The following is a 46,366-nucleotide window of genomic DNA, read 5'->3' as shown; positions in this document are numbered from 1 at the left end:
AGAAACCGACCCCGTTCACCTGGACCAAAACAGCCGAAGAAATCCTCGACTCACTCGCCCGCTTCTGCCAACGGATCTCCGGCGCGGGACACTAGCTCGCTTGAGGTGTCATCATGCTCGGCGCACGGTCGCCCAGCACATCGCCGCCCGGCCCGACCGCCGGCCGGAGTGGTCCGGCACGGGTCGAACGCATGTCGCCCCTCGTCGCCGGACACGGAGAAGGGCGCCGCATACGCGACGCCCCTCATGTCCGTGTGACCCAGCAGCCAGCCGTTAGCGCCGGCCGCTAGGACGCGACGGCCCCGGCCGTGAGCCCACGCTGCGACCTCGGCGTCTTCAGGCCCACTCGGCCGGGCTCGATGGTGCGCGGATCGACCGCCTCGCCCGGCGCCCCGACCTCGTAGGGGCCCGTCGGCGTATTGGGACGGTCGTGCGGGAGGAGGAAGAACGTGCGGCGCTCGAAGAGTCCGCTGTCGGGGTCCTTGTCGGCGCCCGGCAGCAGGTTCACGTAACCGATCATGCGGCCGTCGCGCTCGTAGCGCGGCTTGCCACGGCGCCGGGAAGACTTGTCGAGGGCCTGGCGAACGTAGTCGAGGTTCTCCGTGCTCTCCAGCCACACCACGGTTTCCTCGTCGGCGAGCTGGTTGTCCTGCAGCATCGAACTCATGACCGCAGACCCTCCTGATTTTCCTGGGCCGCGCACCGGCCCATGCGTGTGGCGCTCACACCAGTTGTTATCTGCCCCCACAGATGGCTGACATGACAATCGCCGTTGCCATGGTACGGGCAGCGGCCCCGACCGCCCAGGGCGCTGTAAGGGCTCACCGGCCCATGCTCCCGGCATAGGCGCCCTGAGGTGCGGCGTTCATGACGTCGGGTGTCAGGGCCAGGCCCGGGTAGAGCTTGCGGTCGTTGTTCTTGATCATCTCGGCCGGTGATGCCAGGCCCAGCTCCTGCCGGATCCGGCTGGCGAACGCGCGGCTCGAGGAGGGACGGATGCTCTCTTCGGCGCACCAGCGGGCGTAGGTCTCGTAGAGCAGCTTCTGTTCTACGCGCAGGTCGGGGTTGGGGCGGCCCTCCTCCCCCTTGGTGCAGCACTCGCCGATGAACCGCCCGATGTGGTCCTCGGTCGTCTCGTACGCGGCCGTGGCCAGGCGGACCGAGACCGGGCCGTGCAGCGGATCGCGGGTGGCGAGGTAGCGCCGGGCTCCCTCGATCAGCCAGTGCAGGATGCCGGGGCCTTCGTCGCGGACCAGCTCGACCGCCAGGTTGTCGATCTTGCGCTCGTTCGGGACGACCCGCTCGAAGGGGATCAGCCGCATACGCCGCCAGAAGGCGTGCCCACCGGTGCCGACCTCGGGGCGGTGGTTGCCCAGGAGCCAGAGCTTGTGGGTGGGGGTGAAGCTGAAGAAGTCCTGCCGCATGCGCCGGGCGGTGATCTTGTCGCCGCCGGTGAGGAGTTTGACGCGGGCCTCGTTGAACTTGTCGTTCGGCTTGAGCTCGCTGCACACGACGATGCGGCGGCCGTGCAGCTCGGTCAGTTCGGTGCTGTGCTCGGCGAACTTGCCCTTCTCCATGAGGAATCCGGGCGGAGCGGCGTTCGCGTAGTCACCGAGGACCTGCGTCATGACGTCCAGCAGTACGGACTTGCCGTTGGCGCCGGAGCCGTAGAGGAAGGGCAGCACCTGGCCGCCGACGTCGCCGGTGATGGAGTAGCCGAGCAGGACGTGCAGGAAGTCGGTGGTCTCCAGGCCCTTGTCGTCGTGGCCGAAGGTGTCGCGCAGGAACCGGTCCCAGCGCGGGATCGGCATCTCCTGAGGGGCCACCGTCGTGGCCCGCGAGTGCATGTCGGTGAGCGGGTCCGGCTTGCGCAGGCCCCCGGTCCTGAGGTCGACGACGCCGGCCGGGGTGCACAGGACGTAGATGTCGCCGTCGAGCACGTCGGGGTCCAGGCTGAGGCTGGGCGCCGCCTGTGCCTGGTGCAGCAGCGCCTTCATGCCGGCCGTGGACTGGGAGCGCCTGCGGTGCATCAGCAGGTCGCGGTTGCTGAAGTAACCGCGCGGGTCGCTGTCCGGGATCTGTTCGGCCATGTCGCCGGCCGCCCACAGGGCCGCCTTCTCGCCGCCGGTGCGTTTCCAGCGGTACTGCTCCCAGCCGTACCAGCCCAGGCCTTCGACGTGACGGAACCGGTCCCTGTAGAGGGTGGCGAAGAGTTTGGCGTTGCCACGGTCGGTCAGCTCGTCGGGGAACACGCCCTGTGGGGCGCACTCCCTGACCTGGACCCTGGGCTCCTCAGTCTGTTGAGCGGGAAGGTCCGGCTGTCCGCCCGACAGGTCCAGGTCGAAGCTCTGCTGCTGGATCTGCTCGGCTGCGGCGACGGCATCGAAGCGGCGGGGCTGCTCGGCGCTGCTGCTCATGAGCGTCCTCGGGGGTGGAACGGGCGCTGGGCGCCTGCGGACAGAGCGGATTCGATGATGGCGAGGTTGCGGCGTTCCTGGTGCGGGCGGGCGTGCCGCGCCGCTTCCTCCAGCAGGGCACGCACCTCCCCCGCGGCCAGATGCCCGCCGTGGACCAGACCACCTGCAGCGTAGGCCGCCCGGTTCAGTTTCTCCGTGAAACTCGCCCCTTCCGGGATCGCCGAACACGCCGTGACCTCCGCCAGGAGCGGCTCCAGAATCCTGGTCGCGGTTCTGGGCGCACCTCGCCGGGGCGTTCGCACGGCGGAAGGCGCAGGGAACGTCTCCTTGGGCCGCGGAACATGACCGGTACGAGCCAACTCCCCGGCGAGCCACAGCGGCAGCGGGGCGGGCGTGCGGACGTCGCCCACGGGCGTGTAGCGGCCCGCTGTCGTACGGGTCGCGGGCGCGACGATGTAGCCGTTGTCGGAGCGGACGTCGACCTGCCAGGCCAGGGCTGTTCTCGGGCTCGATCCGGTGGACGACTTGTATCTCGTCTCCGGATACGCATTTCGGTACCAGATGTGCAGCCCCCCGGATGGTGTTCGGATGCGCAGCGTGGCCTCGTCCTCGGCAGGACTGGGCTTCCCCCGCAGCGCGGCAAGCAATGCCAGTGTGTCGAAACCCGTGGCGAGGCCGGCGAGGTCCACCTGCGGGCCGATCGGAATACCCGGCAACAGGCGGGACCGGTCCGGGACTTCGACGGCGTGCGCGTCCACGTCGATGACCACGAGATCGGCCGGACCGCAGGAGACTCCCACCCCGAAACGCGGCTGTGCGCCCCACCAGGCGTCGATACGCTCGGCGGACGTGGTGGCGGCGTGGAAGCCGTGGCACCAGCGGCCGGCCTCGATGCACGGACAGGTCGCCGGTGCGTGCCGGTCCTCCTTGCAGGCCTCGCAGTTGGCCGCGGGCGTTTTCTGCCGGGGAGCCAGCGGATGCACGGGCCACCCTGCCCGGGCACACCACCCGGCGACAGCACGAGGCTGCTCAATGGTCCCCTCCAGGACCGTCGAGCTTTGCTCAAGCTGACGCGGCACTACTTGTCCTTGTCACGGGTCGGGGCGGGCGTCGTCCCATGGCCTTTGCAAAAGCCATAGTCAGCGGCGCTCTGACGGGCCAACGGGACTAAAGGGACTGAGTTTTCGACATGGCGTTGCCGAGACTAGCGCACCCCCTCGTTCCCGTGATCAGTACGTCCCATGTGTCGTGGAAAGTTCGGTCCCGTCAGTCCCGCCGGGGGGCATCCGCGGACGCCTTCGGCGATAAGCCCGGCTTGGATGGACTTCTCCCGTAAAGCGGTGCTCGGGTGGACGGGACTGAAGCGGGGCCCAAGAAAGCTTCGGTCCCGCGCGGGCTTCAGTCCCGCTTCAGTCCCGCTGGTAAAAGCCCAGGTCACAGCAGGTGAGCCAGAAAATCACGGGACTGACGGGACCGAACCTCCCCCTTATGAGCTGCCTAGAACCCTTGACTCTCTCTTTACGTACGCGCACATACCCGCACACACACACGATCTAGGAACAAGGGGGTTCGGTCCCGTTAGTCCCGTGACGGTCCCATTTTGGCGTACGACAAGGCGCTGACCTGGGCTTTTGTGGACGGGACTGAAGCGGGACCGAAGCGCGGCCACAGTCCGCGTCCCAGTCCCGCCCCCGCAGAGCAAGCGGGTGGCTTTTCCGCGGGCTGTCTCTCCCTGGGATGTGCCGGACGGTGCGGCTGCCCCCTGGAAGCGCCACAGGGGCCTTCTGGGACTCCCTGGGCGGCCTTCCCTCGCTGGTGCCTGCCCGAGGGCTTCTGGGGCCCCTGGAGGGGCTGTTGGGCCCCGTTGCGGTTGCGCGCCGCTCTTCACGGCGGCATGCGCGAGCAGGCAGGTGGCCGATGCCAATGTACTTGAAGGCTCAATGAATTCGCTGAGAGCCTCTGAGAGTGCGTCACCGAAAGCGCGAAACCGGGGTCGCGAAGCCCCCTCGGGACGGGCGGGGTGCCTCGGTCTCCGATGTCCCCACCACTCCCCCACGTCTGATGACCGGTCACCGCTCGCCAAGCCGGTGGGGGGCCATGCCCGCCCCGGCGGAAGTGGCTTGCGGGCCGGCCGCTCTCCACCTGAACCGCATGGTTCCCGGAACACACCGAGGTCGGCCCCACTGGTTGACGGCTACGGACGTACTGGAGCGTGCGCTCCGCTCTCCCGGACATGAGGTCGTTCCGACGTCGGGTGCCTGTGGGCCAGGACCGAACCCCGGCGCACCCAGGACGCGCCAACTGTGCGGCAAAGCTCGGGCGGAGAACCCTCCCCGGCACTCGCGTGTCCGGGTACGGGGCCGAGGAAGATCACTTTGCGATGTGCGGATGGAAGCGGTCGGCAACTGATGACAGCGACCGGACAGGGAAACGCCAGACGCTCCGAAACAGGTCGGTGCGAACCACAGTGCCGCGCACCGGAAGCATTCGGGAGGCTTGTCCCCCGCCCGGCCCGAGCCTGCCGCATCTCCCCTTGACGGCTCGTGAGGAGGCGGCGGTCGGGAGAGATGGTCTGCGAGAGGGGCTACCGGTCGAGTCGCCGCCGAGCGATGTCACTGTCGTTCGCTCTCTGCGCTGCCCGGTGTGGTCGGCGCAGAGTCCCGGCCGGCCAGTGCGAAGCGTTGGTGTGGAGCTGTACCGCACTTCTCGACGGCGCGCCCGTGCGTGACAGGCATCGCTTAGCTCGGTACGCCGCGCGCGGTTGGAGTGCCGTCAGCCGCCGCACCACGTAGACGCCCTGTGGCGGAGCAAGCAGAACAGCACGCGGAAATGAGGACGCCCGGCGGCAGCGCATCTGTCGCGGCACGGCACACCTGCCCGACACCCAGGGCGACAGGCCCGCTGCCGCGGACGCCGTGCGACAGTGTGTGCGCACAGCCATGCGGAGGGCCCACGTGTTCCACCTGCGGACAGTGGACAGCTGACAGCTGACAGCGGATCAGGGCATCGCTGACGACACCGTATGACGATCAGGGCTGCGTCCACGGCCGGGGCCTGCATGGCCGCACAACGCCCTCGCATGGAGAGCGGCCTGCGAGTGCATCAGTTCTCGGGCCGGGAACATGACGCAAGGAGACAGGTCCTGGGTACATCCGGACTCGACTCCCCGCCCTTCCGTCGAATCGTCGCATCGCCGACGGTACGAAAGCGACTGCGGACTTGGTTCTGCTTGCCGGACTCATCCCCCGGACCACGCTCGCCGCAGCGGTCCGCCAGGCAGCACTTCCTCACTGGCTAGGACGCGGCCCGCGTCTCGGGTGGTGCGCGGCGGGCACCCCATATGCGATCGCTGCCGAGGCACTGTTGAGGCGCATGACAACCATCCGCAATCTCACCAACGGCAGTCTCCCAGCGTGGCCTACGCGATGGTGTATCGCGTTCTCAGAGCCGCATCGGCAAGCGCTCCCCCTGCGCAGGCAGGTGTTGAGTCAGCTGGTGATCCCAAGCTGAAGCACCTCCCACTGATGGCCCGTCAAGCCGAGAGTCCCCTGCAATGGTAGTCGAGCGGTGCCCTATGATGGCGATACATCTGAACGTTGAAAACAGCCTCTGACCAGGTAAAACAAATGACACTGCAAACATCGGTGCAAGCTTGCGCGCAAACCTCTTGAGGGGTGGTCGTTATCATCTTGCGCCCTGCCTTGCGATCTGCCTTGAGCTAGGACGTCATCAGGGTTTGCCTACACGCCGCGCCTGCGGCGTACACTCGGGTCCACCTGCGTATGTCTGCAACCATGCATCACCATCCCTTGAATTGGGCAAGGGGCTTGGCATGTTTGCGCGTTCGTTCGTCGGTGAGGTTCGCACCCTGAGTAGCGGCCGAAGTGCCCGCCAGTCAGCGTGCTCACATGCTCACCGGTCGACAGGCCAGTTCGCAGGCGGAACCCTTAGTAAGCCCACCGACACGTGGCCCTGTGCGGTCGCCGGTCGGTGTGGAAGCCAGCCTGACTGCTGGCGGGCTGGCGCCCCTCACGGTACGTCTGCCAGTGCGTGCCCAGGCCCACCTGCATGCCAGCATGTGCATCGGTCGACGTATTCGACGCAGGGCCTGCCTCCAGACCCGCAGGGCGACTTGCCCGTGAGCCAGCACGGCAACCGGTCAGGCGGCTTCCCCGCATGCCGCACCGTACGCAGGCACGTGGGCACGACGGGCGGTCGGCATCACGACGCGACGGCAGACTGGGGTGCGGGTGGGCCGGTCCAGGGACCTGGGTGCTTGTCAGCGAGCCGGTGCCGTTACCCGTACGGCCGTCGGACGGTGTGTGGACGCGCTGACCCACATGCGGGTACGCCGATCCGTCTGCGGCTCTACCGGACGGTCTGTGCACAGGCTCGCCGGTCTCCCGGTGCGCTCGCAAGCTCGTATGCCGGTGTACGTGGTGAGGGGCGAGCCGAGTTGGGTGGAAGTAGGCGTGTGGGTCGCGTCGCCGGTCGGCCCAAGTATGCGGTGCCGGGCCAGGGCGCCGATGTCCCTGCTGGTACGCCTCGCACCTGAGGTGGGCATGGGCGGAGCAGATGGAGTGGTTGCCGGACGGTCTGCTTGAGGGACTGCCTGAGCAGACGTAAGTACTCCGGTCCGTCGGGATGCTGATGTGCCGCCAGGTACCGCACTGGGGGAGTGTGTCGGCACGGACCTGTGCGAGAAAGCCTGTGCGCCTGCGTGTCACTCCGTGGGGTGCCGGGTGGCCCTGGTAGCCTGTTGATCGCCAAGCGACGCAACTTCGCCGGAGGTGACTGGTTCTGTGGGGGTGTCAAGTGTGTTCCCAGCAGGGGTATTCGCCGAGGAAGAGGTGGACGGCCACGCCGGGAGAAACGCGAGCCTGCCGACAGTGAGCACTGTCGGGCCGCATGCTGTCGCGGCATCACGGAAAGGCCTCTTGGTCTGGCGGTATGCCGTCTCGAAGGGGCTCGGTGGGGCCCCCGAGGAGGATTCCGGGGGTACTCGGCACCGGGTCAGGGCGTTTCTGAGCGCAGGATCGTTCTGAGAGAAGTTTTGGCCGTGCGAACAACCCCAAAAGGGGCATTTCTTTACCGTCTCCGAGCCTGACCAGACTGAGAGGACCCATGTCCAGTCCCTTCGCAGCGCCTGACGCCCATGCGCAGCTTCCCGGCATCCCCTGGGAGTCGCTGTCGCACATCTTCATGTTCGGCAACGGCAAGGGGGGCGTCGGCAAGTCGTCCGTCTCCGCGAACGCCGCAGGCAAGGCCGCGCGCAGCGGGCTCCGGACGCTCATCATCGACTGCAACGCGCAGGGCAACATCGCGCGTGAACTCGGGTACAAGCGGGCCGAGTGGAACGACGGAGGAGCGGGGCTCCTCGAATCGTTGCGGACGGGTACGCCGTTGAAGCCGGTCGAGAACGTCCGGGAGAACCTCGACGTCGTCCTGGGCGGACCGGCGCTCGGCGACGAGTTCGGGATCTTCTTCCACACGCTGCTCGCCAAGGAAGGCCCGCACGCCTATCTGCGGCTGCTGATGTGTCTGCTGCCGATCGCGCACCAGTACCAGATCATCATTCTCGACACCCCGCCGGAGAACCCGTCGCTGCAGCGCCTTGCGCTGTCCGCCTCGCGCTGGCTGGTCATCCCGGTCAAGAGCGACGGCGGGGCGGAGGACGGGCTCGCGCAGATCGGGCTGGAGTTCTCGTACGTCAAGTTCGTCAGCCAGATCAACCCGCATATCGCACTGCTCGGGGTGCTGCTCTTCGACACCGGCCGTACGTACACCGGCATCCACGCCGACGTGCGGCGCCAGGTGCAGAAGGTGCTGGGCGAAGAGGCCCACATGTTCAAACACCTCATCGGGCACACCGAATCGGTGGCCCGGCTGGTGCGCAAGCGCGGGCTGCTGGTGCAGGAGTTGGCCGAGCGGCGCGCGGGCGGGGACCGGAGCATTCCCGAGACCGCCGAGGGACTTGCCGCAGACTACGAAGGATTCACCGAAGAGATGTTCGCCAGGGCACTCGAACTGAGGAAGGAAGCCGCGGCATGACACCGCCGAAGAACAAGAAGACCCGCGCCGACGAGGACGACGAGCAGGGTATGTCGGACCAGGGCGTCGGCAATCTGTTCAGTGGGGGAGGGGCGCCGGGCGGTGCGCTCGCCGGGTGGGCCTCGACGCAGACTCCGGCGCCCGCCGCCGCTCCCGCCGCGCCCGCTCCCGCCGCGCCCGTGGCCCCGCGCCCGGTGGCCGTCGTGCCGGGCCCCACGCGCGAGATCGTGGAGGAGCCCGCGCCGGCCGTCGACGACGCGGACACCGCCAGGCCTGTCGGCTTCTACGTGTCGACGAACGTCGCCAATCGCTTCCGCAAGCTGCGCAAGCAGAGCGACCTGACGCACACGCAGATCGTCTTCCTCGCCGTCGATGCGGCCGCGGAGAAGGGGCTCGCGCAGGTCGTCGAGGACGCGCGGCGGGCACCCAAGTTCCAGTCCAAGCTGTTCGCCGTGGCGCCGGACAACACGGACCTGCGTGGCCTGGGGCCCGTACAGCTGCAGTACAAGCCGACGAGGGCGCAGCGGGCCGTCATCGACGGGCTCGTGGCCGAGGCAGGGTTGCCCGACCACACCAAGTTCCTGGCGGTCGTGCTCGACCAGTACCTGCCGGGGCGCAGAGACGCCTGACCTGTCGGGTGAAGTGAGCGGAAGGGACCGAGGGGCCGCGCGAGCACAGCTCGCCGCGGTCCCTCGGTCCCTTTTGCGTATCCCTCGGTCTCCGTCTCGCGTCGGTTATAGCGTTCACGTGCATCTCGTTGCAACGACCGCAGGGGAAAGCGTTGCGTTAAGCGTGAGGCCATTGCATCAACTTTGCTGCTCTGAACTGCAGTTATAGGATTCGGGTGCAACAAGTATGTTGCCGAGTATGTAAATGCAACGTAGCGTTTCTCTCATCGGAAACAGCGCGGACCGAAGCGGTGCGCGACACGGATGAAGGAGCGCACCATGCAGAAGTTCGACACCCCCACCGCTGTCCAGGCCGTCCTCGACATCCCCGCGGGACGCATCCAGTTCATCGCCGCCGACCGCGCCGACACCACCGTCGAGGTCCGGCCCGCCAACCCCGCCAAGACCCGCGACGTCAAGGCCGCCGAACAGACCGGCATCAGCTACGCCGACGGCGTCCTGCGGATCCAGGCCCCGGAAGCCACGAACCGGATCCTCGGCAACTCCGGATCGGTCGAGGTCACCGTCCAGTTGCCGGCCGGCTCCCGCATCGAGGCCAAGGCCGCCGCCGCCGAGTTCCGGGGTGTGGGCCGCCTCGGCGATGTCACCTTCGACGGAGGCCACGGCTCCGTGAAGCTCGACGAGGCGGCAAGCGCCCACCTCACCGGACTCGACGCCGCCATCACCGTCGGACGGCTGAACGGCCCCGGCGAGATCAGCACCCAGCGCGGCGACGTGACCGTCACCGAGGCCACCCGCGGCACGCTCACGCTCACCACCCAGCAGGGCGACATCACCGTCGGCGCCGCCCGCGGCAGCTCCGCCTCGCTGGACGCCGGCACCACCTACGGCCGGATCACCAACTCGCTCGACAACACCGACGGCCCCACCGCCGCCCTGAACATCCACGCCACCACCGCCCACGGCGACATCACCGCCCGCAGCCTCTGATCACGCAGCCACCAGAAGGAGTCTCCCCTCATGACCGACCTGGCCATCGCGGCGTACGGGCTGCGCAAGACCTACGGCGACAAGACCGTCCTGGACGGCATCGACCTGACCGTCCCGCACGGCACGGTCTTCTCCCTGCTCGGTCCGAACGGCGCGGGCAAGACCACCGCCGTCAAGATCCTCTCCACCCTCGTCTCACCCGACTCCGCCTCCGGGCAGATCCGGGTCGGCGGCCACGACCTCGCCACCCACGCACAGGCCGCCCGCGCGGCGATCGGTGTGACGGGGCAGTTCTCCGCCGTCGACGGGCTGATCACGGGTGAGGAGAACATGCTTCTCATGGCGGACCTGCACCACCTCTCGAAGAGCGAGGGGCGGCGGGTCGCCGCCGAGTTGCTTGCACGGTTCGACCTCGTGGAGGCGGCGAAGAAGCCCGCTTCCACCTACTCCGGCGGTATGAAGCGGCGCCTGGACATCGCCATGACGCTGGTCGGCAACCCGCGGATCATCTTCCTCGACGAGCCCACCACCGGCCTGGACCCGCGCTCCCGCCACAACATGTGGGGCATCATCCGCGAACTCGTCACCGATGGTGTGACCGTCTTCCTCACTACCCAGTACCTGGAAGAGGCCGACGAACTCGCCGACCGGATCGCGGTGTTGAACGACGGGAAGATCGCCGCCGAAGGCACCGCGGAAGAGCTGAAGCGGATCGTCCCGGGCGGTCACGTACGGCTGCGCTTCTCCGACCCGCTCGCCTACCAGTCCGCCGCCGCCGCGCTGCACCAATCCGTCCGCGACGACGAGGCCCTGTCACTACAGCTCCCCAGCGACGGCAGCCAGCGCGAACTGCGCGCGGTCCTCGACCAGTTGGACGCGGCCGGCATCGAAGCCGACGAACTCACCGTGCACACCCCCGACCTCGACGACGTCTTCTTCGCCCTCACCGCCACCACCACTACCGGCATCGCCACCGCCGTGCCCAGCCAGTCCAAGGAGACCGTCCGATGAGCTCTCTCTCCCTCGCCGTGCGCGACTCGAACACGATGCTGCGCCGCAACCTGCTGCACGCCCGCCGCTATCCGTCCCTCACGCTGAACCTGCTGCTCACCCCGGTCATGCTGCTCCTGCTGTTCGTCTACATCTTCGGCGACACCATGAGCGGCGGCGCGGGCCGCACCGCCTACATCGCCTACATCGTCCCCGGCATCCTGCTCATGACCATCGGCTCCACCACGATCGGCACCGCGGTATCGGTCTCCACCGACATGAGCGAAGGCATCATCGCCCGCTTCCGCACCATGGCCATCCACCGCAGCTCCATCCTCTTCGGCCACGTCGTCGGCAGCGTCCTGCAGATCATCATCAGCGTGGTCCTGGTCGGCGCCATCGGAGCGGCCATGGGTTTCCGCTCCACCGACGCGACCGTCCTGGAATGGCTGGCAGCCTTCGGCCTGCTCGCCTTCTTCGCCCTCGCCTTCACCTGGATCGCCGTCGGCATGGGCCTGGGCAGCCCCAACGCCGAAGCGGCCAGCAACAACGCGATGCCGCTGATCCTGCTCCCCCTCATCTCCAGCGCCTTCGTGCCCCTGCACTCCATGCCCGGCTGGTTCCAGCCGATCGCCGAGTACCAGCCCTTCACCCCCGCCATCGAGACCCTGCGCGGACTGCTCCTCGGCACCGAGATCGGCAACAACTGGTGGATCGCGCTGGTCTGGTGCGCCGCCCTGACCGTCCTGGGCTACCGCTGGTCCCAGGCACAGTTCAACGCCGACCCCAAGTAACCGGTATTCCGACGCGGGCCGCCGCTCGGCCGCGTGGCCGCCGGATGCACCGCATATGACAGGCAGGACATAACCTGGGGGCGGGTCTTCCCGACACAGTTGTCCACTACCGCAAGGAGGACCGAATGGCTGAAACTCCGAAGAGCAACCGCCCCGAGGACGAGACGCTCGCGAAGTTCAAAGAGGCCTTGGCACGCAAGTCCAAGACCTCACAGGCGAAGCAGGCGCATGAAGAGGGGCGTGGCAAGGTCACGAACATGAGTGGCCCCGCAGGGCAGAAGCGTAACTTCCGGCGCAAGTCGGGCTGAGTACGAACCCTTTCCACGACCGCGGCACCTCGAAAGCGAGGTGCCGCGGTTTCTGGTTTTCCCAAGGGCCTAGTCCTCCGCCTCCGCCAGCACCCCCGGCGCACTGACGAGCACCAACTGGCTGACGGTGTAACGGTCGTACGTGTGCAGCCCGACCCGGTACAGGCCCGGCGCGTCGGCGGTGATCGTGGCCGTGGGGCGGCCGTCCCGCATGTGCACCGGGACCGGGCGTTCCGCGCCCGTCCCGGTGTCGGTGAGGGTGCAGGTGAGACCCTGCGCGGAGTCGATGTTCTCGGCCGTGGCCCGCCAGGGGACGCCCGCCTCGGCCAGGTCCGGGACGGAGAGGCCACAGCCGGGCTCGCCCAGGGGAATGCCGTGCGGCAGGTCCTCCAGGAGGATGTCGGTGACCGCGTCGAGGGCGCTGTCGGCGCGGGCCAGGTCGCCGTGCTGGGCGGGGACCGTGGAGACGTGGCCGGACAGGGTGGCGGCGTCGCGGTAGACGGTGCCGTCGCCGTGCGCCGCGAAGTACCGGACGCGGCCGTCGCGGTCGCGGATGAGGGTGCCGTCGCTGTGGGGCCGTGGGCCGTCGCCGTACGCCGTGACGTGACCGGAGGCCAGCGACAGGCTCTGCTCGGTGGGCTGGCGGGTGCCGACGACCGTGCGGTGGTCCGGCAGCGGGACGTGCCGCTGACGCGCGTGGAAGGCGAGGGAGTCGCGGGCCAAACCGGGGTGGCCGCCGAGCGCCGTGATGTGGCCGGCGTCGAGGCGGTGTACGTCGTCACCGACGCGCAGGCAGCGGTACAGCGGCAGCAGATCGTGCAGTCCTGGCATGGTCGCGCACAGGGCCCGGAGTTTGGCGTGGGGGAGTGGGACCGGGGCGCCGCGGCCGCTGTTGAGGATGACGGTGGCCTTCACGGAACCGTGGAACGGCGTGCCGAGGGTGACGACGGTACGGGTGTCGGCGGCCAGGTCGTCGAAGTGGGTGCCGTCCAGGGCGCTGCGCGTGACCAGGCCGCCCATGGAGTGCGCGATGAAGACCAGCCGGGCCGGCCGCCGGTCGGCACGGTGGCCGAGGGCGGCCAGGTGCGCGGGGTGCTCGCGCCAGGCGGTGAGGTGTTCGCGGGCCCGCGCGGCGAGCAGCTTCCCGTTCGTGGCGACCGGGAGCCGCCAGTCGTAGGGGAAGGGCAGGATCGCGGCCGGGTCGGCGACGTGCTCCCGCACGGTGTCGATCAGGTCGGTGTAGGGCTCCTGGCCGCGCAGGTACGGCGTCCAGGTGCCGTGGCGCAGGAGCTGGGTGGCCTGAACGCGGCCGGTCCTGCCGGTGAGTTCGTCGTCGGTCAGGTGCAGCCCGGCCAGTCCGTCGCGCCGGGTCCACGCCCTGAGCAGCCAGCCGGTCCCTGACAGGCCCCACAGGACGGAGCCGGTGGCGCTGTCGCGCAGTTCGCTGCCCATGATGCCGGGAACGATGACGACCGCATCCTGCGTCACATGGTGTGACAGCTCTGCCTCTCCGGAGGCGGGTCGGGGCGTGCTGACCTGTCGCTGGGGGCTCATGGACGGGAACAATAGGGAAGATGAGCAAGCAACGGGGGCCGGTTGCGGCTGTTGCTGCTGAGCCGGACGAGCTCGACCGGCCGCACGGGCCAGTGGCGACGGAGCCGCGCGGACTGCTGGTCGCCCTGGTCGTCCCGGACGGCGACCCGGGCTTCGACGAGGCGCTCGAACAGCAGCTGGCCGCACTGGAGTTGTGGTGGCCGCGCGGCGGCGGCGAGTTCGGCCGGCGGCTCTCGGCGAACCCGGACGGCACACCGCTGTCGACGCGGCACGAGGTCGAGACGTACCTGGAGCGGAGCGGCCTGCGCGAGACCGACGCCACGACTCCCCTCATCCTGTTCGTCAGCGCACACGGCCTGGCCGCCAAGTCCACCCGCCACTACCTGCGCCTGCCGGACACCTCCGACGAACGTCTCCTGGCCACCGCCGTACCGACCTCCGCCCTCGCCTACGCGGCACTGGACTCGCATGCGCGAGACGTCCTGGTCATCCTCAACATGTGCGAGTCCGCGGCCGTGCAGAGCGAACTCGTCGCACTGCAGGACGACTTGGCGCCCGCCCGCAAGGAGGAGGCCCGCCTCAACGTACTGGCCACCACCGAGCGGGGCCGTCAGGTGCTCGGCCTTGAGCTGGCCCGGGTGCTCTCCCGCGCCCATCTGCTGGCCACCACCAGTGAGCAGATCGCCCACCCGCACCTGACGATGAGCGAGTTCACGCAGCTGCTCAACCGGGCCGCCCGGCTCATCGAGGACGAGCGGCCCGTACGCCGCCACGCCCGCCGGGCCCACGCCCGCGTCAACATCCCCCAGCCGCTGCTGACCCAGTGGCAGCACGAGCGCTCCCGTGCCCTGCCCAACCCCGGCTACGAGCCTGCCCCGCGCGTCGCCAAGGCCGAGGTCAGCGATGTCGCGGCGACCTTCGACGAGCTGGAGTACTGGCTGGAGAAGGCGAGCGGCCGCCTCGACAAGGCCGACGGCGGCTGGTACTTCTCCGGGCGCACCGCCCTCAACCGGCTCCTCGTCGACTTCATCCAGCGGCCCCGCGGCGCCATGATCGTCACCGGCAGCGCGGGCACCGGGAAGTCGGCCCTGCTGGGCCGCATGGTGACGCTCAGCGACCCCGTGTTCCGCGCCGAGGAGCGCTACAGGACCGCCCTCGACGGCCCGCCCGAGACGATCCCGCCGCCCTGCGCGGTCAGCGCCGCGGTCTCGGCCCGCAACCACACCGCCCTGACCGCGCTCCGGCAGCTGGGCCGCGCGCTCGGCTGCCGCCCCGCCGACGACGCCGATGAACTCGGCGACTGGCAGAGCGCGTTGGAGGAATTCCTGGCCCGCCCCGGGCCGCCCGTCACGGTCGTCGTGGACGGCCTCGACGAGGCGTACGACCCGACGCACTTCATCACCACCGCGCTGGCCCCGTTCGTCACCGCGACCTGTGCGGCGGGCGGCGTGCCGGCGCCCGCCCTGCGGGGACCCGCCGCACGGCGCCGCCGGGTCCGGCTGCTCCTCGGCGTACGCAGCGCCCGCCCCACCGCCGCCGGTGACGCGCCCCGGCCGGCCGCGGACGACCTGCTCGCCGAACTCGCCGACCGCTTCCCGCACGCCTCCACCGTGCGCTGCGACACCGACCCCGACCAGGACATCCGCGCCTACGTCCACGTGTTGCTGCGCGAGCAGGAGCGGTGGGACGGCGCGGCCGTCTCGCGGGCCGCGCTCGTCGTCGGCGCCCACGCCACGGGTTCCTTCCTCCACGCCCGCCTGGCCGTGGAACAACTCAGGACCGCGGGCCCCGCCCTGCTCGCCGACCCGGCCTGGCTGCACCGCGTGGGCGACGGCATCACCGGGCTGCTGCTGACCGACATCGAACTCGCCGTCGCCGCGGGCGGCGGCCTGACCGCCACCGAGGCCGTCGGCCTGCTGCGGGCGAGCGCGTTCGCGCTGGGGCGCGGGGTCGCCTGGGGGGACGTATGGCCCGCACTGACCCATGCCGTGCTCCAAGCGCCCCTGCGTGACCCCGACGAGAAGATCCGTCAGCTACTGAAAAGCCGCCTGGCCGGGTATCTCACCACAGACCACGAGGACGACCGCGTGGTCTACCGACCCGCCCACGAACAGCTGGCACAGATCCTGCGCAGCTGGCCGGCCAGGTGAAAGGGCACCCTGTGACGCACCAGCACGCCGCCGACGTGCCCGCCGGGCTCGCCCCCGACCGGCGCGCGGCGCCAGAGCACGGCACGGAGGCCACCCCGTGACGGGCCACCACGACACCCCGCGCGGCCACGAGCTGGAGGACGACGGCAACGGCGAGGCGGCCGTGCACGCGCGGATCGCCGCGCAGCTCGCCGCCCTGAGCACCGACCCCGAGCGGCCGCCACCCCCGTACGCCCGTCGGCACCTGGCCCGGCACGCCGCGCTCGGGGGCGTGCTCGACGACGCGCGGGTCCCGCCGCAGGCCCTCGCCGGGGACACCGGCGGTGGCATCCGCGCGCTGCTCCACCACACCCGGGCCCGCGGCCCCCGGGACTGGCTGACGGCGTGGTCGGCGATAGAGCCCTACCTGCGTGACGCGCCGCTGCCCTCCCGGATGGCCAGTCTCCACCTCGCCCACACCGCCCTCACCCACCCGGACACCCCGCGCACCCGGATGCCGCCCGAGGCCGCGCCGCCCGCCGACAGCCCGCTCACCGTCGACTTCGCCAACTGGCGCCTGACCGCGAACATCTGGGTCACACTCCCCGCCCCGCCCACCCGACTGCTCACCCTGGACGACCCCCGCCGCGGCCTCCTTGTCGCCGTCGCCACCGCGACCGGCACCCTCGCCTTCCTCGACGCCGCCACCGCCCAGCCCGCCGACGCACCCCTCGCCGCGCACACCGGTGAGATCCGCGCCCTGCACGTCAGCCCGCCGGGGCCCGACCGACGCCAGTACCTGGTGACCGCCGGCACCGACGGCACCGTACGGCTGTGGGACGCGCACCGGCACGCGGCCCTGGGCTGCCACACCGATTCCACCTGGTTCGACGACGCGGTGTGCGGCTTCGACGACCGGGGCGACCTCGCCGTCTGGGCGATCAACGGGCGCAGCGAGCTGGCCGGTTGGGCCCCACCGCAACCGGCCCGCACCGTCGCCACCGCGCCCCGCGTGCTGCGCGGCGCGCTGACCACGCTGGTCGACACCGACGGCGAGCGGGTCCTCGTACACGCGGCGCACGACCTGACCGTGCACCACCTCGACGGCATGGTCCGTGCCGTGCACCCCCTGCCGACGCCCGTCCGCACCCTGACCGTCGGCGCCGAGCCCGGCCTCTTCTACTGCGGGCACGCGGACGGCAGCCTCACCTCCTGGTCCGCGACCGAGGGACGGCTGCCCGCCACCGCGCCCGGACACGGGGAGCCCGTCAAGGACCTGTGCCGGCTCGCCCTGGACGACGAGAGCGTCGTCCTCGCCGCCGCCCGCGGCCGCACCGTCACCCTGTGGGAGCCCGCCACCGCGACCGTCGCCGAACTGCGCGGCCACACCGACACCGTCACCGCCCTCGCCGCGCTGCCCGAGAGCCCGGACCGCCCCGGCGCGCTCCTGTCGGGGGCCGCCGACGCCACCCTGCGCCTGTGGACCGCGGCCGACATCGAGCACCGCCTCACCGCGGGCCCCACCCCGGCCCCCCGGCACACGACCGGCACCGCGCTGTGGCACAGCGACAGCGGCCCCCGCATCGCGACCGCCCACGGCACCCGCGTCCGCCTGACCGAGACCCGCACCGGCAGGACAACCACCGCGTTCACCGCCCCCGAGTCCGTCACCGCACTGACCTGGGCCCGCCGCGCCACCCGGCACCTGCTCCTGTACGCCGACGTCACCGGCACCGTCCGCGCCTGGGACCCGGCGGCGCCCGCGACCTCACCCCTGCCACCCCTCGCCTGCGGCGCCCCGACCCGCCATGTCGCCGCCTGTACGAGTCCGGACGGCGCCCTGGCCCTGCTCCTCACCGCCTCCGACGACTACCGCGTCCGCCTGTGGGACCTGCAGACCTCCAGCCTGCTGCGCACCTGGGACAGCCACACGATGAGCGTCAAGGCGCTCGCCGCCGCCTGCCCGGCCGAGGGACGGCCCTGGCTCGCCAGCGCGGGCACCGAGGGCGTCGTCCGCCTGTGGGACCCCGCGACGGCCGACGACAGCGCCGCCCGCATCCACTGCGACCAGGGCATCCTGCACGCGCTCGCTCTCAACACGGCGCCCGCCGACGGCCTCCCGCCGTTCCTGGTCACCGCCGGCGACCAGGCCGACATCCGGCTGTGGGACCTGGCCACCGCCCAGCCCGTCGGCCCGCGCCTGACGGGCCACCGGGCCCCCGTGCACGCCCTCGCCACCTTCACGGCCCAACACCGCACGTACGTCGTCAGCGCCTCCCGCGACGGCATCATGCATCTGTGGGATGCGGTCACCTGCAAGCAACTCCTCACCGTCGCGACGGCGACCCCGCTGACCTGGCTGGACGCCACCCCCCGCGCCGGCACGGCGACCGTCGACCTGGTCCTGGCAGGCCACGCCGGAACTACCCTGACCAGCCTGGACCTGGCCCACCCGGCCCTGGCGCGCTGAACGGGACCTGAGCAGAATCTGGACGGACAGAGGCCCAGCAGCTCCGAACGGACCGAAGCTGAGCAGCTCCAACGGACAGATGGTGAGCAGATCCGAACGGGCAGGACCTGCACCGAACCGCCCGCACCCATACGACGCCACCGACAGCCCCGCACATCCTCACGGCCGACGCGCCCCCCGGAATGCCTCGCGCGCCCCCGGGATGTCTCGCAAGTGACTCGCGCCCCGGCCGTCCGACCACCACAATTGATCACTTGCCCCTTGTCCCGCCCCTGTTCAGGACATGCGGCACAGCGGACCACCCCAAGCCCGTCGGCCGGAGCCGGCGGGCCGCCCCGTTCGGAGGGCCTGAACGGACGACCACCGGAGCGGAACCGATGACCTCCAGCCCAGCAGCCGACGTCAGACTGACAGCGGCCCCCGCCGACGGCGTATGGCGACTGGGAAAGACACCCGCCCCGCTCAGCTACGACACCCTCGCGCCCGCGGACGAGAACAGCACGGCGGGCAACGCCTGGAGCGCCAGCACCTACGGCACCCTCTACTGCGCCTCCCAGCAGGACGGCTGCTTCGCCGAAGCCCTGGCCCCCTTCCGGGTCCATCCCGACATGCGCGAACTCGTCGACGGCGACTGGGACAGCCCGTACTTCGTCGGACCGGGAAAGATGGTCCGCGACTGGAGTGCCAAGCACATTCTCCTGCGATTAGAACCCGCCAAGGAGAGCCGCTTCCTGGACGTCGACGACGAGACCACCCTCAAGGCGCTCACCGCGCTGCTCGCGCCACGGCTCCCGGAACTCGGCGTCACCCTCCCCGAACTGACCCGAGAGCACACCCTGGGCTTCCACCGCCGGCTGACCCGGGCCATCGCCCGCTGGGCCCACGCCCAGCGCACGCCCCAGGGAACCCCGAGCATCCACGGCATCGCCTACAAGTCACGCTTCGGCATGCGCCAGTGCTGGGCGGTCTTCGACAACACCACGGTCGACCGGCTGGAATCGACCTACGTCTTCCCCGAGTCGGAACCGCTGCGCACGGTCGCACGGGAGTACGGCCTGCAGATGTTCTGACCCCGGAATCCCACCCCGAACACACCTTGATCCCACCCGTAAAGGTGCTGGATGATCGATGGAAAACAGCCAAATCCCGTGATCGCCCGAGTGGCTGGAAACCCACGACGACCATCGAAACCCGCAGGTGAGAGCCGCTGCGACGGCGGTTTGGGCCGCCCGTTGTGGCATATGACGCTTCCTCAAAGTCGACTCCGGCAGGTGGAGTTGACCTACCGTCGTGGGTACGCTTTTGGTCACAGACCTAGGAGGGAGGGCGTCATGGAGCGGTCGTCGCACCCATCACGAAGGTCGGCCGGCATGCCCGCGCGCTCCTCCACCCCTGCCGACGGCCGTACGAGCGGCACCGCGGCCAAGGCGCCGCCCCGTCGAGCCCTACCGCCCGTCGCCCGGCCCGCGCTCACCCCCTGGTTCCCACGGTGACGCCCGCCTGGTCAACGAGGGAGACCGTCATGCCCGCGCCCCAGACCAAGCCCCGAAGCGCCTCCGCCGCCCTGAAGGCCCACAGTGCCGCCGTCAGCACGCCCATCGCCGACATCGCGCGCTTCTTGCAGGACAACCTCGGGCAGCGCCTCACCGCGCGCATGGCCGGGATCAACGACGCCAAGCAGGTGGGCCGCTGGGCCGCCGGCACCAGCCGGCCCCGGCCCGAGGCCGAGGCCCGCCTGATCGACGCGATCCAGATCTTCCACCTCATCCAGGCCGCGGAGTCCGTGTATACGGCCCGCGCGTGGATGATCGGAATGAACCCGCAGCTGGAGGACATGGCCCCGGCCCTGTGTATCGCCGACGACCGCGCCCGGGACGTCATGGTCGCGGCCCGCGCTTACGTAGAGGCCACCGACGGCACCCATGTGGCGGGGCTCACCGACTCCTGAACCCCCACCACGACCACGACAGCCGGTCTTCAGCCCCAAGGCCCTCGAAGTGGGCGACTTCTCCGGGCTCGTCGCGGCCGTGGCCCGGCGCGCCTCCACACTTCACGGACCGTCCGGAAATTGACTTCGGTCGACGGACTTTCGACAATGCGGGCGTGACGGTGGAGAAGGACGACGAGCGGGAACTCGCCGACGCGGTGGCGGCATTGCGGGCGGCCGAGGCACGCGTCGCCGAGGCCCTGCGCGGCTACTTGTCCCGGGATCCGGTGACGGGCCGCCCTGCGCACGGCCGGATCGGTCGTGCGGCGCGCCTCACCGGGTGGGGCGAGCAGCGGGTGAAGGAGACTGTCACCCCGGCCCTGGCGGAGCGTCGCAGGACCAAGCGGAAGGCGACCGGCTCGTGAGCGACACCAGTGACCCCGACGGCCCCGACGACACAAGCGGCGCTTACAACAACACTGACAACAACACTGACGGCACTGACGATTTCTACGCGATCGACTCGCTGCTCGCCTCGGTGGCCCCCGAGGTGGCGCTCCCCGCTCCCGATGTCCGTCGTGACCTGCGCGAGCAGGCCCGCCTCTCGAAGGCCCAGGTGGCGCGTGCGCTCGGCGTGAGCCCGTCCACCCTCTCCGCCTGGGAGACGGGCCGGGACCCGGGCGGCGACGTCCGCAAGAAGTACGCGTACTTCCTGGACGGGCTGACCGCCCGACTCGTCGCGGCCACCGAGCCGGAGCCGGCGGCGGAACCTGATGCCGGGCAGCCCGAGTCCGCCGCACCCGCTGAGCACCCCGAAACCCCCGTCGCGCAGGCCGATGACGACGACGTCGAGAACCTGCCCGTGCCCGAGCCGTGCGTCCTGTGCGGACAGCCGGCGGCGCAGCGGGTGGCCGGGTTCGCCCAGCACCTCGACCCGGCCGACTGCGGACAGGCACCCGCCGTTCCTGCCCCGGCCCCGCAGATCTCGAAGCGGGCCCGCCCGGCGCCCCGTACACCTCGCGACTCCGACTCCGAGCCGTCCAAGCCGCCGACCCGCCGCGCCTTCCAGCCGTCGTCCGCGCCGACGGACCTCATCGGCAAGGCGGTCCAGGCCGCGCTCGCCGCCCACGAGGGAGACGTCGACGCCGCGACGGCGGCGCTCATCAAGAAGGCGATCCCGGACGCGATGGCGCTGCTGGACGAGACCCGCAAGGGCGCCCGCTACGACGTGATCGCCCACCCGTGGATGCCGGACGTCCTCAAGAAGCAGACCTCGCGCGGCGCCGACCAGATCTGGGAAGCGCGGCCCAAGTGGACCAGGCGGGAACTGCCGCCCGGCGAGCACGAGGTGACCGCGCTCGACATCAACGGCGCCTACCTCTCCGCCTTGAAGACCCACCTCCCCATCGGCCAGCTGGAACACTCCACGGGCTTCGACCACGACCGCCGCCGCGCCGGTGTCCACCTGATCACCCCGGCGCACTGGGACCACGACGCCGAGCTGCCCAACCCGCTCGGCCAGCGCGACGAGCCGGGCCCGCTCTGGGTCACCGAACCCACCCTGCGCCTCCTGCAGCGCCTGTCGGGACCGAAGCACGGCCTGTGCGACCCGCCCGAGATCCACGAGTCGTACACCTCGGGTGCCACCGAGAACCTGCTGGAGAAGTTCCGGATCGCGCTCAAGGACGCCCGCGACACCGCCCTCGCCGAACAGGACGACGTCACCCTGGAGTACGTGAAGGCGATGTACTCCAAGTTCGTCTCGACGATGGGGGAGTCGAACTACAACCGGGAGCTGTACCGCCCGGACTGGATGCACCTCGTGCGCAGCCAGGCCTTCGCCAACCTCTGGATGAAGGCGCTCAAGGCGTACGAGGAGGGCCTCACCGTCGTCCGCGCGATGGGCACCGACGAGCTCCACGTCATAGGGGACTGGCGTCGTGTCTTCCCCGAAGGGCGTGGCGTCACCGAGGTGAAGGTCAAGGACGTCTACACCGCGGGGAGTGCCCCGGACGACGACGTGGTGACGGATACGGAGGACGAGTAAGTGCCGGAGAGGAACAGGGAGTTCGGCAAGTTCGGCGCCCAGGGCATCAAGGGGCACGAGGCCGTCGCCCGCCGGCTCGACCAGCTCGCCGGCTTCATCGCCACGCCCGTCACCCAGCGCCGCGGCCTGATGGCCCGCCTGCACTACCTGACCCGCACGGACCACGCGAAGGCGGCCGCGCGCCAGGCGGGGCTCACGGTCACCGACCGCACCCTGAGGGCCTGGCTGGACGGCAGGCAGTCGCCGTCGAGGAAGAACCTGGACCGCATCGAGGCCGCCTACCGGGCGGTGCGTCGCACCAACGTGTCCCGGCACCTGCTGAGCCGCCTCAACCGCCAGGGCCGCGGCACCCGCGTCGAGTTCCACCCGTTCAACCAGTCCCAGGTGCCGCGCCCCCTCCAGCGCGTCGTCGACTACCGCACCCTCAACGTCCGCCACTGGGACCGCATCGTCGACGCCTGGGCGGCCGACGACGGCGCCGCGCTCGACGACGCCTGGGTCAACGACGCGGTCGTCGACCTCGGTTCGCAGTGGGGCGAGTACGAGTACGTCACGAACATCGGCTTCGCGGCGTAGGCAGAGAGGCTTATGCGGCCATCGCGACAGGCCCCGGCACCGTCCGCCGCTGCCTCGGCGAGCATGTGGTCCGGTCGCGGCGGGAAGCGAAGACGTAGAGACGCAGGATGAGGAAGCGGCCTGCGCCGGCGAGGCCGGAGGCGCCGAGGTAGACGATCTGTTCGGTCAGCATGCCGGGGGAGGACTGCACCAGATGCAGGACGTACGCGGCGACGCAGGTCGTCAGGTATGCGGCGGCTGCCGCGCCCGCGGACTGCCAGTGTTCCCGCCGGTCGGCCCCGCGGCCTTTGGCAAAGGTGAAGCGGGCGTGGAGTTCGGTGCACAGCAGGGTGGAGACGACGGTGATGATCGCGTTCGAGACCGCCCAGGGCGTGGTCGTGGCCAACAGGGGGACCGCGAGGCTGGAGAGGACTCCGACGCCGCCGCCGAGGACCACGAACCGGAGGAAGGAGGCCGCCGGGCCGGGAGTGTCCGAAGTCGCCGTCTCGGGCTTTTCGGTAAGCGGCGACTTCATGGCGGCGTCCTTCCGGAGGGCTGGGTGTTTTCAGAGGCTGCGGGCGGTGATGTCGCCGTGGGCGGTGGTGGCGTGGATGTTCAGGGCGGCGGTGGGGCCGTCGGTGTTGTCGAGTGAGTTGGTGATCCGGCCGTAGCCGGTGCCGGCGTCCAGGGCGGCGGAGGCGCCGTGCGCGGCGGCGAGTGTGATGTCGCCGGACTCGGTGCGCAGCGTGAGGGTGCCGCGTACGGCTTCGGCGACGGTGAGGTCGCCCTTCTGGGTGCTGATCTCCGCGTCGCCGCCCAGGCGGCCGATCGAGACGTCGCCGGCCATGAGGGTCAGGCGGGCGTTCACCGTCTCGTCGAGCTTGACGGTGGCCTGGGCGCCCTCGAAGGTGACGTCGCCGAGGCGTCCGACGCCGCGGAGTTCGGCGGCGGCGGCCTTCGCCCGGACAGAGGAGCCGGTGGGGAGCTGGACGGTGACCTCGACGGAGCCGGAGGCGCCGAGGATCCGGTTCTTCGCCTCCGCGGCCTCGATCCGCAGGACGCCGTCGCGGTAGTCGACCGTGACCTGCTCGGCCGCCTTCATGTCGCGGCTCTTGGAGGCGTTCGCGGGCAGCACCTCGACGGTGGTGTCGGCGCGGTCGGCGGCGATGAACCGGATGAGCCCCGCGGGGATGTCCAGGACCGTGGAGACGGGGGCGGGGGTGTCGAACTTCTGCATCGTGCTCTCCTTCATCTGCGGTGCGGGCTCTTCCGTCCCGCCGTTTCCGATGATGGAAAAGCTACGTTGCGTTTGCTGTGCTGGCAACGGGTTCGTTGCGTAAGAACCTTGTAATTGCAGGTAGATGGAGTCATTTCATTGCAATGACCTTGAGCCTAATGCAACATGCTGATGCCCGACCGTTGCAATAGAGTGAAGGTGAACGCTATGCTGCCCGGGTCAGGGCGGTACGCACCACGAGGGAGGGACCGCGATGCCGGGAGGCAGACTCACTCAGCAGGAACGCCAGCAGATCGCGCTGGGGCTGGCCGACGGTCAGGCCTACGCGGAGATCGCCAGGCGGCTCGACCGCCCGACCTCGACGGTCACCCGCGAGGTCATGCGCAACGGCGGCCCCACCGCCTATCGCGCCGAGATCGCCCACCGCGCCACCGAACACCGCGCGCACCGGCGCAAGCAGGCCGCCGCGCCCCGGGGGACGGCGGCGGCCCCGCAGCCGCACGGTCGCGACGCCGAAGCCGTACGGGATTTCGAGGAGGTGTTCACCGCCGTCCTGGAGGCTTCGGCCATGCCCAGGATGATGGCCCGGGTGATGGCCTGCCTCACCCTCACCGACACGGGCAGCCTCACCGCGTCCGAACTCGTCCAGCGCCTCCAGGTCAGCCCGGCGTCCGTCTCCAAGGCGATCACGTTCCTCGACACCCAGGGCTTCATCCGGCGGGAGCGCGACGAGCGCCGCCGTGAGCGCTATGTGGTCGACGACGACATCTGGTACCAGTCGATGATGGTCAGTGCCAGGACCACCGCGCAGGTCGTCGAGACCGCACGCCAGGGCGCCTCCGTCCTCGGCTCCGGCACCCCGGCCGGCGCCCGCCTGGAGAACGTCGCCCGCTTCCTCGACTTCGTCTCCGAGAACCTCGCCCGCGCCGCGGACCAGGCCCGCGACATCCTCCACACGAAGCCCGGAACGCCCTCGGACACCGCCTGACCGGCTGCCGTCACGCGCTGAGCGGCCGGCCCGCGGTGATCCCCTCGGTGATCCCCGCGAGGATGAGCGTGATACCGGCGAGGAACTGCTCGCGGTCGTCGTGGTCGCGCAGTTGGTCCGCGACGGCCCGGGTGAACGGGAACTCGTCCGGGTCGAGCCCTTCCCACGCCCTCGACACGCCGTCGAGGAACTCGCCGCGGTCCGCGTCGGGCCCGAGGTCCCGGCCGCTCGCGGTGTTCGCGGCGTTCTGACCCGCGGCGCCGAGGATGTAGTGCACCAGCGCGGAGGTCGCGGTGAACCAGCTGCCCTGGGCCACGCCCAGCGCCTGGACCTGCCGGCCGACGCTCTCGAAGATCCGCGGTGTCACCGTCTGCCAGGGGCTGCGGGCGAGCTGCGTGGCGAGCTGGGTGGCAAGCCACGGATGCTCTTCGATCGCGTCGAACAGGCCGAGCGCGACAGCGCGGACCCCGTCCTGCGGACCGTCGGTGTCCTCAGCGGGCTCGATGGCCAGCGCGGCGGCGACGACAGCGTCGGTCGCGGCGTCGAGCAGCTCGCCCTTGTTCGCCACATGCCAGTAGATCGCCCCGGGCCCGGTGGCAAGGCGCTCGGTGAGCACCCGGAACGTCAGCCCGCCCTCGCCGGACGCGTCGAGCACCTCGACGGCGGTCTCGACGATGCGCTCACGGGAAAGCGCCTCTGTACGCCGCTGTGACCTGCGTGTCCGCGTTGCCATACCGCCATTCTGACATGCCTGGAGCGGCGTTCCAACTTGACATTTCTGGAGCGCTGTTCCAACACTGGAACGACGTACCAGAGCGACGTACCGGAGCACCACCCTCGACCCCGAAGGAGCCACCATGAACGTCACGATCATCGGCGCAGGCCTCGGCGGCCTCACACTCGCCCGCGTCCTGCACATCCACGGAATCCCGTCCACGGTCTACGAAGCGGAGGCGTCCCCGACGGCTCGGGCGCAGGGCGGCATGCTCGACATCCACGAGGAGAACGGCCAGCCGGCGCTCCAGGCGGCCGAGCTGACGGACGAGTTCCGCGACCTCGTCCTGGAGGGCCGCGAGGCAACGCGGATCCTCGCCCCGGACGGCACCGTCCTCTTCGACGACGACAGCGAGCGGGGCCGCCCCGAGGTACTCCGCGGCGAGCTGCGCCGCATCCTGCTCGAATCGCTCCCGGCCGGCACCGTCCGATGGGGCCACAAGGTCAGCGGCGTCCGCGCCCTCGGCGACGGCCGCCACGAGGTCACCTTCGCCGACGCCACCACCGTCACCACGACGCTGCTGGTCGGCGCCGACGGCGCGTGGTCACGCGTCCGGCCGCTGCTCTCCGACGCGACACCCGCGTACATCGGCCGCTCGTTCGTCGAGACCTACCTGTTCGACGCCGACACCCGGCACCCGGCCACCGCGAAGGCGGTCGGCGGCGGGGCGCTCTTCGCCCTCGAACCGGGCAAGGGCATCCAGGCCCACCGGGAGAGCGGCGGGACGCTCCACACCTACGTGGCGCTCACCGAGTCGCAGGAGTGGTTCGCCGGCATCGACTTCACCGACTCCGCCGCGGCTGCCGCGCGGATCGCCGGGGAGTTCGACGGCTGGGCGCCGGAGCTGACCGCGCTGATCACCGACGGCGAGACCCCGCCGGTCCTGCGCACCCTCAACGCCCTGCCCGTGGAGCACCGCTGGGACCGGGTGCCGGGCGTGACCCTGCTCGGCGACGCCGCCCACCTCGCGGCCCCGAACGGCGAGGGCGCCAACCTGGCCATGTACGACGGCGCCGAACTCGGCAAGGCCGTCGCCGCCCACCCCGACGACCTCGAAGCAGCGCTCACCACTTACGAGCAGGCCCTGTTCCCCCGCAGCGCGGAGGCCGCCGCGGACGGCGACGAACTCCACGACCTCATGTTCGGCCCCGACGCCCCTCAGGGCCTGCTCGGCCTGTTCACCGGAGGACAGGAGTAGCCGTTCACACCGGGCCCTGGTTGACCACACCAATGCCTCGGCCGACACTACGGGTCCTACGGAGTGCCCAGCTCGGGTCCGTCGCCCGCTCCCACTCCGCGCGCAGACCGGCCGGAATCAACCGCAGGCGGCCATCGGGAAGCGGCCGCCCGTTCGCCACGGCCCACGCGGTGATCTCCTCGAAGTCGCGGGCCGGCGATCCCGCGATCGCGTACACGGGGAGCCGCTCCTCGGCGAGGGCGGCGCGGGGCAGGGAGAGACCGAAGCGCTCCTCGAAGACGGCCAGGCCGCGGCGCTTGCGATCGGCGTAGCCGTCGATGCCGGAGTCGGTGCCGGAGTCGCGGCAAGGGGCTCCGTCAGGGCGCAGGATGCCGGCGGATCTGAGGGCGGGCAGGAGCAGATCGGGCTCCTGGCCATAGCGGCGGTACTCCTCGCACAGTCCGTATCCGCACAGGGTGCGGCCGTCGCGCGCGTACATGACCGTGGTCGGCGGATGCTCAGAGTTGTAGTGGTAGTGGACGGCTTCCACGCCCTCGCGCGAGACCTCTTCCAGCCGGTCCACGTGATGGCCGTACGAGATCGCGAACGCCCACCCGGTGTCCTCGCCGACACGGACCACGGCACTGCCCGGCCGCCCCTGCCCGGGGTAGCCGTCGACGTCGAGGCCGACGATCTCGGCATCGGTCATCGGCTCCGCCACCGCACCCCGCGACGCTCCCATCCGCACCGCCAGTTCGTCGGCGCCGATGCCGCGGGCGAAGTACACGTCCAGCATCCAGCCGGAACTGCTCGTCGCGCCGACCACCCACTGAAGTCCGTCTCCCACGATTCCCCCCAGCCGCACACCTGCGACGGGCAGAGATCGGCCCGTCGGAGACGAACCCTAGGACACCCCACTGACATCTCCCGCGCCCCTGAAGATCGCCGGCGACACGCGACACCCGCCACGCCGAGGAGTAATCCGACTTCTCTGGGTGAGACCGCGAGGTCACCCCCGCCAGGTCCGGGGAGGGCGGTTTCGAGGTCGCCCCGGGGGCGGATCCGATCATCGTTCGGGGGGTTAGGGTGCTGCCCATCCCCAACCCTTCGGAGGTGCCCTCCCGGTGACGAACTCCTTTGTTCACCTGCACAATCACACCGAATACTCGATGCTCGACGGCGCGCAGAAGCTCAAGCCGATGTTCGCCGAGGTCGACCGTCAGGGCATGCCCGCGGTCGCCATGAGCGATCACGGCAACATGTTCGGGGCGTACGAGTTCCACTCGGTGAGCAAGGGCTTCGACGGCGTCAAGCCGATCATCGGGATCGAGGCGTACGTCGCCCCGTCCTCCCGCCGCAACCGCAAGCAGGAGTTCTGGGGACCCGGCGGGCAGCGCGCCATGTCGGACGACGGCGAGGGGTCCAAGGACGTCTCCGGCGGCGGCCGGTTCACGCACATGACGATGTGGGCGGAGAACGTCCAGGGGCTGAAGAACCTCTTCTCCCTCTCCACCGAGGCCAGTTACACCGGCCAGTTCCCGGCGGGCAAACCCCGTATGGACATGGAACTGATCAGCGAGCACGCTTCAGGCATCATCGCCACGACCGGCTGCCCCTCGGGCGCGGTCCAGACCCGGCTGCGGCTCAACCAGTACGACGAGGCCCGCGAGGTCGCCGCCGCCTACCAGGACATCTTCGGCAAGGAGTCCTACTTCCTGGAGCTGATGGACCACGGCCTGTCCATCGAACGGGACGTCCGCGAGGGCCTGTTGCGCCTCGCCAAGGACCTGAACATCCCGCTCCTGGCGACGAACGACGCGCACTACGTCCACCAGGACCAGTCCGACGCGCACGACAACCTGCTGTGCATCGGCGTCGGCAAGAACAAGGCGGACGAGAAGCGGTTCCGCTTCAACGGCAACGGCTACTACCTCAAGACCGCCGCCGAGATGCGCGAGCTCTTCTCCGAACTGCCCGAGGCCTGCGACAACACCCTCCTGATCGCCGAGCGCGTCGGCTCGTACGACAGCGTCTTCGAGAACGAGGACGAGATGCCGCAGTACCCCGACGTCCCGGAGGGGGAGACGCAGGAGTCCTGGCTGCGCAAGGAGTGCCGCCAGGGACTCGAGATGCGCTACGGGACTCCGCTCCCGGACGAGGTCACCGAGCGCTTCGAGACCGAGATGACGGTCATCGGGCCGATGGGCTTCTCCTCGTACTTCCTCGTGGTCGCCGACATCTGCCGGCACGCCCGGGACAGCGGCATCCCGGTCGGGCCCGGCCGTGGCTCGGCCACCGGCTCGATCGTGGCGTACGCGACCCGCATCACCGAGCTGTGCCCGCTGGAACACGGCCTGCTCTTCGAGCGGTTCCTCAACCCCGAGCGCATCAACCCGCCCGACGTCGACCTCGACTTCGACGACCGCCAGCGCGATGCCATGGTCCGCTACGTCACCGAGAAGTACGGCGACGAGTACACCGCGATGGTCAACACGTTCGGCAAGATCAAGGCCAAGAACGCGATCAAGGACTCGTCCCGGATCCTCGGCTACCCCTTCCAGCACGGGGAGCGCATCACCAAGGCGCTGCCGCCGGACATCATGGGCAAGTCGATCCCGCTGGACGGCATCTTCGACCCGGCCCACCCCCGCTACGGCGAGGCAGGCGAGATCCGGCAGATGTACGAGAACGAGCCGGACGTCAAGAAGGTCATGGACACCGCCAAGGGCGTCGAGGGCCTGACCCGCGGCACCGGTGTGCACGCCGCCGCGGTGATCCTGTCCAAGACGAAGCTGACCGAGCGCATCCCGCTGCACATGCGCGCCAAGGACGGCGTCAAGATCACCGGCTTCGACTACCCCAGTTGCGAGAACATGGGGCTGGTCAAGATGGACTTCCTCGGCCTGCGCAACCTGGGCGTCATCGACCACGCGCTCAAGAACATCCGGGAGAACCGTGGTGTGCGCCTCGCCACCGTCGACCCGGGCAACGGCGACGAGGGCATCACGGTCATCCCGCTGGACGACAAGAAGACCTTCGAACTCCTGGGCCGCGGCGACACGTTCGGCGTGTTCCAGCTCGACGGCGGCGGCATGCGCGCCCTGCTGAAACTGATGGAACCCTCCCGCTTCGAGGACATCGCGGCCGCCCTCGCCCTGTACCGCCCTGGACCGATGGCCGCCAACGCGCACACCAACTACGCGCTGCGGCAGAACGGCAAGCAGAACCCGGACCCGATCCACCCGGAGCTCAAAGAGGTCCTCGACCCGATCCTCGGCTCCACCCACCACCTGCTCATCTTCCAGGAGCAGATCATGGCCATCGCCCGGACACTGGCCGGGTACACCCTCGGCGGCGCCGACATGCTGCGCCGCGCGATGGGCAAGAAGAAGCCCGAAGTGCTGGCCGCCGAGTGGCAGAAGTTCCACGACGGCATGGAGACCAACAAGTACTCGGAAGAGGCCATCAAGGCCATCTGGGACGTCATGCTCCCGTTCTCCGGCTACGCCTTCAACAAGTCGCACACCGCCGGTTACGGTCTGGTGAGTTACTGGACCGCGTACCTCAAGGCCAACTATCCGGCCGAGTACATGGCGGCCCTGCTCACCTCCGTCGGCGACGACAAGGACAAGGCGGGCATCTATCTCGCCGACGCCCGCAAGCTCGGGGTGACCGTCCTCGCGCCGGACGTGAACGAGTCCCTCGCCGAGTTCGCCGCCGTCGGCGACGACGTCCGCTTCGGCCTGCTGTCGGTGCGCAACGTCGGCGACAACGTCATCGAATCGATCATCGCCGCCCGCAAGTCGGCAGGTAAATACAGCTCGTTCGGCGACTTCCTCGACAAGGTGGACCTGCCCGCGCTGAACAAGCGGGCCGTGGAATCCCTCATCAAGTCCGGCGCCTTCGACTCGCTCGGGCACACCCGCAAGGGCCTCTCCGCCGCCCACGAGAGCGCCATCGACGCGGTCGTCCCGCTGAAGAAGGCCGCCGCGTACGGGCAGGACGACCTCTTCGCGGGGATCGGCGGCGACGCGGGCGAGGACGCCGGTTTCACTCTGGACGTGCCGATCAGCGACGACGAATGGCCGCGCAAGCAACTGCTCTCCACCGAGCGGGAGATGCTCGGCATGTACGTCTCCGCCCACCCGCTGGACGGCACCGAGCACATCCTCTCCGCCAACCGTGACACCACGATCGTGGACCTGCTGGCCTCCGGCCGCACCGAGGGCGTGGTCCGCCTCTCCGGCCTGATCACCAGCGTCCAGCCCAAGATGACCAAGCAGGGCAACGCCTGGGCCATCGTCAACCTCGCCGACCGCGACGGCACGACCGAGGTCCTCTTCTTCCCCGCCACCTACCAGCTGGTCGCCGCCGCCCTGGTGGAGGACAGCGTCATCTCGGTCCAGGGCCGCATCAACGACCGCGACGGCGCCATCAGCATCTTCGGCCAGGAACTCCAGGTCCTCGACGTGACCTCCGCCGAACGCGACGGAGCGGCCCCGGTGCGGCTGCAACTCCCGTACCACCGCATCAACGAACAGTTCATCAGCGAACTCAGGCGCATCATGGGCGCCCACCCCGGCCAGAACCCCGTCTACGTAGCGGTACGTGGCCCGCGCAAGACCACGGTCTACGAGCTGCCCTCGATGGTGAACGCGGCCACCATCGCCTCGGACATCAAGGGGTCCTTCGGGCCGGACGCATGGCAGGGGGTGGCGTGAGGGGGTGACATAAGCGCAGGTCAGGCCGGTGTGCGGCTGCTGTAGGGTGCCCGCCATGGCAGAACTGCGTCGTCTCCGATACTTCCTTGCCGTCGCCCAGGAACGGAACTTCACCCGGGCCGCCGAGCGTCTGCACATCGCGCAGCCCGCCCTCAGCCGCCAAATACGCCAGCTGGAACAGGAGTTGGGCGTACGTCTCCTGGAACGCACCACGCAGGTCGTGGAGCCCACCGAGGCCGGCCGACTCCTCATGGACCGCGGGGCGGCGCTGTGCGAGGAGGCGGACCGGCTGTGGCGGGACGTACGGGGTTTCGCCGCGGGGGAGAGCGGCACCCTCTCCTTCGGCTACAGCGCGAGCACCGGCTACGAGACCGCGCCCACCCTGCTCGCCGCGCTGACCGAGGCCCATCCGGACATCGGCACCGGCACCCGGCTGCTGCCCACCGCCGAGATCCTGGCGGGCGTCGCCGACGGCACCCTCGACGCCGGGCTGGTCCGCTGCCCGCCGCCGACCCCCCAACTGGTCCGCACCCTGGTGCGGCTGGAACCCCAGGGCGTACTCATGGCGGCGGGCCATCCCCTCGCCGCCGGCGCGCGGGTCGAGGCCGACGCGCTCGCCGACGAGACCGTGCTCGTGCACAGCCGCGGCGACAACCCCGGGCATTACGACGCCATCACCGGCATCTTCGACCGCGCCGGGATCTCCCCACGGCTGCGCGAGCGGCAACTGTCCTTCGACGCCGCCCACATGCCCGTCGCGCAGGGCGCGGCCGTCTCCGTCGTCGGCGAGTCCGCCCTGCCCGGTCTGCCCGCCGGGCTGGTGTGGCGGCCGCTCACGCCTGCGGCGGCCATCGAGATCCACCTGCTCACCCGCGGCGGCACCGGCCGGCCCGCCACCGCCCGGCTGCTGCAGGTCGCCTCGCGCACCGCCCGCACCCACGGCTGGCTCCGCTCACCGTCCTGACCTGGTGCTACCGGTGTTCAGCCGATGGTGAGGACCGCGTTGCCGCGGATCCGGCGTGCGCGCAGGTCGGTGATGACGTCGGCGGTGTGGGTCCAGTCGCGCACGGTGCCGATCTCGGGGTGGAGGCGGCCGCCGGCGACGAGGCGGACCAGGGCGGCCAGGTCCTGGCCGTACGTGGCATCCGAGGTCGTGTAGTCGAAGTGCGCGATACGGGCCTGGTTCGGGCCCGCGAAGAAGCTGAAGAAGTCCAGGGTGACGGGGGTGCGGCTGGCCTGCCCGAACCAGACCAGCAGGCCGGCGGGGGCCAGCTCGGCCAGGGCGGCGGGCAGGCTGTCGCCGCCGACCGACTCCAGCACCACGTCGTACGGGCCCGTCGCCTCCGTCACCGAGGTGATCAGCTCGGCTGCGCCCAACTGCAGGAGTTTCGCGCCGCGTTCGGCAGTGGCGCTGACCGCGGTGAGCCGCGCGCCCGAGGCGGCGGCCAGTTCGGTGACGTAGTGGCCGACGCCGCCGCTGGCGCCTGTGAGCAGCACCCTGCGGCCGGCGAGCGGTCCGGCGGCCCGCAGCAGCCGTAGCGCCGTGATCCCGGCCAGCGGGAGGGCGGCGGCGGTGACGGCGTCGACGCTGTCGGGCAGTTCGGCCAGGCTGTGGGTGGGGACGGCGACCCGTTCGGCCCAGCCGTAGGCGGGCGGGTGGGCGACCACCCGGGCCCCCTGGACCGGCCCGGAGCCGTCCGCCGCGGGCCGGACCACGGTGCCGGCGACATCCTTGCCGGGGTGCCAGCCGGCCCAGCGCCGGTCGAGACCGCCGTCGAGCTGGAAGGTCTCGCCGCGGTTGACCGAGTATGCCTCGACCGCGACCACGGCCTCGTCGTCGGCGGGTTCGGGCTCGGCGGCCTCGCCGAGGATGACGGACTTGTCGGTGTCGGCGGCGGAGCCGGGGAGTATCGCCTTCATGGTCTGCATTCCTTTACGCCGAGGGGGTGGTGGGGCGGGTGGAGACGGGAGGGCCTCAGGCGACCAGGGCGCGCTCCCAGTGCTGGGTGTCGGCGTATTCGCGCATGGTGGTGATCCTGCCGTCGCGGACGGTGAAGACGCCGATGTTGTTCTCCCGGTACGGGCGGCCGGTCCTGCCGGTGGCCCAGGAGTCCCACTCGACGAGCACCTGCTCACCGGCGCCGAAGAAGTTGGTGACCTTGATGCCGATCTCCTTCGTCGGGTCGAGGTGGGCGAAGGCGGTGGCCAGGAACCCGTCGATCACCTGGTCGCGGCCCTGCCAGGTGCCCGAGATCGGCAGATCGCCGCCGTACCAACAACTGCCGTCCTGCGCCCATGAGTTGCGGATGGTGTCCTGCTCGTCGGCGGCCAGCGCCTCGAAGTAGCGCAGCACCACGGCGGTGGGGTCGGTGTGGGCGGTCATGAGTCTCTCCTCGGGCGGTCGGGCGGGGTGGCGTGCGGGGTGTCCGGGGCGTGCGGCCAGGTCAGGCGAAGACGACCGTCTTGGCGTGCAGGGTGTCGAAGTACTCGCGTACGGCCGCGATCCTGCCGTCGCGGATGGTGAAGATCGCGAGGCAGTGCTGGTCATAGCGGCCGCCGGCCTTGGCCTGCGCCCGGGTGTTCCACTCGGCCAGCACCCGCTCGCCGTCAGCGATCAGCCCGTCGAAGGTGAACTCCATCGTCTCCGGCACCAGGCGGGCCACCATCGCCGGCACGAACTCCTCCAGGATCGCCGTGGGCCCCGTCCAGGTACCCGACAGCGGCAGATCGCCGGCGAGCGTCCAGGTCGACTCCTCGGTGAAGAAGGCCCGCAGCGCCTCGATGTCACCGGTCATCAGCGTGTCCATGTACGCCTGGACAACTGCCCTGCTGCGCGCGGTAAGTTCCTGCTCGTTCATAGCGTGGAGACCCTTCCGATCCGGTGCTCTTCCGATGTGCTGAACGCTACGGAGAGACCACCGGGGAAGGGAAAGACCTGTTCCCGCACAGCCCATAACAAGACGGCATAAGTGCAGGCCAGAGTGGGGGAGGCTGCAAGTCTCCCAGGGCAGTCGTCAGGCGGGCCGGACGGTGATCGTGCAGAGGCGCTTGGTGGCCCGGGTCAGGGCCACGTACAAGTCCCTTTCTCCACCGGGGCGGGCCGTGATGATCTCCTCGGGGTTCATGACGACGACCCCGTCGAATTCGAGGCCGCGTGCTTCGGAGGCCGGCACGATACGGGCGTGGTGAGCGACGCCCCGGGCCGTCAGCTCGCTCACCCTGGCGTCCGCGCAGATCACTGCCAGGAGTTCGCCCGGGTGCGCGGTGCTCTGGGCGCGGAGTTCCTGAACGCCGGCGGTGATCAACCCGTCCGCGGGTGTGGTCACGGTGCGAGGGCTCTCGCCGCTGCGCAGTGAGCGTGTGGGTTTTTGGTCCGGAGCGATCCGCGTGAGCAGGTCCCGGACGCTCTCCAGGATCTCCTGCGTGGTGCGGTAGCTGACGGTCAGGTCGTGCAGTTTGAACCGCGGCCCGACGTGGGGGCTCAGCGCTTCCTTCCAGTCGCGGGCTGTCGCGACCGGGCCTGCCTGGGCGAAGTCACCCACCAGCGTCATCGCCCGTGCCGGGCAGCGGCGGACGATCATCCGCCACTGCATGGCGGTCAGTTCCTGCGCCTCGTCGACGACGACGTGCCCGTACGTCCGCGCGGGGGGTCCTTCGACCAGGTTCGCCGCCTCGTCCAGCAACGGCCCATCGGCGTCGGTCCACGGATCGTCGGGACCGCGCAGCAGCAGCGACCGCTCCTGCGCGGTCAGGCGGGGCAGGTGCTCGGCGAGAGCGGCGGCGTTCGTCAGGAGCGCATTCACCAGGTCGCCGGGTACCAGTCGCGGCCACAACACCTCGACCGCCCGGTCGACGCCGGCGTCGTCGAGGAGGTCGGCCCGGATGGCGTCCAGGTCCAGCTCGTGGGCGGGACCCGCGTCGGCCGCACCTTCGGCACGGCGCTGGGCGACTCCCGTGAACCGGTCGAGGTTCAGGCCCGTCATCCTTTCGGTATCGGCGTCGATCTGCTCCAGGATGTCGCCCATGTCCCGTTGCATCGCGTCGGTGATGGCATCGGCCAAGAGCTCCCTGAATACCTGGCGCGCGGGGTTGTGTCCCGGTACGGCTGCCACGGCGGCGTCGCGTGCCGTGGCGACCTCCTCGTCGGACAGGTGCACCAGTTCCTGCCCGACCCGCACGGTGAAGTCACCGGCGGGGGCCTGGTGGACGCGGAGCAGGCCGGCCAAGGCGTCGGCGAGGTCCGAACTGCCCTTGAGACGCGCCGTGTCGAACGGGTCCGCCGTGCTCACCATGTCCGTGGAGAATCCGGCCAGTTCGCGGCAGGTCGCCAGATCGACGTCGTTCTCGCCGAGCGAGGGAAGGACCTGGGAGATGTAGTCGAGGAACCGGGCGTTCGGGCCCACCACCAGGACACCCTCCTCCGCGGCGCGCGGGAACGCGTACAGGACGTAGGCCGCCCGGTGCAGGGCGACCACCGTCTTGCCGGTGCCGGGCCCGCCCTGCACCACGGTCACCCCGCGGTGGGCGGAGCGGACGATCTCGTCCTGCTCGGCCTGCAGCGTCGCGACGGCCGCGTGCATCCTGCCCGTACGCCGTGCCGACAGAGCCTCGGTCAACGGGCCGTCCCCCACGACGTCCTCGTCGGTCGGCGCGGTCCCGTCCAGCAGTTCGTCGCTCACCGAGACGACCGTGCGCTCCTCGAGGCGCAGGTGCCGGCGCCGCCGCAGGCCCATCGGGTGGACCGGCGTCGCCTCGTAGAAGGGCCGCGCCGCGTTCGCGCGCCAGTCCACGAGCAGCGGCAGGTCGTCCTCCTCCGTGTGCAGCCCGATCCGCCCGATGCGCAGGGCCGTGCCGTCCGTCCAGTCGATGCGCCCGAAGACCAGCCCCTTTTCGGCGCCCTCCAACCGGCTGATCTCCCTGGTGAGGCGTTCGGTGGCGATTTCTCTCTCGTAGGCCTCCCCGGCGCCGTCCGCCGGCGCCTTCAGCACACTCGCTCGCTGTACTCGCGCTGCGGAAAGCCGCTCGGTCAGCAACTCGTACAGGGAGGAGACATGGTCCCGTTCCGATTCGACCGCACGCACAGCGGGATCCTTCATTTTGGACAACAAGGGGCTCCTTCGATTCGAGCGCCGTGATTCAGGCGCCGTGATCGCTCGCGGGGCGTCCTGCCGGGGGAGGGGTGGAGCGCCGCGGCGGTGCGGCGCCTTCCGCGGGCTCGGACTTCGCCAGCCACAGGCCGGTGCACACGGCGGTGGCCAAGGTGACGGCGCCGGCAGCGAGGAAGGCGCTGTCGAGGCCGCTCTCGAAGGAGGCGCCGCCGGATTCCCGGCTGCGGACGACGGCTCCGAGCAGCGCCACGCCGAGCACCGCGCCGATCTGCCGGGTGGTGCCGCTGATGCCTGAGGCGAGGCCGCCCTCCTGCGCGCTGACCGCTTGGATGGCGGCTCCCGTCAGCGGGGACAGGGTCAGGGCGAAGCCGATGCCGATGACTCCGAGGCGCCACCACACGTTCGCGTAGCCGGTGTCGGCGTGCACCATGCCGAGCGCGAGGAGCCCCAGGCCGGCCAGGGCCAGGCCGACGCTCACCACGATGCGGAAGCCGTACCGGGCGGCGAGCCGGCCCGCGTACGGGCTGACGATCACCATGCCGAGGGAGACCGGCAGGGTCTGCAGGCCGGCGCGCAGGATCGAGCTGCCCTGGACGTACACGAAGAACTGGGAGAAGAAGAAGAACGAACCCATCAGCGCGAACCCCACCACGACCATGGCGGTGTTGGACACGGTGAACAGGCGCTGCCGGAACAGCCGCAGCGGCAGCATCGGAGCGGTACGACGCGCTTCGACGGCGATGAAGGCGGCGAGGAGGATCACCGCGGCGGCGAAGGCGGCCAGGATCACCGGCGACGTCCAGCCGCGGGCACCACCCTCGATCAGTCCGTACGTCAGCGCCCCCACCGCCGACACGGACAGCACCGTCCCGGGGACATCGATCGCGGGTGCACTCGGATTACGGGTCTCTTCGAGGCTGCGCAGACCGACCAGCAGAAGGACCACGCCGATGGGCAGATTGACCAGGAAGATGGCGGGCCAGCCGAAGGCATCCGTCAGCACGCCGCCGGCCACGGGGCCCGCGGCCAGACCGATTCCGCTGAGTCCGGCCCACAGCCCGATCGCCTTGACGCGTTCCTGCGGCACGGGGTAGGCGGCGGCGAGCAGGGCGAGCGAGGCAGGGCTCAGCGCCGCGGCTCCGATGCCCTGCAGCACCCGGCCGCCGATCAGCCAGCCGACCGAGGGCGCGAGGCTGCACAGCACCGACGCGACGGTGAACACCGCCACGCCGGTCAGGTACACCCGCTTGCGGCCGAACCGGTCGGCGAAGACACCGCCGGACAGCAGCAGCATGGCGACCAGCAGTACGTACGCGTCGACGATCCATTGCAGACCGGTCAGCTGGGTGTGCAGCCGGTGCTGCATGTCGGGCAGCGCCGCTCCGACGATCGTGTTGTCGAGCAGGACCATGAACTGGCCCAGGCAGGTCACCGCGAGCAGCACGGCCCGGTTCGGCCGACTGTCCGGGTCCGCCGCAGGCGATGCAGCCATGAGGGTTCCTCTCAATGGGTGTTCGCGCCCTTTCCCTGGCCTACGTGGTCAGCCGCTGGACGTTCTAAAGCAGTCAGCGGCTGCGTTAGGCGACTATAAGGAGGGTAGCCTCGTAAACGCAAGTAACAACTGCGTTAAGGTGGAAGCATGAACGAGCGACAGCCAGTCCGGCGGCCCGGCGGGCGCAGCGCCCGCGTCGGCGCGGAGGTGCACCAGGCCGTCACCGACCTGATCAATGAGCGCGGATACGGCAACTTCACCGTCGGCGAGGTCGCGGCCCGCGCGGGCGTGGCCGACAGCAGCATCTACCGCCGGTGGGGCAACCTGGAGACCCTGCTCACCGACGTGGCGCTCACCCGCCTCAACGCGAAGTCGCCGATGCCCGACACCGGGAGCCTCTCCGGCGACCTGCACACGTACGCGGCCACCGTGGCCCGCGAGATCACCGGACCCGACGGTCTGGCGGTGGTGCGCCTGGCCGTCGCCCTGGCGAGCAACGGTCAACAGGGCGTGCAGCCGCGTGACGACCTCCTCGCCGAACGCAGCCGGCAACTGCAGTCCATGCTCGATCGCGCCCGCGAACGAGGCGAACCCGCACCCGACGCATTCGAGGTGCTGGACCACGTCATGGCCCCGATGTACATCCGCGTCCTGTTCGGCATGGGGCTCACCCCGGAGTACGTCGCCGGTCTTGTCGACCGAATGCTGTGAGCGTCGGAGCGTGGCACCGACAACGCCGATGCCCCTCGGGCGAGTTGAGGTGATCGCTCCGTCGTACCGTCCCACGGGGCGGTACGACGGAACAGCCGCGTCAGCCGCGGACGGAGCCGTTCTCCAGGCGCACCGTGCGCCCGGTGAACCGCCGCTCGAGCATGCGGTCGTGGGAGACGACGACCAGTGCCCCCCGGTAGTGCGTGAGGGCCTCTTCGAGCTCCTCCACCAGCGCCGGTGACAGATGGTTCGTCGGCTCGTCGAGCACCAGCAGATCTACGGGATCATGCAGCAGCCGGGCCAGGGCGAGGCGCCGGCGCTGACCGACGGAGAGCCCGGCCACCGAGGTCGCCAGATCCGACGGCTTGAACAGCCCCAGGCCGAACAGCGCCCCGCGGTGCGCCTCGACATCGCCGGGCAGGCCCGCGCGGAACGCGTCCAGGAGGCTGATCCCGGGATCGGTGACCCGGGTCTCCTGCGGCAGCCAGCCGGTGCGCGCCGGACGCGTGCCCGAGCCCCGGTCCGGCTCCAGATCACCGACCAGCACCCGCAACAGGGTCGACTTGCCCGCCCCGTTGGGGCCGGTGACCAGAACGCGCTCGCCCGGACCCACCTCGAAGTCCCGTACGTGGAGCCGCTGTCCGACCTCGACCTGGTGCAGCTGGCGACCGCCGAGGTACCCGTGATGTCACCACCCTGGATGCGGGGCGCGAAGCGCATCGGCTGCGGCGGGCGGGGGACCGGATTCTCCTCGAGACGACGCTGCCGTTCCTTGGCGTTGCGCACGCGGGCGGAGATCTGCTTCTCCACGCTGCGCTGGTGCCGGCCGTTGGTCCGGTCCGCGTTGGCCCGGGGTCCGGCGGCCGCGTGACTCGCCGCGGCGCGCGTCAGTTCGCGCTGGCGGGCCAAATCGTCCTTCCACTCCTGGTGCTCCTGCTCCCACCGCAGCCGCAGGGCCGCCTTGGCCTTCAGGTAGCCGGGGTAGCCGCCGCCGTGCCGGTGGACCGCCTGCCGCTCCGCGTCCACGTCCCACAGCGCCGTGGCCACCCGCTCCAGGAAGACCCGGTCGTGGGAGATGACAAGGATGCTGCCGCGGTGGGATCGCAGATGCTCCTCCAGCCATTCCAGGGCGGCCCGGTCCAGGTGGTTGGTGGGCTCGTCCAGCAGCATCAGCTGCGGTGCGGCGGCGAGCACGCAGGCCAGGCCGAGGCGGGCCTGCTCACCACCGGACAGACTGGCCAGGCGCCGGCCCGGGTCCACGGACGCCAGGCCCAGACCGTGCAGGGCGGCCTGCACCCGGGCGTCGGCCGCGTAGCCGTCCCGGGCCTCGAACGCCTCGGTGAGATCGCCGTACTCGGTGAGCAGGGCCGCCAGCTCACCGTCTGCCGCCTCGGCCATGGCCGCCTCGCAGCGGCGCAACTCGCGCTCCAGTGTGCGTAGTTCGGCCAGGGCGTGGTCGATGGCGTCCAGCACCGTGTCGTCCGGTGCCGGCTCGGGGAGCTGCGGGAGGTAACCGGTGCCGCCCGGTGCGCGCACCAGGACCCGGCCCTCGTCGGGCTTGTCCACTCCCGCGATCAGGCGCAGCAGGGTGGTCTTGCCCGAGCCGTTCTCCCCGATGACGCCGATGCGCTCGCCGAGCGCCACCGACAGGTGCACTCCGTCCAGCAGGCGGCGGGTGCCGCGCGCGTGCTGGATGTCGTCCAGGACCACCTGGAAACCGCCCGACGACGACGCGGTCGCCTCCGGCGGGAGAGGGCTGTTCGTAGCAGAGACGCTGCTGGTGGACGAGTTCGTAGATGAGTTCGTAGATGAGTTCGTTGATGAGTTCGCGAAAGAGGAGTCATGCATGGATTCGCACGCCGTTCACTGTCGTAGGTCCGAAGAAGTCGACCGAGGCGGGAGCACTGCTCGAACGGGCGCCGAAGACAGGCATGACCGCATGGCGCAGGACAGAAGGCTGTCGTGAAGGCCGATGCGGAACGTGAAAGGCGGTAAAAGGCCGCTCGAAGAGCGGCGCTCGCCGTGCCCGTGACGCGCGGAGCAGAAGTGCCCGCGGGGCGGCGTCAGATGTAGTAGTAGGCCGCGGCGGCGAAAGTGAGAATCACACAGAAGATCGTAGCAGGGTCTCTCTGAGCAGGTGGGGAGATGTGGGGCAGGGATTCGGGTGTCAGACACCGTCAGGGGTCAGACCGGCCGGACGAGCCGTCCGTCGGACAGCTCCAGGAGCCGGTCGCGGTGACGCTCGCGCAGGGCCCGGTCGTGGGTGACCGTCACGACCGGGCCCGTGAAGGCCTCCACCGCCTGGAGCAACTGCTCGACCAGCACCAGGCTGAGGTGGTTGGTGGGCTCGTCGAGCAGCAGCAGGTGCGGCCGCTCGGCGAAGAGCAGCGCGAGGTCGAGGCGCCGCCACTGGCCGATGGAGAGCCGGTTCGCCGGAGTGTCGAAGTCCTGGGGGCCGAACAGGCCGAACCGGGTCAACTCGGCCGCGGCGTCCTCCACATGGACCGCGCGCCGCGCGGCGAACGCGTCGAGGAGAGCGCGCCGCTCCGACCCGAAGTCGCTGTCCTGCGGCAGGTACCCGATGCGCAGCCCCGGCGCCCGCTCCACCTTCCCGGCGTCCGGGGCCCGCTCGCCCACCAGCACCGACAGCAGCGTCGACTTGCCCGCTCCGTTCGGACCGCTGATCACATACCGGCTGCCCGCGGCCAGCTCCAGGTCGGCGTCCCGCAGTACTTGGCCGACACCCAGGCCGGTGGCCCGCAGCAGCATGCCGTCGGCCGGCTCCGGGATCTCTCCTGTCGCCTCCGCGTCCTGCGGGGGAGCGAAGCCGAGGGTTTCCGGCGGCCGCGGCACCGCCTCGTCGAGCAGCCGTCGCAGATGCATCTGTGCGGCGCGGCCCGTACGGGCGACGGCCCGTTCGGCGCCGCTGCCCGCTGCGTCGTAGGACAGTTTGTCGTTGTCGGCCCTGCCGCTGTAGACGCGCCCGCTCGTGGCGGCCCGCTGCACCCGCCGCCGGGCCTCGGCCAGTTCCTTGCTCCACTCGCGGTACCGCTGCCACCAGCGTTCCTGCGCCGCGGCGCGTTCCGCGAGGTAGTCGCGGTAGCCGCCGCCGTAGCGGACGGTGGAGCCGCGGGGCCCGTCCAGGTCGACGATGGCGGTGACGGCCGTGTCGAGCAGGGCCCGGTCGTGCGAGGCGATCAGGCACGGACCCTGGTACGCGGCGAGCCACCGGACGAGCCAGTCCACCGCCCGGTCGTCGAGGTGGTTGGTGGGCTCGTCGAGCAGCAGCCCGGCCGGTTCCTCGAGCACCAGCGCGGCCAGGGCGAGACGGGCCCGCTCACCCCCGGACAGGGTCCGCACGGAGCGGGCCCGGTCGAACCCGGCCAGGCCGAAGACGTCCAGCACTTCCCCGACACGGGCGCCGAGTTCCCAGCCGCCGCGCCGCTCGAACTCCTCCTGGAGACGGCCGTACTCCGCGAGGACCGCGTCGAGGTCACCCTCGTCGGACGACATCCGCTCCTCCGCGGCACGCATCCGCGCGGACAGCTCCTCGAACTCCGCGGTCGCCTGGGACAGCACGTCCTCGATGGTGAAACCGGCCTGGAGGTCCGGCTGTTGGGGCAGGAACCCTACCCGGCCCGTCACCGCGCGCACCACCTGGCCGCGCTGCGGCGTGAGCTCACCGGAGAAGGCGCGCAGCAGAGTGGACTTGCCCCGGCCGTTCTCTCCGATCAGGCCCACGCGCTCGCCGTGGGAGACCTTGAGCGAGACGTCGTGCAGTACCACGCGGTCGCCCAGCACACAGTGCACGTTCTCGGCGAGCAGGTGCGCCGAGCGGTGGTCGGCGGACAGGATGTCCTGCCCGCCGGGAAGATGTGAGGACGCGTCACTCATCGTCGTGGACCTCGTGGGAGTCGAGAGCGGAGTTGAGAGCCCTCTCCAACTGCTCGACGCGGTCGGGGTGCCTGATCGGAGTACACCATCCGCGTTTCACCGTATCAGAACGGGAAATGTCGCCAGTTGTATCGGGCAGCGGATCAACTGGGCCCAGAATTACCGATGTTCACACTCTTGCGAAGCGGTCCGGCCCCTGGCCGGCGCGGCACTCATCGGCGTACTGCCCCGTCGCGCCGGGCCGCGAACCGCTCGGACCCGGTGCCGCTCAGGCACCCGTAACTCACTGTCCAATCACAGGTGATGGGCTGCCCGACCCCGGGTATGTGGCGTAGTGTCACCCGCCGACTGCATCGAGCGACCAGAGATGATCAAGGGGCGGGACTGTGGCTGACAGCCGGGACACCTGGTGGGAACGAGCGGCGTGCCGCACGACGGACCCCGAGGACCTGTTCGTCGAGGGCGCCGCACAGGCTGGCGCCAAGCGGATCTGCTCCGCCTGCGTGGTCAGGACCGAGTGCCTGTCCCACGCGTTGGACCAGCGCATCGAGCACGGCGTGTGGGGCGGCCTGACCGAACGGGAACGCCGCGCACTGCTGCGTAGGCGCCCGACCGTCACTTCATGGCGTCGGCTCCTGGAGACGGCGCGGGCCGAACACGGCCAACGGGCCGCACAGGGGCAGGATGCCGCGGCTTCCTGAACGGCCGGGCGCGGTGGAGCCCACGGCTCGCCGTCACTGCGACCCGGCGGCCACCAGAGTCGCGGTGACGGGTTCGAGCCCGGCGACCAGCTCATCGAGCTCGGCAGGCGACAGGGTGTCGTACGGCGGGGCGGCGAGCTCGTCGGTGAGGGCTTCGATGCGCTGCTTGGTCTCACGGCCGGCGTCGGTGAACCGGCCGTCCGTGTCGACGAGCCCGCGCTCGCGCAGGCCGTCCATGACCGCGGCCAGCCGTTCCTTCGGCAGGTGATGGATGCGCCCGAACGACTCCGGCGGGTGGATGCCGCGCGCCAGCGCATCGAGCACGTGGGCCTCCGTGCCGCCGATGCTCGCGCCGACGAGAGCGGCGATGTGCCCGTCACCGCGGTGCTCGCGCAGCATGGTCGCGGAATGCCACAGCCGGGCGACCGGATCGCTCGGCACCGCGAGAGTGCGCATCCCGGCGTACATCACCCGGCCTTCTGTGGGCGCGTTCGTCGCGGCTTTCGTGGTCAGGTCGGCGGCGCGCGACAAGCCCGGGGAGTCGGACAGCTCGTCGCCGAGGATCCGCCGCAGGGAGGCCGTGCTGCCCCGCTCCCGCGCGGCGACGGACGCCTCGGGCGGGATCGTCTCCCACGCGCTCGGGATGTGCCGTGCGGCCTCTCCGTCGGCGAAGTTGTAGAACGCCGCGTGCACGACCTGCGCCGGCACCCGCCCGAGCGGCGCGGCGCGGCCGGCGAAGTAGCCGTCCCAGTAGGTGCGGTGGCCGAGCGCGGCCAGCTCCTCGTTGCACTCGTCTGCGAGGTAAGTGACCAGGCAGATCGGCTCAAGGAGCTCGAACATGCGGCGGGCGGTGTGAGCCATGGCCTACATCCTGCCTGCGATCACGCCCCCTTGGGGCCCTCCGAAGAGAGCACGTCCAGAAGAGAGCACGTCCAGAAGAGACACGTCCAGAAGAGACACGTCCAGAAGAGACACGTCGAGAGGAGACACGTCTATTCGATGGTCATGGTGAAGAACCTGACCGTGAGTGTCTCGGGTCACGGCGTGGAGGAGTAGTCGATGCGTTCCACGAACGCGCCCTTGAGGTGGTACTGCTTAACGACGTTGTCCTGGTAGTCGAGCAGTTCGAGGGTGATGTCCTTGAGGCGCCCCTCGCTTCCCGTGGTCGCGGCGTTGCATTGGTCGACCGCGGCGCTGTGGGTCTGACCCCGTACCAGGGTCACTTTTTTCCCCTCGTGAGCCATCGACCATTGACGTACTTGGTGACGTACGGGGTGATCTGCCGGACCTACGAGGCTCCGCCCTGACCGGCGCTGCCGATCGGGCCGACGTCGACCGGGGAGCCGGCGCCGTCGGTGACGGGCAGCGTGGCGGCGCCCGGCCACTCCAGGGAGAACGACTTGGTCTCGCCGGGCGGGGTCACGACCAGACCCGTGATGCTGACACCGGAACCGCCCGAGTCGTTCATCGGGTAGCTGATGTTGAAGAACACCGACTTGCCGTCCTTCAGGATCATCCGCTCGGCCGGCTGACCGGCGCGCTTGGCGGACAGCGGGCCCTCACGGGTCGTCAGGTCGACGCCCGCGAACCCGGACAGTGCGCAGTCCCGGCCACCGCCGTTCTTCATCTCCACCGCGACGGAGCCGTCGGTGTCACCGTCGATGGTGGTGTCCGACGCCGAGATGGTGAGGTCGTCGGTGCGGCACTTGGCGACCGCGCTGCTCCGGCCCGAGCCGCTCCCGGCGGCCGTGCCCTGTCCGCCCGAACTCTTGCCCGCCGAGTCCTTCCCCCCGCCCTGCTCCGAACCCGAACCGTTGGAGCCCGAACTGCCTGCCTCCGAACCGCCGTTACCGGAACCGCTGCTCGACGAAGACGCGCTGGACGCGGGGGAGGGGTCGCCCCCCGTGAGGTCATCGCCGTTGCAGGCCGTGAGGGAGAAGCCCGCGGCCACGGTCAGGGCCGCGGCGGCAAAGCGCAGGGTACGGCGGCGGTTTCCACGGACGGTGGTGTTGGAGCGCATGGCAGGTCCCCCGGTAGGTGGTCGGTGTCGTCCCCTCCTCGGGAACAACACCGACTCTGGCCGGGGCCGCTAATGCCCAATTGCCGTCCCGCTAGCGTCTGCTTGCCGGAGATCAGCCGCGTTCCAGACGTACCGATGTGCTGCGCACCGATGCCGAGCAGTTGCACGTTAGTGAGGCGTTAGCGGTCGGCGACCAGACGTTAGCGGCGCCGTGCAGAGTCGTTGTCGTACCGAAGAAACACCGACACCGACCGCCTCTACCGACCGCCTACGGGGGACCCGAAATGCGCTCCGACACCACCACTCGTTCCGCCCGCCGCCGCAGCCTGCGGATCGCCGCCGCGACCCTGACGGCGGTCGCGGGGCTGACGCTGACGGCCTGCTCCGGCTCGGACACCGACGCGGCGAGCGCTGCGAAGTCCGGGTCCCGCGCGGACATCGGTATGGCCGCCGACCAGGTCAAGGACACCGGGTCCGGGTCCGATGCGCAGGCAGACGGTGCCGGGAGCGGCAAGGAGGGCACCAGCGGCTCGGCGGGCAAGCAGGCGGCCGGTAAGCAGGCGCCCAGCCCGCAGACCGCCGGCAAGACCACGACCGACACCAAGACCAAGGCGAGCATCGGTCGGTGCCACACCGCCAACCTCAACGCGTCGTTCAACACGGGCGGCGACGCGGTTCCGG

General features: G+C 70.3%; 36 protein-coding genes and 2 pseudogenes. 20 read left to right on the top strand and 18 right to left on the bottom strand.

All coding sequences use genetic code 11. The annotated features are described in order from the left end of the window. Positions 1-286: 286 nt before the first annotated feature. The 3 genes from ACIREE_RS40190 to ACIREE_RS40180 all read right to left on the bottom strand — a co-directional run bounded on the left by ACIREE_RS40190 (position 287) and on the right by ACIREE_RS40180 (position 3,451). Positions 287-667 carry a DUF6009 family protein gene (locus tag ACIREE_RS40190; protein ID WP_404164176.1) on the bottom strand — a complete coding sequence of 127 codons (381 nt, stop codon included), beginning with the start codon at positions 665-667 and terminating at the stop codon, positions 287-289. 154 nt (positions 668-821) lie between these two features. Further along, entirely contained in the window at positions 822-2,417 is a 1,596-nt protein-coding gene (locus tag ACIREE_RS40185; RefSeq protein ID WP_404164174.1) for a phage/plasmid primase, P4 family, read from the bottom strand. Further along, positions 2,414-3,451 (bottom strand): bifunctional DNA primase/polymerase, encoded by a 1,038-nt coding sequence (locus ACIREE_RS40180; RefSeq protein WP_404164181.1) that lies wholly within the window; start codon positions 3,449-3,451, stop codon positions 2,414-2,416. Before ACIREE_RS40180 ends, ACIREE_RS40185 begins: the two co-directional genes overlap by 4 nt. A 4,090-nt stretch (positions 3,452-7,541) precedes the next feature. Here ACIREE_RS40180 and ACIREE_RS40175 point away from each other — a divergent pair. The 6 genes from ACIREE_RS40175 to ACIREE_RS40150 all read left to right on the top strand — a co-directional run bounded on the left by ACIREE_RS40175 (position 7,542) and on the right by ACIREE_RS40150 (position 12,179). After that, positions 7,542-8,468, top strand: coding sequence for a ParA family protein (locus tag ACIREE_RS40175; RefSeq protein WP_404164172.1), 927 nt, complete (start codon positions 7,542-7,544; stop codon positions 8,466-8,468). Beyond that, positions 8,465-9,097 (top strand): hypothetical protein, encoded by a 633-nt coding sequence (locus ACIREE_RS40170; protein ID WP_404164170.1) that lies wholly within the window; start codon positions 8,465-8,467, stop codon positions 9,095-9,097. The genes ACIREE_RS40175 and ACIREE_RS40170 overlap by 4 nt, the downstream gene beginning before the upstream one ends. A gap of 318 nt (positions 9,098-9,415) precedes the next feature. After that, a complete protein-coding gene (locus ACIREE_RS40165; RefSeq protein ID WP_404164168.1) occupies positions 9,416-10,087 on the top strand; it encodes a DUF4097 family beta strand repeat-containing protein in 672 nt (223 codons plus the stop codon). Between the two features lie 30 nt (positions 10,088-10,117). Then, a complete protein-coding gene (locus ACIREE_RS40160; RefSeq protein WP_404164166.1) occupies positions 10,118-11,098 on the top strand; it encodes an ATP-binding cassette domain-containing protein in 981 nt (326 codons plus the stop codon). Beyond that, positions 11,095-11,871: an ABC transporter permease gene (locus ACIREE_RS40155; protein ID WP_404164164.1), complete on the top strand. Its 777-nt coding sequence runs from the start codon at positions 11,095-11,097 to the stop codon at positions 11,869-11,871. Before ACIREE_RS40160 ends, ACIREE_RS40155 begins: the two co-directional genes overlap by 4 nt. Before the next feature lie 125 nt (positions 11,872-11,996). After that, positions 11,997-12,179, top strand: a complete 183-nt coding sequence (locus ACIREE_RS40150) for a DUF5302 domain-containing protein (RefSeq protein ID WP_404164162.1) — start codon at positions 11,997-11,999, stop codon at positions 12,177-12,179. 69 nt (positions 12,180-12,248) lie between these two features. On the opposite strand, the gene ACIREE_RS40145 is transcribed toward ACIREE_RS40150, so the two are convergent. Continuing rightward, positions 12,249-13,733 carry an esterase/lipase family protein gene (locus ACIREE_RS40145; protein WP_404164160.1) on the bottom strand — a complete coding sequence of 495 codons (1,485 nt, stop codon included), beginning with the start codon at positions 13,731-13,733 and terminating at the stop codon, positions 12,249-12,251. 20 nt (positions 13,734-13,753) lie between these two features. Here ACIREE_RS40145 and ACIREE_RS40140 point away from each other — a divergent pair, with 20 nt between their 5' ends. The 7 genes from ACIREE_RS40140 (at position 13,754) to ACIREE_RS40110 (ending at position 22,882) form a co-directional block, all read left to right on the top strand. Further along, on the top strand, positions 13,754-15,883 hold the full coding sequence (locus ACIREE_RS40140; RefSeq protein ID WP_404164158.1) for a hypothetical protein: 2,130 nt from the start codon (positions 13,754-13,756) through the stop codon (positions 15,881-15,883). Positions 15,884-15,980: 97 nt separating this feature from the next. Further along, a complete protein-coding gene (locus tag ACIREE_RS40135; RefSeq protein ID WP_404164156.1) occupies positions 15,981-18,332 on the top strand; it encodes a WD40 repeat domain-containing protein in 2,352 nt (783 codons plus the stop codon). A 377-nt stretch (positions 18,333-18,709) separates the two neighbouring features. Then, the gene (locus ACIREE_RS40130) at positions 18,710-19,402 is read left to right on the top strand and encodes an RES domain-containing protein (RefSeq protein ID WP_404164155.1); all 693 of its coding nucleotides are present in this window, start codon (positions 18,710-18,712) and stop codon (positions 19,400-19,402) included. A 452-nt stretch (positions 19,403-19,854) separates the two neighbouring features. Then, entirely contained in the window at positions 19,855-20,280 is a 426-nt protein-coding gene (locus ACIREE_RS40125; RefSeq protein WP_404164154.1) for an XRE family transcriptional regulator, read from the top strand. A 155-nt stretch (positions 20,281-20,435) separates the two neighbouring features. Next, positions 20,436-20,684, top strand: a complete 249-nt coding sequence (locus ACIREE_RS40120; RefSeq protein WP_404164152.1) for a hypothetical protein — start codon at positions 20,436-20,438, stop codon at positions 20,682-20,684. 113 nt (positions 20,685-20,797) lie between these two features. Next, positions 20,798-22,306, top strand: a complete 1,509-nt coding sequence (locus tag ACIREE_RS40115) for a helix-turn-helix domain-containing protein (RefSeq protein WP_404164179.1) — start codon at positions 20,798-20,800, stop codon at positions 22,304-22,306. Beyond that, positions 22,307-22,882 carry a transcriptional regulator gene (locus ACIREE_RS40110; RefSeq protein ID WP_404164150.1) on the top strand — a complete coding sequence of 192 codons (576 nt, stop codon included), beginning with the start codon at positions 22,307-22,309 and terminating at the stop codon, positions 22,880-22,882. 10 nt (positions 22,883-22,892) lie between these two features. On the opposite strand, the gene ACIREE_RS40105 is transcribed toward ACIREE_RS40110, so the two are convergent. Beyond that, positions 22,893-23,396: a GtrA family protein gene (locus ACIREE_RS40105; RefSeq protein WP_404164148.1), complete on the bottom strand. Its 504-nt coding sequence runs from the start codon at positions 23,394-23,396 to the stop codon at positions 22,893-22,895. A gap of 30 nt (positions 23,397-23,426) precedes the next feature. Next, a complete protein-coding gene (locus ACIREE_RS40100) occupies positions 23,427-24,098 on the bottom strand; it encodes a DUF4097 family beta strand repeat-containing protein (RefSeq protein WP_404164147.1) in 672 nt (223 codons plus the stop codon). A 253-nt stretch (positions 24,099-24,351) separates the two neighbouring features. Between ACIREE_RS40100 and ACIREE_RS40095 the strand changes: the two genes are divergently transcribed. Further along, on the top strand, positions 24,352-25,086 hold the full coding sequence (locus tag ACIREE_RS40095) for a helix-turn-helix domain-containing protein (RefSeq protein WP_404164145.1): 735 nt from the start codon (positions 24,352-24,354) through the stop codon (positions 25,084-25,086). A gap of 10 nt (positions 25,087-25,096) precedes the next feature. Here the strand turns inward: ACIREE_RS40095 and ACIREE_RS40090 are convergent, their stop codons facing one another. Continuing rightward, positions 25,097-25,819 carry a TetR/AcrR family transcriptional regulator gene (locus ACIREE_RS40090; protein ID WP_404164143.1) on the bottom strand — a complete coding sequence of 241 codons (723 nt, stop codon included), beginning with the start codon at positions 25,817-25,819 and terminating at the stop codon, positions 25,097-25,099. A 124-nt stretch (positions 25,820-25,943) separates the two neighbouring features. Between ACIREE_RS40090 and ACIREE_RS40085 the strand changes: the two genes are divergently transcribed. Continuing rightward, positions 25,944-27,059, top strand: coding sequence for an FAD-dependent oxidoreductase (locus tag ACIREE_RS40085; protein ID WP_404164142.1), 1,116 nt, complete (start codon positions 25,944-25,946; stop codon positions 27,057-27,059). A gap of 4 nt (positions 27,060-27,063) precedes the next feature. Here ACIREE_RS40085 and ACIREE_RS40080 read toward each other — a convergent pair whose 3' ends face one another. After that, positions 27,064-27,885, bottom strand: coding sequence for a DUF6461 domain-containing protein (locus ACIREE_RS40080; protein WP_404164140.1), 822 nt, complete (start codon positions 27,883-27,885; stop codon positions 27,064-27,066). Between the two features lie 277 nt (positions 27,886-28,162). Between ACIREE_RS40080 and dnaE the strand changes: the two genes are divergently transcribed. Beyond that, positions 28,163-31,759, top strand: coding sequence for a DNA polymerase III subunit alpha (dnaE, locus tag ACIREE_RS40075; protein ID WP_404164138.1), 3,597 nt, complete (start codon positions 28,163-28,165; stop codon positions 31,757-31,759). A gap of 55 nt (positions 31,760-31,814) precedes the next feature. Then, positions 31,815-32,723, top strand: a complete 909-nt coding sequence (locus ACIREE_RS40070; protein WP_404164136.1) for a LysR family transcriptional regulator — start codon at positions 31,815-31,817, stop codon at positions 32,721-32,723. A 17-nt stretch (positions 32,724-32,740) separates the two neighbouring features. Here the strand turns inward: ACIREE_RS40070 and ACIREE_RS40065 are convergent, their stop codons facing one another. The 5 genes from ACIREE_RS40065 to ACIREE_RS40045 form a co-directional block, all read right to left on the bottom strand. Beyond that, positions 32,741-33,679 carry a zinc-binding dehydrogenase gene (locus ACIREE_RS40065; protein ID WP_404164134.1) on the bottom strand — a complete coding sequence of 313 codons (939 nt, stop codon included), beginning with the start codon at positions 33,677-33,679 and terminating at the stop codon, positions 32,741-32,743. 55 nt (positions 33,680-33,734) lie between these two features. After that, on the bottom strand, positions 33,735-34,142 hold the full coding sequence (locus ACIREE_RS40060; RefSeq protein ID WP_404164132.1) for a nuclear transport factor 2 family protein: 408 nt from the start codon (positions 34,140-34,142) through the stop codon (positions 33,735-33,737). 61 nt (positions 34,143-34,203) lie between these two features. Then, complete coding sequence (locus tag ACIREE_RS40055; protein WP_404164131.1) at positions 34,204-34,617, bottom strand: nuclear transport factor 2 family protein; 414 nt, start codon at positions 34,615-34,617, stop codon at positions 34,204-34,206. A 156-nt stretch (positions 34,618-34,773) separates the two neighbouring features. Continuing rightward, a complete protein-coding gene (locus ACIREE_RS40050) occupies positions 34,774-36,855 on the bottom strand; it encodes a HelD family protein (RefSeq protein ID WP_404164177.1) in 2,082 nt (693 codons plus the stop codon). Positions 36,856-36,895: 40 nt separating this feature from the next. Beyond that, positions 36,896-38,359: an MFS transporter gene (locus ACIREE_RS40045; protein WP_404164129.1), complete on the bottom strand. Its 1,464-nt coding sequence runs from the start codon at positions 38,357-38,359 to the stop codon at positions 36,896-36,898. A 147-nt stretch (positions 38,360-38,506) separates the two neighbouring features. Between ACIREE_RS40045 and ACIREE_RS40040 the strand changes: the two genes are divergently transcribed. Next, positions 38,507-39,070 carry a TetR/AcrR family transcriptional regulator gene (locus ACIREE_RS40040; protein WP_404164128.1) on the top strand — a complete coding sequence of 188 codons (564 nt, stop codon included), beginning with the start codon at positions 38,507-38,509 and terminating at the stop codon, positions 39,068-39,070. 100 nt (positions 39,071-39,170) lie between these two features. Here the strand turns inward: ACIREE_RS40040 and abc-f are convergent. Together abc-f and ACIREE_RS40030 are read right to left on the bottom strand one after the other, a co-directional pair. Continuing rightward, positions 39,171-40,780: pseudogene (gene abc-f / locus ACIREE_RS40035) on the bottom strand (ribosomal protection-like ABC-F family protein). A 474-nt stretch (positions 40,781-41,254) separates the two neighbouring features. Then, positions 41,255-42,964 (bottom strand): ABC-F family ATP-binding cassette domain-containing protein, encoded by a 1,710-nt coding sequence (locus ACIREE_RS40030; RefSeq protein WP_404164126.1) that lies wholly within the window; start codon positions 42,962-42,964, stop codon positions 41,255-41,257. A 386-nt stretch (positions 42,965-43,350) separates the two neighbouring features. Here ACIREE_RS40030 and ACIREE_RS40025 point away from each other — a divergent pair, with 386 nt between their 5' ends. After that, positions 43,351-43,665 carry a WhiB family transcriptional regulator gene (locus ACIREE_RS40025; RefSeq protein ID WP_404164124.1) on the top strand — a complete coding sequence of 105 codons (315 nt, stop codon included), beginning with the start codon at positions 43,351-43,353 and terminating at the stop codon, positions 43,663-43,665. Between the two features lie 33 nt (positions 43,666-43,698). Here ACIREE_RS40025 and ACIREE_RS40020 read toward each other — a convergent pair whose 3' ends face one another. The 3 genes from ACIREE_RS40020 to ACIREE_RS40010 form a co-directional block, all read right to left on the bottom strand. Further along, positions 43,699-44,526, bottom strand: a complete 828-nt coding sequence (locus tag ACIREE_RS40020) for a MarR family transcriptional regulator (RefSeq protein WP_404164122.1) — start codon at positions 44,524-44,526, stop codon at positions 43,699-43,701. A gap of 176 nt (positions 44,527-44,702) precedes the next feature. Continuing rightward, entirely contained in the window at positions 44,703-44,888 is a 186-nt protein-coding gene (locus ACIREE_RS40015) for a hypothetical protein (RefSeq protein WP_404164119.1), read from the bottom strand. A 65-nt stretch (positions 44,889-44,953) separates the two neighbouring features. Next, on the bottom strand, positions 44,954-45,685 hold the full coding sequence (locus tag ACIREE_RS40010) for a DUF4232 domain-containing protein (protein WP_404164116.1): 732 nt from the start codon (positions 45,683-45,685) through the stop codon (positions 44,954-44,956). 284 nt (positions 45,686-45,969) lie between these two features. On the opposite strand from ACIREE_RS40010, the pseudogene ACIREE_RS40005 reads away from it, so the two are divergent. Beyond that, positions 45,970-46,366, top strand: a pseudogene (locus tag ACIREE_RS40005) (flagellar motor protein MotB); the annotation flags it as partial.

It is taken from the genome of Streptomyces sp. NPDC102467, from assembly GCF_044765445.1.
Taxonomy (GTDB): domain Bacteria; phylum Actinomycetota; class Actinomycetes; order Streptomycetales; family Streptomycetaceae; genus Streptomyces.
The sequence above is the reverse complement of the archived record's forward strand: the minus strand, read 5'-3'. Positions and strand labels throughout refer to the sequence as shown.

Coding starts and splice junctions, on each gene's coding strand:
- ACIREE_RS40190 (WP_404164176.1), bottom strand. CDS start 667: ATGAGTTCGATGCTGCAGGACAACCAGCTCGCCGACGAGGAAACCGTG.
- ACIREE_RS40185 (WP_404164174.1), bottom strand. CDS start 2,417: ATGAGCAGCAGCGCCGAGCAGCCCCGCCGCTTCGATGCCGTCGCCGCA.
- ACIREE_RS40175 (WP_404164172.1), top strand. CDS start 7,542: ATGTCCAGTCCCTTCGCAGCGCCTGACGCCCATGCGCAGCTTCCCGGC.
- ACIREE_RS40170 (WP_404164170.1), top strand. CDS start 8,465: ATGACACCGCCGAAGAACAAGAAGACCCGCGCCGACGAGGACGACGAG.
- ACIREE_RS40165 (WP_404164168.1), top strand. CDS start 9,416: ATGCAGAAGTTCGACACCCCCACCGCTGTCCAGGCCGTCCTCGACATC.
- ACIREE_RS40160 (WP_404164166.1), top strand. CDS start 10,118: ATGACCGACCTGGCCATCGCGGCGTACGGGCTGCGCAAGACCTACGGC.
- ACIREE_RS40155 (WP_404164164.1), top strand. CDS start 11,095: ATGAGCTCTCTCTCCCTCGCCGTGCGCGACTCGAACACGATGCTGCGC.
- ACIREE_RS40150 (WP_404164162.1), top strand. CDS start 11,997: ATGGCTGAAACTCCGAAGAGCAACCGCCCCGAGGACGAGACGCTCGCG.
- ACIREE_RS40145 (WP_404164160.1), bottom strand. CDS start 13,733: ATGAGCCCCCAGCGACAGGTCAGCACGCCCCGACCCGCCTCCGGAGAG.
- ACIREE_RS40140 (WP_404164158.1), top strand. CDS start 13,754: ATGAGCAAGCAACGGGGGCCGGTTGCGGCTGTTGCTGCTGAGCCGGAC.
- ACIREE_RS40130 (WP_404164155.1), top strand. CDS start 18,710: ATGACCTCCAGCCCAGCAGCCGACGTCAGACTGACAGCGGCCCCCGCC.
- ACIREE_RS40125 (WP_404164154.1), top strand. CDS start 19,855: ATGCCCGCGCCCCAGACCAAGCCCCGAAGCGCCTCCGCCGCCCTGAAG.
- ACIREE_RS40105 (WP_404164148.1), bottom strand. CDS start 23,396: ATGAAGTCGCCGCTTACCGAAAAGCCCGAGACGGCGACTTCGGACACT.
- ACIREE_RS40100 (WP_404164147.1), bottom strand. CDS start 24,098: ATGCAGAAGTTCGACACCCCCGCCCCCGTCTCCACGGTCCTGGACATC.
- ACIREE_RS40095 (WP_404164145.1), top strand. CDS start 24,352: ATGCCGGGAGGCAGACTCACTCAGCAGGAACGCCAGCAGATCGCGCTG.
- ACIREE_RS40090 (WP_404164143.1), bottom strand. CDS start 25,819: ATGGCAACGCGGACACGCAGGTCACAGCGGCGTACAGAGGCGCTTTCC.
- ACIREE_RS40085 (WP_404164142.1), top strand. CDS start 25,944: ATGAACGTCACGATCATCGGCGCAGGCCTCGGCGGCCTCACACTCGCC.
- ACIREE_RS40070 (WP_404164136.1), top strand. CDS start 31,815: ATGGCAGAACTGCGTCGTCTCCGATACTTCCTTGCCGTCGCCCAGGAA.
- ACIREE_RS40065 (WP_404164134.1), bottom strand. CDS start 33,679: ATGAAGGCGATACTCCCCGGCTCCGCCGCCGACACCGACAAGTCCGTC.
- ACIREE_RS40060 (WP_404164132.1), bottom strand. CDS start 34,142: ATGACCGCCCACACCGACCCCACCGCCGTGGTGCTGCGCTACTTCGAG.
- ACIREE_RS40055 (WP_404164131.1), bottom strand. CDS start 34,617: ATGAACGAGCAGGAACTTACCGCGCGCAGCAGGGCAGTTGTCCAGGCG.
- ACIREE_RS40050 (WP_404164177.1), bottom strand. CDS start 36,855: ATGAAGGATCCCGCTGTGCGTGCGGTCGAATCGGAACGGGACCATGTC.
- ACIREE_RS40045 (WP_404164129.1), bottom strand. CDS start 38,359: ATGGCTGCATCGCCTGCGGCGGACCCGGACAGTCGGCCGAACCGGGCC.
- ACIREE_RS40040 (WP_404164128.1), top strand. CDS start 38,507: ATGAACGAGCGACAGCCAGTCCGGCGGCCCGGCGGGCGCAGCGCCCGC.
- ACIREE_RS40030 (WP_404164126.1), bottom strand. CDS start 42,964: ATGAGTGACGCGTCCTCACATCTTCCCGGCGGGCAGGACATCCTGTCC.
- ACIREE_RS40020 (WP_404164122.1), bottom strand. CDS start 44,526: ATGGCTCACACCGCCCGCCGCATGTTCGAGCTCCTTGAGCCGATCTGC.
- ACIREE_RS40010 (WP_404164116.1), bottom strand. CDS start 45,685: ATGCGCTCCAACACCACCGTCCGTGGAAACCGCCGCCGTACCCTGCGC.